Origin of the sequence: Vibrio sinus, assembly GCF_023634645.1 — a bacterium.
Classification (GTDB): domain Bacteria; phylum Pseudomonadota; class Gammaproteobacteria; order Enterobacterales; family Vibrionaceae; genus Vibrio; species Vibrio sinus.
On the sequence record NZ_JAMKMR010000003.1, the window covers coordinates 115,344 to 173,014 of the forward strand.

Genomic DNA, 57,671 nt, shown 5'->3' on the forward strand with positions numbered 1-57,671 from the left:
TTTAGTCTTTATCTGCCACCAGATTACGAACACAATGGAAATAAGCGCTATCCCGTGGTCTATTTTCTTCATGGCCAAGGTTGCAACGAGTCCTCCCACCTTGATGTGGCAGAACACTATGATAGTTACCTGAAAAATGGATTGGTGGATCCTGCCATACTGGTTTTTGTAAACGGCGGTATTGGGACCATGTTTACTGATTTTTACGATAACAGCCTTCCAGTTGAATCCAGTTTTTTGAACGAGCTTATTCCATATATTGATGAGCATTATCGCACCATCTCGGACAGAGGTGGCAGAAAGCTGTTTGGTTTCTCGATGGGAGGGTTTGGAGCGATGAAGATTGCCTTTAAGTACCCTGACCGTTTTTCTTCGGTGCTCACCTATGGCGCAGCACTACATAGTTTAGATAGTTTTAAAAAGAGCTGGTTTAGAAATTATCAGTTTGTATTTGGTGAGAAGGAAGACTACTTCAATTTAAACTGTCCTTCAGTAGTGGCGAGTGAATATAGTAAAAACCCGATCCGCCAATATCCTTTACAAATAAAATTAGTTGTTGGTGATAATGATTTAACGTATGAATATCACCGGGATTTAGTGGCTATTCTTATCGATAATAAAGCTCCATTTGAGTATGTCAGTGTCGAAGGGCCTAGTCACCATCTTGATGATTACTTCTCGGTGCGACATCATGCTGATTTACAGGGCTTGGTGTCTTAAGATTGTAGCAGACGCCTGTTAACAATGGGCGTTTTAATCGTATGACATTATTGAACGCATTTAACCCACCTGACTAGATGATTTATCATACAGTGATAGATACCGCATTTTATTTTGTAGGTTACAGAAATCCAGAAAATAACACGTTTCTCTAGTTTTATTGCGCCAATAGTCTGTGAATAATAGGATCTGGTTTCGATTGACGCTAAGTTTATATACCTAGATTTGTATGTATTAATTATATTAAATCGGTAAGAGTTTACATAAATAGCTAGCATCAAAAATCATCTAACCCTACTGCTATTGTCTTTATTCTTTAATAGCAAAATTATTAAAATAAAATGGATTTATTTAAAGTATGAATACGAAGTTAACAACGATTGCGGCTGTCATCTCATTAAGTTTATCAAATATTGCCTTTGCAGATTCAACGGATAATTTAGCACAATTTGTGAACCCCATGATTGGGACCGACTCGCATGGTGATTTTTCTCACGGTAATAAAATCCCTTATGTTGCGTCGCCTATGCCAATGACCTTATGGGCTCCTCAGATGAATGACGGGAGTTGGTACTATGCTTATTCTCATTGCTCGGACAAAGAGCGCTCTTGCAGTGATAGCAGTGTTATTGATCCTATTACTGGGTTCAGGCAGTCTCACTTGCCCAGTCCTTGGATTGGAGACTATGGGCATTTTAGTTTGATGCCCGTGCCCGTAACTACTGAAATTGGGATCGGAAGTGCACCTACAGATTCAGCGATTAAGAGTGCAGCCGTTGGTAAATTTAAACATGAAAATGAAACGGCGCATCCGTATGAATATTCGGTGACCTTTGAGAATGGTATTAAAACTCAACTCACTTCTACCCGCCGTACCGGCTACTTGCGTTTTATTTCAAATGAATCGACGTCGAGGGTAGTGTTAGATCTTCAAGGAGGTGGTAATTATATCCAGTGGGATTCAAAAGAGGATCAATTCTCTGGTTATACAAGCAACGGGACAGGTGGTTTACCTTCTAGTTTTAAAGCCTTTTATAACATGCAATTTTTTACTGATGATGGGCTAAAACGCATTCAGCCATCCAGTATCGAAGTGTGGGACGGATACAGCAAAGTCACACCAAGTGAAGTAGGCGATATCAGTAGCGCCAGTGCATCTCATTTATATATTGTGTTTAATTTTGCAGCGAAAGATGTGTCAGCAGTGGTTGGTAACTCCTATACCAGCTCAGAGCAAGCCAGATTCAATGCTGAAAATGAACTCGGCACTCAAGCGCTAGTCAATAAACAAGCATGGCGACCGCTGACATTTGAAAAGGCGGTAAGCCGAAATAAAGCGTTATGGAATAAATACCTATCAAGAATCAAAATACAATCTGATAACGTCTCGCAATCGACTTTTAATGAAGAACGTGCGGTGTTTTACACCGGATTATATCGAACCCTAATCAATCCTCATGCGTGGTTTGAGTGTTCTCAGTACAGCTCAGATGGCCAATGTAATACACAAGGGCAGCTGCAAGCGGATGGGAGTACCAAGTATAGCTATATTTTCCATCGCAGCCCCTATGTTGCGTATTCCGATGACTTGGACGGTAAACCCAAAGTTTACAACGGCTATATGTTTACCGATGAAGGTACATGGGATGTATACAGAACCAAGTATCCATTTTATAGTTTGGTCTATCCAGACGTTGAGTCGAAGTTAATCCAAGGTATGCTCAATGTCTATAAAGAAGGCGGATGGCTATCTCAATGGTCCAGCCCCGGGTATCGAGATTCGATGACGGGCACGCATAGTGACTGTGTGATTGCTGATGCGTACTTGCGCGGTGTACGTAATTACGACGTCGATACGGCCTTTGAAGCGATTTTAAAAAATGCGACCGTGAAGCCGGATTCAGCAACGTGCAATAACGGCCGAGAATGTGGCCGGACAGATTTTGATGAACTCGCACAGTATGGGTATATTCCAGGTAACTCCAGTGGCTCCGAAGCGACTGGGAACAGTCTAGATTATGCGTACGACAATAATTGTATTGCCAATATGGCTGAAGCACTGTCGCAGACAGCGAGCACAGAAAAAGCGAAGTTAAACTATCTATCCACCGCTCAGACGATGAGAGAACAATCGCGAACCATCACCAACAATTTGTTTGATCCAGATACTGAGATGGGCGTGACAAAACCGGATGGTGAAAAGGGGACGTTGAAAGGTTTCTTCCATACCAAAGAGGCATCTGGTGATTGGTATACGTTAAGGTCTTATCAAAACGATTTATCTGGCTTGTATGTCTGGCGTAATGGCTATAACGAAGGAAGTGCGTGGCAGTTTATGTTCTACATGCAATATGATGTACCTGCACTGGCGCAGATGTTTGCAAACGCTAACGATATGTCCAGCACTCCTAAATTGGCGCTTGAGCAGCAACTCGACAAAATGTTTACCAGCACGTCTCAATACGATGCCAGTGCCTATGGGTATATTCACGAAGCGGAAGAAATGACCTATATCGGGTTGGGGCAATTTGGTTTTAATGATCAACCTTCATGGGGGTATGTGTATGAGTATAATTACACTGACGCGCCATGGAAAACACAGTGTATTGTGCGAGACATGATGGACCCGAATCGGGCACTGACATACAAGAATTACCAATGTTTCGGTGATGTGCCTGCTGGCACCGACCCTGACAAAAATGTTTCGGCATTGTTTGCTAATCGTCAAGATGGGTTGAGCGGCGATGAAGATAACGGCTCCATGTCCGCTTGGTACATCAATAGTGCCATGGGTTTTCATCCATTGCCGGGCTCAGATCGACTAGAGTTTGGTAGTCCGTTGTTTAGTAAAATGGAAATCACCATACCAGCCTATGGTAGTCAAAAAGCGAAGAGCTTGACCATCTCCGCCCCAAATAACAGTGACAATAATATTTATGTCACAAGTATTTCTTTAAACGGTAAAACGCTCACGGATTTGGCCAGTAATCACTACGGTATCAATCAGAGCGAACTGTTTAACGGGACAGATAATGCAACCCTAGTTTTTACTATGGCTAGCGAGCCTAAAGTTAACTAATTCAACCTATTAATGACTAAAGGAGCCACTGTTCTCTAACTGGCTCCTTTCTTCATTTATAGGGCTTGTCGAAGCTGAAGTGAACAAACTTGCACAAGCCACTAATACCTAGTGTTAAGCCAGCATTTACCCTACCCATTAGTTTTTTTTATCCATATGATAGAAATTTATCAGCAATTTAACAGTGGTTATGTATTGAACTAAACCTCAACAATGTCTAATATCGTCGCGTTTCAAGCGTAATGGCATATTTTAGTATGCATTAGTTTAAGTATATGAAAAGGTCGATAATTCCTTAAAATGTGGAGATAAAATGTGACAAAAAGCCTCTCTCTAGCGAAGCTAACATTTCTTATCGCTATTCTCACCTCTGTTGGACAGATGACGCAGACAATGTATGTGCCTTCAATTGCGTCTATGGCCAAAGAACTGCTAGTAGAACCATCAGCATTGCAAGCTGTGATGGCGTTCTTTCTTATTCCTTATGGCTTTTCTCAATTAATTTATGGACCAGTGTCGGATCGTATTGGCAGAAAGCCGATCATTGTCGCTGGGCTAGTTATCTACATCTTAGGAACGCTGCTGTCTCTATTTTCACGTGAGTACAGCTGGTTCCTGATTGGTAGTTTTATCCAAGGCTTGGGTATTGGCTGCGGTGGTGTCATGTGCCGTACGTTACCAAGGGATTGCTTTTCAGGGCCGGATCTACACCGTGTGAACAGCCTAATCAGCATGTGTGTGATCTTTTCACCCTTAATTGCACCTTTATTAGGTGGCTATTTATCTGATACTTTTGGTTGGCGCTCAAGTTACTTGTTTTTAACAATTTTCAGTATTGGTGTGGTGCTTGCCATGATGACCAATATGATAGAAACGCTGCCAGTGGAGCGCAGAAAACCAGAATCTGTGTACACCAGTTATAAAACCGTGTTATCGGAAAAACGCTTCCAAGGTTACCTAATTTGCTTGGTGGCAACGTTTTCAGGTGTTGCGGTATTTGAAGCAGCATCTGGTGTGCTGTTCGGTGGTGTATTGCACTATTCTGCAACGGCTGTGAGTTTGCTTTTTGTTGTGCCAATTCCTGGATATCTAATTGGTGCCAGCATATGCAGCAAAATCGCTCAGCGCTTTGGTAATAATGCGGCACTATATGTGGGTCTTGGCGCGATTATCGCTGGGGCGCTAGTTATCTTGATCCCTGGCATTATGGGTGAGACCAATGCTCCAACGTTGGTATCTGGCGCGGTGCTTTATTTCTTTGGCGGTGGCATTTTGTACCCAGCAGCAACGACAGGGGCAATCTCGCCTTTCCCAAGACATGCGGGAACAGCAGGCGCCATGCTAGGTGGTATGCAAAACCTCGGTGCAGGACTTGTGGCATTAATCGCCTCGTTATTGCCAGCAGATAACCAAATGCCAGTGGGCGCGATAATGTTAGCTATGGCGCTACTCGCTGCGTTCGGCATTTGGCGCTCTACGGGCGATGCGGACTCTCCAAGCGATGAGCCAGCGTTGGCATAGCGACGTTAACTGAAATCAGCTTGTAAATTTTCGGCGGGCCTACTTATGGCCCGCTTTTCTTTATCTACAATCACATCACTGGATAAATTCTGTGTACGCTTATTGCTGCCGACCTATGTGATTCTCTAAATTGCAGATAGTGCTAGCGATGGGTGTGAGCGAACCACAAACAAGTATTTAGTGGCAACTTATCCATAATTAAGGATAATGCACCCAATTTCTCAAATGTTCTCTCTAACGTAAAGGCTCAAATAAGTGACCATACCATTTTCAACTTTAAACTTAAAAAAAGAACTGCTCGCAACCTTAGATAGCTTAGGCTACTCGACGATGACGGCGATTCAGCAGCATAGTTTGCCTTTAATATTAGAGGGAAAAGATGTCATAGGGCAGGGTAAAACTGGCTCGGGAAAGACGGCAGCGTTTAGTCTTGGCGTTTTATCGAATTTGAATGTTAAACGTTTTAGAGTTCAGTCGCTGGTTTTATGCCCTACACGTGAGCTCGCAGACCAAGTTGCTAAAGAGGTAAGAACGTTAGCCAGAGGGATACATAATATTAAAGTACTGACTTTGTGTGGTGGCATGCCAATGGGGCCGCAAATCGGTTCCTTGGAGCATGGGGCTCATATTATTGTGGGTACGCCAGGCCGTATTCTCGACCATTTATCTAAAGGTCGAATCAACTTGTCAGAGCTCAATACACTCGTGTTGGACGAAGCGGACCGGATGCTCGAAATGGGCTTTCAAGAAGCACTAGACCGCATCCTAGAGCAAGCTCCCACTAATAGACAGACATTACTATTTAGTGCAACTTTCCCAAAACAGATAGAAGCCATTGCGCAGCGGGTGATGGTTCAGCCTAAACTGGTCAAGGTTGAATCAACGCCTACGGTTAAAAATATTGCCCAGTCGTTTTATAAAGTCGGCTCGGCTGAGGAGCGAGACAATGCTTTGGAAACGATACTGTTGTCCAAGCAGCCTGAATCGTCGGTGGTATTTTGCAACACTAAGAATGAAGTGAAAAATGTGTGCGATGAATTATATCATCGTGGATTTAGTGCAATTGAACTTCATGGTGACATGGAACAGAGAGAACGAGATCAAGCGTTGGTGATGTTTGCCAATAAGAGCGCTTCAATTCTGGTGGCGACGGATGTAGCGGCTAGGGGGCTGGACGTAGACAACCTTGATGCGGTATTCAATTTTGAATTGTCACGAGATCCAGAAGTTCACGTCCATCGTATCGGCCGCACTGGGCGCGCCGGGAACAAAGGCGCGGCGTATAGTTTTTATTCAGATAAAGATGGCTACAAGGTGGCGCTGATTGAAGAGTATATGGATATCGAGATCAATGGTTCAGATTTACCTCAACTCTCTGGTGATCAAAAACCGATGCAAGCTCCAATGACAACTATCCAGATAAATGGCGGTAAAAAACATAAAGTAAGGGCAGGTGATATCTTGGGTTCATTAACCAAAGAGGGTGGCATTGACGGCAAACTTATCGGCAAAATTAACCTGTACGCCATGAGCTCTTACGTTGCTGTTGCCAAGAAAGCTTCGAATAAAGCATTGAAGCAGCTGCAAAATGGAAAGCTAAAAGGAAAGCAGTTTAGAGCTCGAATCATTAAGCCGTAGCTGGGTACAACCGTTCGTGACAGCTCGACAAGTGGCGCTCAATAGGACCTGACGATTGAATAAATAGGGTCAAGCAATCGCACATAAATTGAAACATCTTACCTTTCGTGATACAAGTGATAATAGTTATCATTTACGTTTTTCTTGGAAGATGAGATGCACGATACTAGCTTGAGTTTGCCTGATATCAACAATACGGTTTCCATTCCGAAGAAAAAGTCGAGTTTCTTAGCAAATTTCATGGCTTTTTCTGGGCCCGGTACCCTTGTCGCTGTGGGATACATGGACCCAGGTAACTGGATCACCTCCATACAAGGTGGGGCGCTATATGGTTACCTATTGCTGTCAGTGATCTTGATTTCGAGTTTAATTGCTATGCTGTTACAAGCGATGTGCGTGAAACTTGGCATTGTAACCGGCATGGACCTGGCGCAAGCGACAAAGAGCCGCGTTAGCAAGCCTGTCGCTAGAGTATTATGGTTCACCACTGAGCTTGCCATTATGGCAACCGAAATTGCAGAAATAATCGGTAGTGCCGTCGCACTAAACTTACTGTTCGATATTCCTTTGTTATTAGGCGTTTTAATTACGATTGCCGATGTATTTTTGCTGCTTTTATTGACCAAGTTTGGCTTTCGGAAAATTGAATCTTTTGTCTTTGTCTTAATCATGACGATATTTGCGATATTTGCTTATGAAGTTGCGCTAGCACAGCCAGACTTAGCACAGGCAATGAGTGGATTTATCCCACAAAAAAGCATCTTTACCGCTAATGTGACCGGGTACGATTCTGCTTTGTTGATAGCACTGGGCATTGTTGGTGCAACGGTCATGCCTCACAACCTCTATTTACATTCCTCGATTGTTCAAACCAGAAAATACAATAGAAACAGTAACAAAGATCTTCAGAGAGCGGTCAAATATGCCACTATCGATTCTAATTTACAATTGGGCTTTTCTTTCATTATCAACTGCTTGCTATTGCTTTTAGGGGCATCACTATTTTTTGGTAAAGACCCAGATCAATTTGGTCGATTTGTGCAGTTATATGATGCATTGCAACAGCCGGATATTGTCGGTCCAATTGCAAGTGGCACACTGGCAACATTGTTTGCCGTTGCCCTGCTTGCCTCTGGTCAAAATGCAACGATTACGGGGACTTTGAGTGGTCAAATCGTGATGGAAGGTTTTTTAAATATAAAACTGCCTATGTGGCTGCGCCGTTTAATCACGCGATCCATTGCAGTGCTGCCAGTCGTTGCATCTATCATCATTTGGGGCGATCGTGGTGATGTTGTGGAAAGTTTGCTTATCTACTCTCAAGTCTTTCTTAGTTTGGCTTTGCCTATTTCTATGATCCCTCTGATTGCCATTACATCAAAAAAAGAAATTATGGGCGAGTTCGTCAATGCTAAATCTACCACGGCGCTAGGCTGGCTATTAGTCTCAATATTAACCTTGTTAAACTTACAGCTTATCTATGAGACACTTAGTGGTGTTTTGTAGAACGAGGGGGCATGCTCAAAGTGGCTGGGTATGTGCCCTTTTTTTCGTTGCAATCCACGAATCAATCCTTTACTATGCGCCCGCTTAACTAACTCAACACACTGCGAAGGAGGTAAAAACATGAAAAATACAATGCTACCCTTTGCAGGTCTTGCCCGCTAAAAACTGGAGCGACTTAACTGTTCTAATTTGCCTTCGGTCAATCGGCCTGCCAATACGTTTATCGTTTAAATCCTATTTTAAGGAATTGGTATTATGGGCAGATCCGTCCAAAACATTACTAATAACGTTAGTCTCATCGCGTCTGATAATACGTGGATTGAAGGACTAGCTATACAACAACTTATTAAAACGTCTCAATTGTCCGGCATGATGCAGGTAGCTGGTATGCCAGATTTGCATCCAGGTCGAGGCTACCCGATAGGCGCAGCCTTCTTTGCCAAAGATAAAGTCTACCCAGCATTAGTGGGTAACGATATCGGCTGTGGTATGTCGTTGTGGCAAACCTCAATGAGCTTGTCCAAGCTGAACCTGGATAAGGTTGAAAGGCAACTAAAAGATATAGAATTGCCACTAGATGACAGTTGGCAAGAACTTATCAACACGCGAAAGGCGGACAAGCAGATTGCTTCTACTTGTTTTGATCATGCTCTCGGTACGATTGGTGGAGGAAACCATTTTGCAGAGTTTCAATCTATCGATGAAATTTATGATGAGTCTGCACTAACAGAGATGCATTTGGACAAGAAAAAGCTGCAACTTTTGGTTCATTCTGGGTCACGAGGGTTAGGGCAATCTGTCTTAACCGATCATGTGACTAAGTTTAACCATGATGGACTTGAGTCTGGAAGCGTGGCGCTTGATGAATACCTGTTAAAGCACGACGAAGCCGTGCGTTGTGCTGAGTTAAATCGAGAGCTGATAGCGCGGCGTTTTTTAAAGGCGACTCGAGCAGACGGGACCTGTCAGATTGATATCAACCATAACTTGGTTACCGAGACATGGATTGATGGACGCAAAGGTTGGTTACATCGAAAAGGGGCGACACCAAGTGATAAAGGTTACGTTGTCATCCCCGGCTCTAGGGGTGACCACAGCTATTTGGTTAAGCCGAGACTCAATTGCTCAGATGCACTTTACTCACTCGCGCACGGGGCAGGTAGAAAGTGGAAACGGGGTGAATGCCAAGGACGATTAAGCCATAAATACAAACGTGATGATCTTTATCGTACAGAGCTAGGAAGCCGAGTTATTTGTGGGAATAAAGAATTACTCTATGACGAGGCACCCCAAGCGTACAAAAAGTGTCTGACTATCATTGATGATTTGCAAGAGGCTGGTCTTGTAGATGTCGTTGCTAGGCTACGTCCGGTGCTTACTTTTAAAACAAATGGAGGCTGCTCAGTATGATTTTACTACAGTTGTCTTCTGGTCAAGGGCCATTGGAGTGCTGTCAAGCCGTAGGCCTAGCGCTTAGAGTGTTTGAAAAGGAATGCAGATCTAAAGGTGTAGAATTCGAGGTTGTTGATTCGATACTAGCCGAGCATAAAGGTTGCTTTAAGTCATTAACCGTTCACATAAAAAATGAAAACACACTTGGCCGAACGCTTGTGCAGTCTTGGCATGGGCCCATGCTTTGGGTGTGTCAAAGTCGTTTTCGTTCAAAACACAAAAGAAAAAACTGGTTCTTTAGTGGGTCTGTTTATGACATTCCGGAATCAAATATTAATGGTGAAGTAACGTTTCAAGCTTGCAAAGCCTCTGGTGCAGGCGGGCAGCACGTTAATACCACTGATTCTGCAGTTCGTGCGACTCATCAAGGAACTGGCTTGAGTGTCAAAGTAGCGAGCCAACGTAGCCAACATGCGAATAAACGATTGGCGTACGCTTTATTGATGCAAAAGCTGGAAGATAACCAATCCCAACAAGCCTCTCAGCAAGATAAATTGTGTTGGCAACAACATAAAAATCTACAAAGAGGCAACCCAATTAAAACGTTTAAAGGCGAGAAGTTTATTCTTTGCGAATAATCTTTCGTCGCTGGCAATTTCCAGTGGCCGCTACCAACAGAAGCTCACCGTATGTGGGTGGTTGGCCAGTGTGGAAAATATTTATACCAAGATAATATATATACCCAAGTTACCTCAAGATGCAGAATTCAGAGCGATGTGAGTGGCCCAATTTAAGAAAAAGGTCTGCAGGAATGGTCATCCATTTCAAAGGCCTTTGACGCGAAAGTGGGCCACTCACACCGCTCCCAGAGGGCGAGTAGATAAGGCTTCACTGCGTTGTTAGGGATGTTCAACGTAGAATGACTATGTCTCACACCCCTGCCTAGCATTGAAGCCTTATCTATCTCGCTGAAACTCGCATCTTGAGGTAACTTGGGTATAGACAATAGGTCTAAGTTATTAAATAAGGTTAAGCCAAGCCACGTAAGTCAGTGTGGCTTAGCTTAATTTTGGTTATTTTAGGCAGTTAACATAAATTACATAGGAGGATTCTTTATGTATTTTACCCACTGAAAGTTGACGGAAATGCAGTTGTTCCATAACTGTACACTATTTCTCCATTTGAAGTGAATGCTGATAGACCAGTAACAATGTGATTTCGGTCTAACACGAGTTTATCATTGCTATTCAATACTGGTGAAAAGCCGATAAAGTTGAGAAATATATTCGAGTTACTCCCCGGTATCATTTTGGATGCAGAGTTAATGTCACCCAGCTTCCCACAGAAATTAAAGTCACTACAATATTCTGAAGGACCATCCATCACAATGTCGTAATAAGGGTTATTAGAATCATCAAAATTAGCTTTGAATTTTATTTCTAGTTTTTCAAAGCCTTGGGCTCGGCCAACACTACTTGGAATACTAAAGGTGACGTGCTGTCCACTATCTATATTTAGCGGGACAGAAGCTGAACTATTCTTGGCTGAATAATCTAAACGCTTTAAAGGAGGAAGATTATTTAGTGTTATAACAATATTGTCCATATTGATTTGTGTTTGATTAGATAACGTTATAGTTCCTGCATAAGCATTAGAAAGTGCTAATAAACCAACTGTAGATACAAATATTATTTTTTTAATCATAGTTAAGATACTTTGCTGTTAAATTAATTGACTGGGATAGTGGTCAGACCATATGTTATGTGGAAATAACATTATGAATTCTAGGGCATATAATTCAATGCGGATGAATTAAAAGTTAAATATTGTTTAATTTGACCAATATGATGGATTTCAGTTAGTTACCTTATCACAAGCATCGATACAATTATGCTATCTCTCATAGACGGGACCTTCAGGATTCGGTTTTTCCTAAATACCACCTATAGTTCTGCTGCTGTTAGATTTTCTCTAACACGAATTTCGAGCATTTCTCTCCACCACCGACTTGTCTCCAGTGACCTATCTAACGTTACCTCCTGACCGAACTTTGGAGTGAGTAAACTTACATTGTTCTCATTGGCTAGAGCGAGGATGCGCTCTAGTGGCTCAAACCAAGTGTGAAAAGACAGATCAAATGTGCCATTGTGGATGGGTAACATATGGTGTCCACCAAGATCCAAATGAGCTTGCAAGCTTTGCTCTGGCATCATATGCACACTGCTCCACATGTCGTTATAAGCGCCAGTTTCAATTAACGTAATATCAAACGGTCCATATTCATCGCCAATTTGTTTGAAACCGTCGAAATAGCCACTATCACCGCTAAAAAACACACTTTTATTGCTACTCTGTATAACCCAGCTAGCCCATAGCGTTTTGTTGCCGTCGCGAAGGCCTCTTCCCGAGAAGTGTTGTGCAGGTGTTGCGACAAAGTTGATACCGTCAATAGTGACACTCTGCCACCAGTCGAGTTCAATGATATTGCCTGAGCTGACTCCCCACCTAACTAAATGTTGCCCTACACCCAGTGGGGTGACGAATTTTTTTACTTTATCCTTCAATATATTGATTGCAGATTTATCTAAGTGATCGTAGTGATCATGACTGATAACGACGACATCAATATCTGGAAGTGCTTCGGTGCTGATTGGACTTTGATGAAATCGCTTAGGGCCCATCCATTGGAAGGGTGAAGCGCGATAGCTGAATACCGGGTCGGTTAGAATTAACTTTCCATCCAACTGCATAAGTACAGTCGAATGGCCTAAACGAAATATACTGTTGTGCTGTTTGTCTAGCTGAGCTGGTTGTATGGGCAAAACAGGTATTTGCGACTCGGGCTCTCGACCTTGGCGCTCAGCAGTAAAATAGGCTCGACTTATCTGCCACAAGCTTGCTGATGGATCTTCATTGTTAGGGTTTGGCGCGTTTACGAATTTGTTGTGAATTCTATTTGAAGCAACCTTGTAAGATCTCATAACTGTCCACCTTCTAAATCGTTTAGTTTTATTTCACAAAAGTAAACTATACTGTGCAGTTTACTTTTGTGGAATTGAAAAGTAAACCCATCGGTGTAGAATTAGTGAAAACGAATTTAAATTGCTAACAAAAAATGAGTGAAAAAAAGAAAACTCGCAGTGAAATAAAGCGAGAAGCGATCATTAACGCCGCTACAACTGCTTTTAAGGATTTTGGAGTGCAAGGGACTAGCATGGAAAAGCTAGCTCAAATAGCAGGTGTCTCTAAGCGGACGGTCTACAACCACTTTGCGTCCAAAGAAGAGTTAGTGATGCACTTGTTGGCGGAGCTTTGGCAAAGAGCGATCGTCGATAGGGAGGTGGAGTTTCAAGGCACCATTAGTTTACAAGCCCAGTTGTCCGAGATTTTGCTTGCAGAGCTTGAGTTCATTGGGTCGAGAGAGTATTTGGATCTTGCTCGGGTCGCGTTTGGCTATTTATTTTATAATTCAAACGAGTTGCAAAAGGAGTTTGAAAAAGTCTCTAAACAAGAAACGGTGATTCATCGTTGGATTAAAGCCGCTAGGACTGAAAATCAACTCAAAGAGCTCAACGTAGAGTTTGCTAACCGTCAACTGCATAGTTTAGTGAAAGGTGCTGGTTTCTGGCCTCAGTTAATGGGGATGTGCGAAGAGCTGTCGAAGGAAGAGATGCAAGAGATCGCACAAGAGTCGGCAGAAATGTTTCTTGCTCGATATGCCGCCTAAACTTAGTTAACCAAAACTATTGAGATTGTTTGCGACAACTGGCGACAACAACTAGCTTTAGTATAAGGTTTTGCGCACTTTGGGCTGTTATGTTGTCTTGGTTAAAATGGTTGTTATTCGTGTTTCTCACATCTGTTACGGTCCAATCGTACGGCCAAACCATTGTCGCAACGATTGGAGAGTACCCGCCTTATACCTCTAAAACAGATCCAAATGCACGACTCGCAGAAGAAATCGTCATCGCTGCGTATGAAAGCTCAGGTTATCAGGTCAAGCTCCGGCGTGTACCTTGGAAAAGAGCGATGGAAGAGGCTAAGGCGGGTAAGGTCGATATTAGCTTCGGTTGGTTTAAGACAGAAGAAAGAGAAAAACATTTTTATTACTCCGACCCTTTATATCCGATTGAAGAGGTCTTTTTTTACCATAAAGACAGTAACTTCACTTGGTCGGACATGAGTGATCTCGAGAATTATAATATCGGTGCTACTTTAGGCTATTCACATGAAGGCGTGTTGCGTGGCGCAGGTTTGACGGTAGATGTTGCTAAGACAGATGCACTCGCCATCCAAAAGGTTTTTCGAAGGCGAGTGGATGCTACACCAATTGATGCTCATGTTGGTTATTATATTCTCGCTGAGTTTCCTCAAGAAGTGCGAGATGTAATTACCCACAATGACAAACCTCTACTGAGGAACCATCAATATGTTATAGCGGGTAAAGTAAAAGGGGAGTACTCTGCTAACCTGATTGAGCAGTTCAATACTGGCTTGCAAACCATACGTGACAACGGCACTTTTGATAAAATTTTATCGAACTACACACAGTTTTAATGGTTTCCGCTTCGTTCTTCCAATACCTGTTTAAAGGCAAACATTCCATTGATCGCTGCTGGAAATTCCGCATATCCCGCCATTTGCAAAATGACTTCCTTTATTTCCGTTTCGCTGCAACCAACGTTTAATGCAGCATTAAGGTGTACGGCAAGTTGAGGCTGGCAATTACCCAATGCGGTAAGCGCGGCCACCGCTGCGATTTCTCTTGATTTGAGATCCAGCTCTGGTCGTGAATAGATGTCACCAAAACCAAACTCTATAATGTTCTTGGCAAGATCTGGACAAATTTCTTGAAGACTTGCGATCACTTTTTCTCCTGCTTCGCCATCAATTTTGTTTAGTTGCATTAGGCCAATATCAAATCGAGATGCGTTCATTGTTTTTCTCCATCGGGTTTCGTTGAAAAAGAGTATGATGGGTTTACGATTGGCTTTCTATACTTCATAATCTACATGGACTATTTAGCTTAAGAGATATAATGATGCGTGATGGAGAGTATGCCGAATTCCGAGCCTTTCTTGCGGTTGCGGACAATGGCAGTTTCACTTTGGCTTCTAAGGTGCTTAGGGTAACACCCTCTGCGCTGAGCCAGATCATTAAAAGGCTTGAACAAAGGGTTGGCGTTCAGCTTTTCAATCGAACCACACGCAGTGTGAAGCTTACGGAAAGTGGATCGACACTGTTTAAAAGAATTTATCCCGCGTTTAATGAGTTAAACTCAGCGATTCAAGATATCAAATCACATACCAATGAGTTGTCAGGAACGGTGAAAATTCATAGCACCTCAACGGTTGCCGAATGTATCCTAGCACCGACGATAGCGGGCTTTTTCAAGGCATATCCTAATATCAAGCTCGATGTTGTGGTCGAAGATGCTGTGGTTGACCTAACTCAGCAGGGTTTCGATGTCGGATTGCGGCTCGGTGAGTATCTACAAAATGACATGATTGCTTACCCACTTAGCGGGAAACTAAGAATGGCTGCTGCGGCTTCACCAGATTACTTGGCCGAGTATGGTATACCAGTGCAACCCGAGGATTTGCTTAAACATAACTGTATCAACTGGCGTTATATGGCTGAAAAGTACGTATATCGATGGGAGTTCTTTCAGCAAAGTCGCTGGAAAAGCATCAATGTTGATGGCTCACTGACTTCTACAAGTCGAGAGTTAGCGCTCTCTACGGCCATTCAAGGGGCAGGGATTGTATTTTGGACAGAAGATAAGCTTGCCTCATACTTTGCAGATGGAAGTCTCGTCCGAATCCTAGAAGAATACTGCCCAGAATTTGATGGATGGCATATGTACTACTATCGTCGGCCTCATATGCCGAAACATGTGCGCACCTTTATAGATTATATGAAAGATTCATATCCACCTATGAATTAATAATTATTCTATCACCCTGTTTTATATGATACTTTCTTTGCTCTTTTTGTTACTTACCTAAGGGCTATGATGTTAAAGAAGTATCTGCTGTTGTTCGGTATTGGTTTGATCTGGGGATCTCAGTTTATTTTTCAAAAGGCTGCTTTAACCTCTTTTTCCCCAGAAATTGTCGGCGCGGGCAGGGCTATCGTCGGGTTTATAACCTTATCCATTATCTGTTTGATCATGAATCTTAAACCAAGGTCTAAAACGTCTTGGTGGCTATATATGTTGATTGGATTTTTAGAAGCAACGGTGCCGTTTGTGTTGGTTCCATGGGGGCAACAGTATCTATCTTCGGCGATAACTTCAATTCTGATCGGTACTATCCCGTTTTTTGTGGTTTTGTTTACACCATTCTTAAATGCAAATGATAAAGTCACAAAATCTAATGTGATCAGTCTTATTGTCGGGTTTATTGGCATTGTCGTGCTATTTGCCCCTGACCTACTAAAAGGTGGAAGCGCGTTTGATTATCGAGGGCCACTGGCAATATTGGCGGCTGCGGCCTCATTTGGTTTAGCGTTGCTGCTGCTTTCAAGATGTAGTGGTGAACAGCCCATCATAGTCGCGAGAAATGTATTAGGATCGGCAAGTTTTCAGCTACTTCTTGTCTCTTTGCTTACGCAAAGTGTCGTGCCAGGTGTGATAACTACTAAGTCCATTGTTTCCATATTATATTTAGGGATCATGTGTGCAGGCGTGGTATACCTACTATATATGATGCTGATTGTTGCGGCAGGCCCAGTCTTTACTTCGCTGACGAATTACCTGGTACCAACGTTTGGAGTATTTATCGGTGTGCTGTTCGCGCATGACTCGATAAGCATTTACACCTGGAGTGCGTTAGTCATCATTTTGCTGGCTGTTGCGATCAACCAAAGGCCAAGTAGAGACAACAAACTTGTTGCGGATTCTGGGGCGCATTAAGCCCCAGAATATTCTATAGAGTATTAGAATCGAGCGTTAACAATAGGCAGCACAGGAATATTCTTGCTGACAACTGTGCCTGATGTCTCCACATTAATCAGGCCAATTTGGACACCTTCGTCGATACGACTTGTCGCATTAAACAAACCAAGCTGCAAACCAGTAAGTTCTTCAGCATAGTTTGCCAAGCCCAGTTGCACGCCTTTTTGTTTTCCACCAGTATAGTTGACCAGACCTAAGCTAGCACTAGAGGCATTATTATCATTCCAGTTAACTAAACCAAATTGAGCGCCAGTGAACTGTTCACCTGTATAGTTAAGTAGACCAAAACTTCCGCCAGTAGCGGTATTGTCGTTCCAGTTTGCCAAACCAAATTGAGCGCCTTGCATATCAACACGGTTGCGGTTCACATCAAGAAAGCCAAGTTGGAAGCCTTTAAATTCCTTAACATCAGAGACACCAAGTACAGTGTAGTTAAATCCTGTCACTTTATCGGTACGCCCATAAAACAGTGCCACTCGCGCCCCACTCACATTACCTTCACCCCAGTTTGTACCAGGCAAAGACAATTGAAGTCGAGTCTTATCGATTGAACTTTCTGTTACTTTTGTTTGCTCTGGTGAGTTAGTTGCCGCCATTGCTGTTCCCGACAGAGAGACGAGAGCCAGAATCAACACTATTTTAGAATTCATTTTTCTTACCTATACAGTACAATTTCTTTCTAGGCTGGAGTCAAATACACAGATTTACTCCAGCCGCTAATTTTTTGCTAGTAAACATAAAATCATTTTTGTATTTACTTATGTCCCGATCAATTTGGTGATTACTCTAGCGTTTATTTTGAGCATTAATCTCCGTAGCGAACTCAAAGTGCAAATGAATCATAAGTGTTCAATGTGCCGACCGGGCTCTATCCGTTTGAGGGGGCGAATATTACCTAAGAATAAGAAAAATGTTTGTCCTTAATTTGTAATGAAATGTCACGCTTGCTATCTAGTATTGAAACCATATCTATATCGCTGAAGCTTGCATCTCGAAATAGTTTAGATATTAAAGGACAAACTTTTAGGCACTTTGGTCTATTCTTTGTGAGTTTCGAGTGAAATAAAAGGGCCCACCATTGCGATAATGAGGGCCTCTGGCCTGATTTGAGTTGTTAAAGCTTTAAACCTGTGGTTCAGGTATTGAATTGACGGACAGTTTTATTCCTTGTTCAATGGCTGATGCCAATGCTTTGCGAGCGGCCTCATAACTAATCTTGGATTCTCTGGGCTCAACTTTCATAAGCATAAAGGTAGTTTTGTTATCTTTGTTGTCTTGGACACCTTTGTCGATGACGACAAGGTTGGGGTAGACATTTTTTAGGGCGCATGAGCCAATAGCGGCAGTTCCAGCCGAGTACTCGTTGTTTGCAACACGCCTTGCCGCTTCCGCTGTGCCATTGGGGACTTCTATTTCTTTCGGTACTGGAACTAGTGAGTTCTTCCATCGATTTATCTGCTTGAGCGCTGCCGGGTGAGAAGCGATCTGACTAATTGCTATGCCTTTCTTATTGTCTTTCTGATTCATCAACACACACATTTCAATCGGAGTTGTAATGTATGCTTTGACTTCCACGAGCTTGTAGAGTTGGAAAGCGTTGACTGTTGCTGGTACGAGTCTTCCATCGAGAGTACTGTTTTGAACGGCACTAAATGCAAGGGCGTTGTTGTTGACGGCTTGATGAAAAGTGTCTTCGGGTGTACCAGAAAAAATGATTTCTGATTTTAATTCTGGGCGAGATTCAAACAGTTTAGTAATGGCTGCATCATTAAAGCTGCCTTTAGAAGCTTGAGAAAAAATACGCTCACTTGATACAGCCATATTTGAAACTAACAGTGAAATCCCTAGTATGAAAGTGGTTTTAAAATTAACCATTGTTTATCCTTCTTGTCCTCCCGAAGGAGGACGGCATTAACAGCTGATATGCATATTACTTTTAACTACCATTGGGATGCTTGTACAAGATACTTGCTCCCAAGAAATCACTTCACCATTTGCACGTACGTAGACACGAAGGTGTTTGCTTGGTGTTAAAACTCTATCTGAGTTGAATGTCAGAAGTCTTTTGTCGTTTTTCTCAGAGTAGCCTTCTAATTTATACGTTAATCCCCAGTGAACCTCACTATTTTTAATAGGCTGATCGTCTGATATCGTGACATAGTATTGTTGACTGTTTATTCGCTTAATTTTTTTAATGACCTTATTTGAGTCAACATTAAAAACAACAGCGAGTAGCATAATAATAAATAACACATATATTGATTTTTTCATTTGTCCTCCTCACGTTGGGCACTAATGCACATGATGTTGAGCTGAAGAAATATGAGTTGAGTTAATTGGATATATTCTGAATGAGTCGGTACGAGTTTTGATAAACTGGAGGTGAGAGGGCCCAATGTAAAGACACGCCAGGCTCTCGCAACTTACGGATAATTAGAACTTGATATTCATTCCAGCAAATACAGCATCAGATTCAAAGTCATTTGCTAAGAAGAACTTTCGATATTCAACTCCCAGTCCTACAGTGTTAAATATGACAACTTCGGTTCCTACGCCATAGTAAGGGTGCAAGCCTCTATGTGTGTCCGTTATCTCTGTACCGCCTCTTGGTGTGTAGGTTTGTTTTACACTAGAGTAGTTGGCTCCGCCAACCGCATAAAGGTTTAGGAACGAAAGTGGCGAAACGCTCGCTTTGAGGCCAGTATATCCTGTTGAATAATCTACAACTTGCTTGTTACCCAGAAGGTTGAGTAACGCGGATACAGAACTGGAACCAGCCTCGAGGTTCGCATAACCTACCTCGACAGCTAAGTTGGGATGGAATTGATACGCGTAATCTATCTTACTTATAAAGTCAGCAGTACTAGACCAATTGTTAGGACCGTCAGTATTAGCCACTCCTAGACCCACCCCAATCTGGTGGGTTGCCGCATAGGAAGCGGAAGAGGCCATCATTATTAATAATATAAATGCTTTTTTCATATCGTTTACCTATATGTTTGTCGCGGCAAATTCTAATGCATTGCTAACATTTAAGTCCGTCACTGAATTGTATGGATTTGTCATTGTCATGTATCCATTGACCTGACATCCGTCGTATTGAAGTAACCTACGGCCATTGTATTAGTAATACATTCCTACAAAAGTAGAAGGTCACTTAAGTGAAAATGTCAAATTAGGCCCTTTACTTATGCTCCGTAGTAGGTTGCTTCGCATAAGGTTTAGAGTTTTCACCTTGGCGTGGAGTAAAAATTTGCCATATCTCACGAATGATAGAATTAATAACTATATTTTTTTCAAAAAATAAATGATACATACTACTAAAGGCTCATATTGTAAAACATCTTCTTTAAAGGTTAATTGAATATAAATAGATTCACCAAGAAAATATTTTAATTTAATTTTTATAATTATTGTGAATTAAATCAACAACATTTAGACCGCAAAGGAAGACAAAATGAAACGTAACGTTGCCACTTTAGCCTTAGTCATTATTTCTAATTTTCTTGTGATCCCAACAGTACTCGCTAGTGAAAAAATAGTTCACCTTAGCTCTGCGGAAGTCAGTGTGAAAGACTTGAAAACCTCGGGATCAGGGTGCCCATATGGTACGGTTTCCGGGACCATTGCGCCTGATGGGAAGTCGTTTGTTCTGGGGTTCGATGAATATACGGCGGAGGTAGGGCCTTCTATTCCGAGGCGTGAGAACCGCAAAACATGCCAAATTACTGCAGTTTTAGAAATTCCCAATGGGCTCGCGTTTACCATTGCAGATGTTAATTACAGGGGGTACGCCAGTTTAGACTCGAAAGTTAAAGCTCTACAAAGCTCTTCTTATTTCTTCGCTGGGAACAGACAGGAGTCTAGACTAAATACCGAATTTCATGGACCAATCGAGCAGAACTATACCATTAGTGATCGCTTGGGTTTGGAAAGCTTGGTTTGGTCTTCATGCAACGCGATGGAACCGGTGGTCATCAAAACAGAATTGAGAGTTGATAACCAGAGAAATCGTCGTAAAAGTGGCCTGATTACGTTAGATACCATTGATGGGAAAGTGACTCATAGCTATGGGTTGATGTTTAAAAAGTGTTAGTGAATGACGAGGTAACTAGGGTGAACCCTAGTTACTGTCGTTGCTTAAGTCTGAATCAACAAGGTGTAATCAAAGATAAACACAAGGAAAAATGGCTGGGAGGACACTATGAAATTACGCCGTTTCCCCAAAGTTACGTTATCAAGTAGTCAGATGGTTAGACAATTCTGGTTGATACTTTCGTTATTTACGAGTATTTCAGTTTCAGCTCATGGTTGGACAGAATATCCGATTGCAAGACAAACCTTATGTTACGATCAAGGCGGAATTTGGAACGGAACGCCTCCAGATCCTGCATGTGCGCAAGCACTATTAACGTCAGGTGCTTATCCATTCGTACAGCGCAATGAATTCGCGATAAATATTGCCGATTTCGACAACCACGAGGCGGTAATGCGTGCCATTCCTGATGGTACGCTTTGCTACGCAAACGATGCTCAGAAAAGTGGCATTGCAAGTACTATTGTACCGTGGCAGAAGACCAATATCCCTGTGGGTCGGTCTCAGTTAATCTTTAATGCGACTGCGCCACATAATCCCTCGTTTTGGAGAATATATCTGACGAAACCATCGGCGAATCTAACTCAGCCATTAGCTTGGGATGATTTGGAACTCATTAATGAATACGGCGATATTCCTGTGACAGAAAATAGGAAATATCTTATGGACATTACCATTCCAAAAGATCGTAAAGGTGCCGCCGTTCTCTACGTACGATGGCAACGGAACGATCCCGCAGGAGAAGGTTTTTACAACTGCAGTGACATCAATATTATTAATCGAGCAGGTATAGAGCTAATGCCATACCTATCACAAGGCTCAGCCTTTATTCCTGAGGAGATAACACTCCACTCGGTGGATGTTGGCGATATTGTTGAGTACACCGTTTTTCGTCAGCAAGGGCAACCACACAGCTATTTTGAGTTACTGATAACGGAAAAGAATATCAAGGACTGGGATAGATTAATTGCCGCTGATATTACTGGCTATTATCAGAAAAATCATGATGGTGATGTTGCCATTGGTTATTGGAATGAACCAATGCAACATTACATGTATTTTCAAGGTGATCCGACGCGTAATTCTTTCCAATCACGGGACTCCAGTTGGTATGGACGACTGACGATAAGAAATGCAACAAAACTCAAAGATAACTTTAACGTTAGGATAAGCCCTAAGTTGCTCACTAAACTCGAAGGTGCGCAAGTTGCGCAAGTTGCGCATGGCGAGCATCTGTACTTGTTTACTAATGCTGATGGCGTAGAGCCGAGTTTAGTCAGTTGGTCTCAAATTTCAGGGCCGACTGTGAAGACAACATTAGGCTCAAATCATCTTCTCATCATAGAAACAGCGTCTATAACTGCGCCGTTACCTGTCGAGCTGAGCTTTGTTTTATCTGCGACTTATCAGGGCGTTAGTAAAAAGGCAATCTACAGCTTTAGAGTGGTTGGGAATCCACTGAGGGCTATAAGGCCGTAGAGGTAATAACTCCAATTAGAGATGCTGTTTAAGGAGAGTCAAGGATCAGACTTAATTCCTGACTTTAGAAATCAATATATTCGAAATAAGAGTAGAAGAAATGAATCGAATGACTTTATATGCTGTGTATTTGTCGCTAGTTATTTCAGGTACGGCGTTGGCGTTGCCCACGGTCCCACGTGTAGACATATACGGCTCCAACAACCTCCAGTTTTCAAAAATTCAACTATTGATGGAATCGACGTCTGGTTACCATCAAATGGTCAAATATTTTAATAGCGCAGACGTGATGATTAAGTTTAATCAGTGGAGTGGCTCTACTGGGGATCACTACAAAGTGTATTTTGATGGCCTAGTGGTTGCGACAGGCACTATCTCTGGAAGACAAACTACTGCCAGCTTTCAGTATTCTAAAGGAGGACTTTATCAAATGGTGGTTGAAGCATGTGATGCTTCTGGGTGCAGTTCGAGTGAACCCGTTGAACTGGTGGTTGCAGACACTGATGGCTCACACCTGAAGCCGCTCGCCATGAATATTGACCCTAATAACAAGCGTTACAATTCCGACCCCAACACCGTTGTTGGGACCTATTTTGTAGAGTGGGGGATTTATGGTCGGGATTATACGGTGGACAATTTGCCAGTAGATAACTTAACTCACATTCTTTATGGGTTTATTCCAATTTGTGGTCCGAATGAATCTCTTAAATCAGTAGGAGGTAATAGTTATAACGCTTTGATGACGGCTTGCCGTGGTGTTCCTGATTATGAAGTGGTGATTCATGACCCCTGGGCAGCCTTTCAAAAGCCTTTCCCACAGGCTGGACATCGTTATAGTTCTCCAATTAAGGGCAACTATGCCATGTTGATGGCGTTAAAGAAACGTAACCCAGAGCTAAAAATCATCCCCTCTATCGGTGGCTGGACGTTATCGGATCCATTTTTCGATTTTACAACTAAATCTAACCGTGACACATTTGTTGACTCTGTTAAGAGATTCCTTTCAACATGGAAGTTCTATGATGGTGTTGATATTGATTGGGAGTTTCCTGGAGGAGGTGGTGCAGCACCCAATTTAGGAGACCCAGTTAATGATGGTCCAGCCTATGTTGCTTTGATGCGAGAGTTAAGGGTAATGCTTGATGAATTAGAGGCATCGACAGGCCGAACCTATGAGTTGACCTCAGCTATTGGCGTCGGCTATGACAAAATCGAAGATGTGAATTATAAAGATGCTGCGCAATATATGGACTATATATTTGCGATGACCTATGACTTTTACGGTGCTTGGAACAATGTTGTAGGTCATCAAACCGCCATTTATTGTGGCAAATTTATGCGCCTTGGCCAGTGTGATGGTACAGGGATTGATGAAAATGGCGAACCCTATCAAGGCCCAGCTTACACTTCAGATAATGGAATCCAGCTTCTTTTAGAGCAAGGTGCTCCCCCAAGCAAACTCGTATTGGGTGTGGCAATGTATGGGAGGGGGTGGGAAGGTGTAATACCCGATAGTCTCTCTAATCCTAGCGATCCAATGACAGGTGTCGGTGATGGAAAATTGAAGGGATCACCTATGCAAGGAGTATGGGAAAGCGGTGTCATTGATTACAAAGGAGTTAAAGCATACATGCTAGGGCCTAATCATCAAGGCATTAATGGTTTCGAGTACGGTTACGATGCACAGGCGCAAGCTCCATGGGTTTGGAATCGAGAGTCAGGAGCGCTAGTCACATTTGACGATGCTCGCTCGGTGAAGGCGAAAGGTGATTATGTTCGTCGGCTGGGGTTGGCGGGCTTGTTCTCTTGGGAAATTGATGCAGACAACGGGGATATTCTTAATGCAATGCATGAAGGACTTGGTAATAGCCCCGAAGTAGTGAACTAGGAAGGTGCGGATGCCGCACCTTAATTAATCTAGCCCATATCGAACTGGACAAAGCGATTCAGCGCCAATCTTTAGAGCGCTTGAATCGCTAAATAACCGAGGGATTGAAGATATGCGATATGATCTTGATTCCCTTGATTTAGCTTTCCGGTTTGTTGAGATGCACATCGAGCTGAGGGAAAGGAATCTCAATACCGGATTCATCAAGAGCAATCTTAACATCTTTGTGCAATGCAAAGTAAATTTCCCAGTAGTCTTCAGTTTTCACCCATGGGCGGACTACAAAATTGACCGAAGAGTCTGCCAATGCGACGACTTCAATAGTTGGCACTGGGTCCTTTAAAACCTTCTCATAGCTCGTCACCACTTTTGTTAACACCTCTTGAGTATAAATGAGGTCAGCGCTATAACTCACCCCAACAACCATATCAATGCGTCGGGTAGGTAGTTTGGAATAGTTCACAATGTTACCGCTAAACACTGAAGAGTTCGGTACAACGACCACTTTATTATCCGGAGTTTTAAGGACAGTGGAAAAAATCTGAACAGAGTCGACGCTCCCTGCTGTACCAGACACTTCGACGTAATCACCCGCTTTAAAAGGGCGAAACATGATTAGTAGAACTCCAGAGGCGAAATTCGATAGTGAGCCTTGAAGAGCCAGACCTATTGCTAGTCCAGCCGCACCAACAATGGCAACAAAAGAGGCGGTTTGTACGCCTACCCTGCCTAGAGCTGCAATAATAACAAATGCCAAGATAGCGTAGCTTACTAGCCCTGAAACAAAAACAACGATAGTTGGATCTAGGTTCCGGGAAGTCATGACTTTGCCTATGACTCTCGAAACAACCTTAGCAGCGATGAAACCTATGATAAGGGTGAGCACAGCGGCTGATATATTAACGACGTATTCTATTAATATTCCCTGATTATTGTTTAGCCAGTCATGTGAATCGGAAATGATGTCCTTCATTGAGTTTCCCTTCTATCTGTTTTTAAAGTTGCTCTGATTAATTAGAAGGTAGTCACAAAGCAAAACTTTGTCATCACTGCCAAGAAAAGAAGCTATTGTCCGAGATTCTTTGTGAATAATAGTGGAAATAGCTTCGACTTGATGACATTCAGCTAGCTCTCTGGATTATCCACTCGATACCAAAAACATCGCTTGATATTGGTACGATTATCAAACATCCAAGAATACTGACAACTGCTATCGTAACTATAGCGCCCAACATCCACGCGATAGGGGCCAAACCATACATTTTGTAATGACTGGAAACGGCCATCTAGTAATAGAGAAAAATGTAGGTGAGGTCCGGTGGATGAGCCTCCCTGGCATAACGCCTCATTTCTTTGAGTGGCGTAAGTACCTAAGCGGTCATTTTTTTCAACCCATGCTCTATTTTGTACCTCAATACCATCCATGTGGTAATAGTTAGTCGCCCAACCATCTGGGTGGGTGACTCTTAACTGGCAGCGAGAAAAGACTGAAACGTAGCCTTCGTGTGCTGCGGTGACACTGTAGGTTTCACCTCCCCAACGTGGCCAGTCGTAGGATACGTCAACGGAAGAGAGTGGAAAGCCAGAGCCTGTATGGGAATGGGGGCCATTTGGTACCCAACGATAGCCAATTCTCCAAGGCCACTGCATGTTGGGAGGCGAGCTTTGTGAATCACGTTCAACCATTTTGGGTTCACCGAACCATCTATGATAAACATCAAGCCACGTGGGCCACAGATCTGGTTGATTTAACTCAACCATAATCGCGTAGGTAGCCGCATTGTCACTAGAAAATGATTGTTCTTTAATGTGGTAATAATATTGTGATAAGTGGCTTGCGACTAGCTTTAGCTCTTCTGTGTAGTACTGTATCGATGCTTCGGTTGCAGGATCTTCAGGGGACCAGTCGTGGTTTATTGCTAGTGTTGTGAGTAGTACTCTTGGATCAATGCCCATAGCACCACTCCAATGTTGTAGGCTTTCTTCTAGCGCCAACCAGGTTGGGTAGTCTGAGAAATAATCCGCCATGATAAACGGATTTCGAATTGGTTGATAAACAAAGTTATCCTCGGGTATCGATGTGGTGATGTTTTGCTGACTCAGAGTATCAATGTCAATCCTACTAGTGTCGCTAACAGACACAAGCGAATGAGATAATCCTTGAATACTCCATAGCAAAGCAAAAGGTGTTATCAGTATTTTCATTATTTTCTCCAACCAACTAGTTTTAGTAAGCATTAAGTCGTTACTTTCGGGCTCGAGCCTATAACCGAGTAACCTCGCTCTGATTTACGAGGCTTGGCGTCACTTAAATAAAAGTTCTGATAGCATGACTATTTGGTTTTTTCCGAACCACTTTAATAGTCTAAGCAGGATAAAAACTTTTACTAAAATCAAGTAGAATGATGTACTGTAAACGTTTAATGACGGTATGGAGAATAAATGTGTACTCAATTGTATCATTATTCTAGTGATATGGTGAATGTTAGTCTATTTCTCCTAATAAAAACGCTTAACCTAGGCTTTATTGAGTTTTTCATTTTCAACAAAGCCTAATTCACTCAGTGAAAGACAGAGTTAGAGAATACTTGAATAATGATAATTCCTAGTGCAATAAAGCTAAGGCCGATTAAAGCTTGAGTATCTAAGTGCTGTTGGTAGACAAAAAAAGATATCGCAGATACTAAAAATATACCGCTACCAGCCCAAATCGCATAAGCGATACCGATATTCATGGTTTTTACTACTTGTGATAGACCGTAGAATGAAACCGAATATCCAATCAGCACCACTACACTAGGACCTAGTCGGGTAAATCCTTCGGAAGCTTTCATCATTGTTGTCGCGACAGTTTCAGCCAAAATAGAGATTATTAATATGAAATGGACACTTTGCATATTTATTTCTTTTAATTAGGAATACCTTATTCTATCGGGGTTAGATTAAAAATTTTGTCTTATCTTTGTAATAGACTGTCACATTAAACAATGTGGTTAATTCTGTTCAGATATGATCTTTAACATGTATTAAATTATATTAATTAGAGGCTTGTTCGTATGAGCCTTAGCCAATAACACTATGACAATACTTGGACAAATTAATGCAATTTAAATACTGATATAAATAACAATAAAAATAAGAATACTCGCCTTTTCTAATCAATAGGCGATGTTACATTGAAAAAATATTGTATATGGCTCTATGCTTCATTGAGCTTAATAGTGAGTTCCGCATTTGTACATGCAGGCTCTGATACTTTAAAACAATTTGGTGATGTTGCTCAGTTTGGTGTACCTCTGGCTGCGGGGTCTATCGCTATATTAAAGGGTGACGAGGAAGGCTTGTTTCAGTTAGTGGAGGGGGCAATGTATACGTCCTTAGCTACCCACGCGATGAAGGCATCTGTGAGCGCGCAGCGGCCTGATGGCTCTTCATATGATTCTTTCCCCTCTGGTCATACGTCTGCTGCGACACAAGGCGCAGCATTTTTGCAATTTCGCTATGGATGGGAATATGGTTTACCTGCTTACGCCATCGCTTCCGTTGTTGGGTATTCAAGGGTGGACGCAGATAGGCACTATTGGAGAGACGTCGGAGCTGGAGCCATTTTGGCTACAGGGATACAGTATGCAGTTACTAATATGGGTTACTCTATGACCAATGTTGTAATAATGCCATACTTCAAAGGGAAAGAAACCGGGGTGCATGCAAGGATAGAGTTCTAATTCTCTTTTGGGCTACCTGGTAAAGTGCGAAATAGTCGAGAGTAAGTACCGCCTGGTCTCAGGCGGCGCTTGTATATAGAATAACAACTATTTCGATTATTTAGGCTATTTATAGAATGTATTAACCTCATAATAAATCAGGTATAAACTTATACCCTTTATTCCGGACAGTGACAATATGCTTGGGCGTGGCTGATAGATCACCTAACTTTTTTCTCAATACCATTATCTTGCAATCAACCGAACGATCTAGACCGTCATATTCGCGTCCACGCAGACAGCTTAATAGTTGGCTCCTTGAGAGCACTTCATAAGGGTTTGATGCCAATTTCCAAAGTAGCTCAAATTCACTTATGGTTAATGGTATGGGCTGTTTGTGAAATTGACACACTTTACGGGTCCCATTTAAGTGGAGTTGGCCATAATTAAGAATGTTCGAGTGGCCAAGTTGGGGTACTTGCTTTAGCCTTCTAAGTAACGTCCGTATTCTAGCCAACAGCACTCGTGGTTGAATAGATTTGACGATAAAATCATCGGCTCCTAATTCCAAAGCGACTACGTGGTCATAGTCATCATTTTTCGCTGATAATATCAATATATTACCTAAATAGTTGCACCGAATCTGCCGACATACTGCTAATCCATAGTAGCGTGGCGGCATCAAATCGAGCAGTAAGGTGCCAGGTTGCTTTTCTATTATATCTTCAATGGCAATTTCGCTAATTTGATAAGAGGTGACATCAAATTTTTGGAAGGTGAAATAGTCTGACAATAATTGACGAAACTTTGGATCGCCTTCGATGATAAAAATCGAGTTATTATCTAACATAAGGCTTAAACTTTTTAGTGTTGAATTAAATATCGGTTAGTATTTCGCGGCTTGAGCCGCGTATGTGGGTTTTAGTTTTTGGGGTATCTATAGATTGGTAAACAAGTTAAAGAGCGGAAAGACAATAATAAAACACTGAATATAAGCCAGTGCCATGTGAGTGAATTTTTGAAATTCATGCAGGCTCGAAGAGTAGGGCAAACTAGCGCAGATCTGCGAGAGGTTTGACACTCTCGCAGTATGGATTTAGTGCTAGGAATCTGCGCTACAAGCGAGTTCGCACATATTTAAGGTTGAGGCTTTGTTAGTCGGCCAACTTTCACAAGATTTGGACTTGATTGAAGATCATGCGGTGTGACCATTTCAGGTGATACCAGACGGTTTGCACCAAGTGTTATTGAGTCTTCGTTCAACATGTCTAAATCAGGATATATTTCTCTGTACAGAGATTCAAGGTAATCAATTGCCCTATTAATTTCCTCATCTTTGTTGTCACCTGATCTCAGGGTAATGGTGGCACTGTCAGTTACGAAACTGTCCTGAGCGCTAAGCAGATCTAGGCTGCTTTCTCGACACCACTTCTCAAGCATCATGATTGTTTCATTAACTTCGTGCTTTCGAGTGATGTTTTCGGCCATATGCTCAAGTTCAAGCGCTGGTGAACCAATCACGCCTTTAATCGTTAAGCCATATTTCATTTCAGGTGGGGCTTCATAAAATGCTCGATAGACTAATTCCGAACACACTACAGCTTTCGTTTTCTTGGCCAGAAGTTTATTCAGAAGTATGTACATTCCAGAAATAATGGTGCGTGTGAATTTTTTACCGATATGAGTAATTGGCATTTTGCGTAGTACGATTAGTACGCCAACCAAATACAGCTGATTGGTTGCGTAATCTTTACCTAAATAACTACGTGCACGATCAATGACGGGTGATACTGGCCAGTCAGGTTGAGAAAATGGAATTCCCGAGTCTGATTTAAATCTATAAACATCTACATATTCTTGTGAGTCTACTTGATCCTGAAGGGACACAGCGTGCACCCCTGTATCTGGACCACCAGCTTGGATAATACATTCACCGTCAAAGAATGCCGCGTGACTGTAATCTCCGCCATCTATCTGTTTGATAAGCCAGGATATCCAGCTACGGTCACCGCCATAAGATAACAATACGTCACCAGCTTGAACCTCATTAATCTTAATCTCTTTAGTATTTTCTACGATCTGACTTTTGTTGTGCATATGAATCATCTCCAAATTTAGACTACGGGAGGTCCCATTGAGTAGCTTCATTCACGAAGCTGATGATATTTATATCACTTTGATTTCTAACGAACTGTAAGAGCTTGTCATTGCTTGTAGGAGGGTTGTATGGCTTTACTCAAGTAACCGATACAATCTGTATGCTCTATGGCCAAATTGCTGCAAGAAGTAACTTGGGGGAAATAACAAGCAAAATATAAGTTTTAGCTTAATAACTAGCCTGTCACATATATATCATTTGATTAACACTACTTGATGCGTCAATATCCCTTTCCTATTAGTTATTTTGCAATAACGGTATGACATATCGTTAATTTCATTAAAGGGACATAGAAATGAAACTGAGAACATTTGGCCTAGTTACTGCCATTGGGTTGACGTTTTCCGCTGGCGCGTATGCAGAAAACTGTTTGGATGGCTGCCCGACTGGGGACAATAACGGCCAAACGATCACACGGCCAATTTACACATTGAAAAACAACGCGAAGACAAAGTTCGCCGATTGGGTGGCGTATCATGTGACACAAAGTACGATCAGTGGGCCATCGAGGCATCGAGATTGGAAAACCGACCCGGATTTGAACTCAGCCAACACGTTGTCACCTAGTGACTATAAAGATGCTCATGCGGTCATTCATACCGACCGTGGCCATCAGGCACCGATAGCATCTTTTAGTAACTCGCCTGATTGGGAAATGACCAATTACCTCTCTAACATTACGCCACAAGCGTCAGACTTAAATGAAGGCCCATGGGCGAGACTCGAGGGAGCGGTCAGAGACTACGTTAAGCAAGGGCATGATGTGTACGTGGTAACTGGGCCTTTGTATGAAAGTTACTTCGCAACCTTACCTGATTCGAGCAAAACAGCGACTATTCCTTCTGGATACTTTAAAGTGATTGCGGAAAAACAAGCAGATGGTGTACACGCTTCAGCCTTTATCATGTATCAAGATGCCGGCAGAAGTGACAACTATTGTGCTTCTGAAGTCACTGTCAGCCAAGTAGAAACAAAATCAGGGTTAGACTTTATGCCGCAACTTTCTTCTAGCGCTAGCTACGAAATGAAACACAGCCTAGGTGGGCTTACGAAACAACTCGGCTGTTAAGTACTTTGAAAGTTATCTCTTCGATTCCTATCTAGCAAAAATGCGCAGCTTAACGTCCTATTAAGCTGCGCAATTTGAGTGTTATTTTTGAGCATCTATGTCAGAAAATCGTAATGACAATGTTTGAATAATAATCTTAAGTCACTTGAATGTAATGGTTTTCTAAATATTAAACGAGCAATCGTTTGAGTGATTAGTTTAAAATATTTCAATATGATAGTTTATAAATAAAGCGCGCCAAAACTTTTGTGTTTGGCGCGCTTTGTTTATATATCCAAATGACCGCAAGATGCGGTTTTCAGAGCGAATATCTAGAAGCTATTTGGGTATGGCTATTACCTAGAATTCTTATGCCTTTTCACAATTAGGTACTAGCTACTTTTTCAACTGTCTATATTCAAGAGAGAGATTTCATGAGCAAAATAATTGGCTCGATTGTATTCTTATTTTATTTCTTCATTTCTTTTCAATCGCAAGCTGCTCAAACTGTTGGACTAAATATCACTTATGTTAACCAATATTTAAATAGTCAAAAACAACATGGACAAGTTTTAATAAAAAATACCTCAGAAAACCCTTTAATTATTAATAAAATATTGCCAGATACTGCTGGCAATGTTAAACGCTTGAGTTCTAGCACATGCTTGAACAACCTATCTATTGGCGTAGGAGGGCACTGTACTATCGATTATCAATACACTTCTTCTAGGCCCATTACGACGACATGGGTTATCCAATACACCACTCAAAAAACGACGAGTACCAGCTACGCATTTACGGGGTTTACTTACAGTTCCAACGGGTTATACGGAGTGGATATGCCCGTGTATGTTGTCGGGAACCAAACATCGAACAATGATGAAGACAAAAGTGGCGTTTATACCGCGGATCGTATAGCGCAAGGTTTTGGTTCGGTAAAGGTGGTTATGCTACCTCCCACGGCCAGTCAATGGCCGATTAGTATAGATACCAATCGGTGGCTTTATGATTTTCTTACTCAACTGCGCCTAGACAACGTGAAAGTCACGCTGTTATTGGATAACTACTTTTCATCCGCATTCCAAAGTTGTGCGCAAAAGGCTATCCACTTTGATGATGCTTCTGATTATGAGTCCTGTATAAGCCCCAATTCTGATAGCAACTCAGTGAATGCGGTGAAAGAAGAAATTGACAGTTACAAAAGCTTATTGGGTGACAGTCTGACAGAAATTATCCTGAATAATGAAAGTGGTAATAACTATTTTATTAATGCAGGAGAGCAGGGAAGCGATGACAAACCTGTATATTGTGCAGACGGAGGAGGCTGCTACGCAAGAATCAAATCAGAACTATTTTTACTTGAAGCGGTAAAAGCATTTAAATCAGTATTAAAGCAACCAGGTTATTCCTCTATCGGGTTTGGTTTGGATATTGCGCCAACATTTAACTACGCGGGCTATATGGGGAAGTATACGCCTTGTTCTTATGTTGTGATGTCATCCAAGCCGATAAATCGAGCGACAAATTTTATTGGCTCCAGTCCATCGTTTAGTGTGGTTGATACTCGTACAGTAAATACATTGCCTGGAACGTTGAGCGATTGTGTCTACGGTGCAGACTGGAAAACGGTTGGTTTTCATATGGATGAACAGGCGTATGCTTTTCAACAAATTAGTGACGCTATCTCTGAGCTTGGCTCTTCTGGTTGGAACAAAAAGCCAACGCTGTTCATTAGTGATTATCCTTACTGGGCAAACACGCCAGTTGGACAATATGACAAAGAGGCGAGTACTATTTTTGACGCTGTCTCGAAGGCTGCGAGTCAAACAGTAACATCAGGCTCTATGGATTTTTCGGTCAGTGAAATTGGTTCGCCAAGTAACGAAGTGAACCCAGCAAGCAACGTGGGAGAGGATACTTCAACGACGAAAGGAATACAGGCGATTGATCAAAACCTGCAGCAAATGGCTGGATTTTTTGCCTCGCCTACATACCATCAACCGAGCAGTGTGTTCTATTGGCAAGCGTTTGATGATTGGGACAATAATCATGCTGGTAATAGTATGCCTGCAGCGAATAGCGTGAATGCTCATTGGGGCATATTTGATTCGCCTTCATCCAACGCACCGTATCAGGTGAAACAAGTCAACAATCAATTCATCCTATTTCCGAACTTGATGGACTGGAGTGGGCCAAGCGTGACTCTAAAAAGAGATGACAGTGGCAATCAAACGCTCACGTGGCGTCCTGTAAAGAACACAGCGATATATAACGTTAACCACAAATGGTTGGCAGGTGAGAAAGTCAACACGATTTCAGATCTTGAGCAGGTCACTATTGTCGATAGCAGTACTGGTCATCAACTGTATTCAACTTCGGTGAATTGCCAAGTCGGTAGCCTTAAATCGTGCCAAATTGTTTTGCCTACGCAAGTAAGTCAGTTGCTAGAAAAACATGAAAAGCTGGATATTTTGTTAACTTCTACAAAGTCTGCGCAGCATTCGGCGTCAGGAGATACGATTAACGCTTTATCTCAATGTGTCAGCCAGTCGGGTCATTGGAACTGCCACACATTAAGCACACGTTAATCGATTAGTGTTCAAACAACCCGAGCCTAAACCGCTCGGGTTGTGAATAGACAAACTTAACTTGATGCTGTTTCTAGTATAAAGCTCACTATTGGTGACAACCCTAAATAAATGCGCCGCGCCGCAGGGAAGGGCAACACATCATTCCCTTCATACGTGAATTTGCAGAAGGTATCAAAGCGGTAAACATCATTACCGATTTCTGCCACGATATCATTAACAGTTGCCTGATCCTTGAATAAAAAATAGAGCCCTGCAATGACGTCTGACGCAGTGAGTAAAGTATAGAGAATATCCAACGCTTGTGTCAGACTCTCTTTGTCAATACCACTTGCCATAGAAATAATGGATTGGAAAAGTGTTATGATATTTTCGAGCATCATGGTTATATATCCATAATTATCTTTACTCGCATCTCCACTCGATTCAATCCCCCAAGCGAAGTACTCAAGAGTACTCATTACTATGTATGACAGGCCGTTAAACACTTCGAATTTTTCTTGCAGGCTTGTTCCTGGCTCAGATGCGGTCAGTTGTATTTCCTGAGCGGGGTTGCCTAGGGACCAGGCAATATTCGCCTCTAAGTTCATCAGCATTTCCATTGCAGACCAGGTTTCGTGCAGTGAAAGAGGCTCTTCTCCGAGCAGTGAATTGGATTGGTGTAGGCGACTTGAAGTCAGCTCGTTCATTGACTTGAGAGACTTACCGTCGACAGCGTAAGTTCTAAGCCAAACACCTAGGCCGGTTGTCCAACTGAAGAGTTCTGAGAAGCTGATGTTCAGGGACAAGTCGAGCCCGAGTATTTTAATAAAATCAGTGAGCAATGGGATTTGTAGAGTGACGAAATTACTCTCGCTGAACAATGCATCAAATAGCTCGAGTAGATTATTGGGGTTTGTTAGTTCATTAAACAGTTGGGTAAAGGCTTCAAACTCTTTAAATACATCATTACCAACCTTCCCTATGCTGGTGATCAAAGTGTTACTCATTGTTGCCGGAGACATAGCGGCTCCCAGACCTTCGACAAGGGTGGTAAGTAAGTCGGTAATGGTCTTTTCTGTTGTCACCTCGATGTTGGCCAGAGTCGTATTTAGCTTAGCCTGTAGCTCTGTTGGTATTGATGGTGCATGAAATACAAGAGGGCTTATGACCGAATTGCCTTTAGATATTGCACTGAGATACTTTCCAACCGCTTCTGCCATTAAATGTGAGAAGGGCATCAGTATTTTGTTGATAACGAAGTCCGTACCACTTGTCATTTGTGATGATAGATGATCAGATCGCGTCTGATTGATCGGTGGGTTCTGAGTAAAGTGATTTATGGCCTCATTCCAGCCCTGCTGCATTGTCCACAGTTGCCCTTCAAATTGTGGTAGTGGGTTGTTGCCCGGGGCAGGGAACAGATCGGCTCCATTTCGAGATGCGCCCAATCGCTGAGATGAACTACCACTTGTGAGATGCTCACTGGTAAAACTTTTATAACTACTGACAAAGTCCTTCATATCACTTAGGTGGAAGAGAAGTTCGATAAACTTTATGACTTTCTTTATAAAGTCCCAGGCTTGGACAAAGAGATTCAGTAATCCTTTCCCCAGGCTTTCTAGCTCTTCTAACTTGGTAATCGCCCAGTTTCCAATATCGTGAATGGCAATACCGATTTTGTGCAAAATATCAGCCGGTAGGTTTTTCAAGTTTTCAAAAAAGTTCTCCCCTGCGGTGACCGCATTTCGTACTTTTTCTATATCGGCTGCGAATTTTTCTGAGGCGTTTTCAAGCGCATGCAAAGCGTGGCTGATGAACCGACCAATATCTGAAAAGAACCCACCTAGAAGCTCCCCTTGATAGCCTGATGAGCCATCGACAATTACGCATAAAAATGGGTTCAATAGCGGCATGCTGCCTTCTAATTGATTGCCTGTAGGGATATTTTGTGACGTTGTTTTTTTCTGGATCTGTTGGCTTGTTTGAACCATCAATTTACTGAGATTAGCGTTCGCTTGCGAGTGATCGACTCCACTTTGGTACTCTGGCTTTAGTGCTGCCATAGACTGCTGATTAGTGAGATGTTCTAACCTGTTTACAGATGGATTGCCGATATAAAAGTTACTCCATGGGGTAGTCATCGTGCCGGGGTTGGTTACTGGTACGATCGCATGGCCAATATTGGGCTCTTCTTCGTACTTAGGTTGGTTGTTTTGTTCATAGTCACTCATGTTAACCGTGCGGTACATAAGGCTATAAGCTAGCGAAGATGCACTCACTCTAAAGCTCAATGGAATGTGAGAAGCTAAAGGTTTGATGACCGCACTATTGACTCGACTGATGTGGTGGGCTGTACCATTGTGGTCGATAAGGGCGATGGGTGTGGTTGAGCGAATTTCGTAGTAGATACTGTCATTTGGTGAGGATTGATTTAGCAGTGGGATCGGGTAGCCATAGTGGTTGATAGAGCTCATTTCAACATGATAGAACTGACCTGATATTGGATTACGTTGTTGGTTTATGGTGACAGAGCGCTCGGCAAGTATTTCGGTATACCAACTGTTGTCAATGTGCTTGAAATAGTGCTTCTCAGCAATGACGTCGTTGCCATTTTTCTTAACGGCAATGTATTCGTTGTGCTCGTTAAATCGATTGTTGCAGGCAAACGCTAAATACTCATCGCCGAGGAAAAGCGCGTTGTTTGCTGTCGGTGAACTGTCGGACACATCTGTTCTAAAATCTGGGATGTTTTGAGCCGTATACACGACACTTTCAGGATAAGTCGATAGGCCAAACACATTGCTTAATCGGTTGGTGAGAAGAGGGTCTGTGCCACCGCCTTCAAAAGCTTGAGTGACTAAGCCCGCCCCGTTTTCGGTGTCGAATAGGAATCGCCATCCTCCATATTGAGAACGGCCTCCTCTCAAGTTCAAAATATTCGAGTCTGCTAAAAAGCCAGGCATGTTTAGCTGAGTTATGGAACACAGTTCTCTTAGTGGTTTGTTAGCTCTGGAAGTGTATGAGCGAACGGTATACATAACTAAGCGAGTAGAGTTATTCCATGCACTGTCTGAAGAAACTATGTTAACTGAAGCGATATAGCAGCTTGCTTTGATTGGATAAGCAGCATTGCCATTGACCACTATCTCAGTGTCACCTATATAATGGGAGTCTCGAATGTGGCGAATATAAGTATGATCACTATTATCTTTTGGCCAGTTCTTGCGGTATGGCATTAGAGGCTTGAGTGAGTCAGCAACTTCTTTTGGAAAACCGTTCGTACTTGAAACCGCTATAGCGTTAAGAGCGATATTTCCACGTGCTGGTTCGACGTGGTTAGCAGCATTAAAATAGGATGAGCCGAAAAGGTGATTGGCTGTTCCAGCGCCAACTACCGAGTTCCATTGAGTGTGATTAAATTGAATATAGAACTGAGGAACTGGATGGGATGAAGAAACGGTATCACATTGTGTATAGTCAACGTCGAGAATGGAATAATGTGTCTGCTTGTCGTTTTCAGGAAATACCGCTGATTCAAAGATAAATAAATTCCCTTTTTCGCAGAAACTCAGAATGTTCATGTAATTCCATTTGAGGAAAACGAGATGTGTTGCGCCCGTTTTATCGACAAAGTAGCAGTGATAATCTAAGTATTGAGCTTCCGAATTATTTAATGGTAGATTCGAAACTTGCCAGCCGCCTTGCTGATGGCTATCTACAATAGCGCTTCTTTCTGGGTAGAGCGCATTTTGTATTTTGACCTTTCGCGTTAACAATACGGAATTGGCGTTGTTCTTAGCTAACACTAAGACTGCCCAGTAACCGGACACCGAATTATCTGCTAGGCTGACTGTATTGGTTCCCGGGCAGGTGATACCAATCACTTTTACTGGCTCATCACCGTTTAAATATTCTTGGATAGGGACAGCATTTTTGTGAGCACCTTCCGCTGGTGTATCTATATCATCGACGTTGATGGGTAAATGTTCAAAGTGCTCAAACTGCCAGCCATTGTTTGGGTCATCGACAACATGGACCAATTCCGTTTGACCAATGTGATCACCTTTGAATTCAAGCGTTGCCTCTACTGTGTTGGATAAGTCTCCAGATTGATTTGGTAGGGCTAACAGTTTGCTCCTTCCCCAGCAGAAACCTTCTATACAATCGGATAATGGTTGAGCCTTTGCAGGTTGACTATAGCTTGGGTAACTCATTAACTCGCTGGACATTTTTACCTTGTAAACACCAGGCTCTGACTGCATCTCCTGGTCAGTGATTCCAAACTCGGAAGGAGAGGTTTGAAATTCTGGTATAGTACTTCCCCATGCAGTTGGAACACATCCAGATGCAATAAGCCCAGCAACCGCAGACATTTTCACACTTCCAGAAAGGAAGGAGCGTCGAGAGATTAGGTGTTCAAAACAATTGAGCTCTTTTTCTTGCAGCTCAGAAGATTTGATGAGCTGCGCAAGCTGGCGTTTTAAGGATTGTCGAAGTTCAACAAGTTTCATCGTTTAAAAATTGATCAGAAAAAAGGGGCGGTGAATGTACTATTCATCGATGATTAATTAAACGAATGATTAATTAGTTTTCGGTATTGATATGAATCACGTATATATGAAACATAAGGTTTTTATTTGCATATATATGAGATGTTATACGTGTGGAAGTCATGTATTGAAAGCCAGTTATCGAAGCACACTGGCTTTCAATATTCTTATAGAGAATATATTATTGAATTACGGCAGGAGCTCGGCGACGGGTCATCCTGTGCTGCAATGCATTAAATATAACGTTGTCGTCTAAATCCGAATATCTTGCGATTAAATCTTGGCTAAAGATATCTTGGATCATGTGTAAATAGTACGGGTAACTATGCATTGATTGTGGCTCTCTGCCATAAAAGCATCCAGTCGCGATCATAGGATATAAAACTTCATACATCGAATGATGCCCAGCAACAACCAAGCAACAACCAATTAGTAAGACAATGAGTCCTTTACCATGCTCGAAAGATGCTCTCTGACTTGGATTAGAGACGCAATGTTCTAGTAGAGTATCGAATCCATTCGATTGAATTTCCATGGTCCCTGAAACTCCAGCAATAAAACATGCACCAAAATCATGGATGATGTTTGGAGTTTGGCTATCATTATTTGGAGAGTAAAACTGCCTAGCATGCAATATGTTTTTAGTAAATACATTTTGCAGATACGATGGTGTGTATTGGGGCTCTGAAATACCTGCGTGCTTATCTTTACCCATAACTACCCTTGAAACAAAATGTTCATTTCTCCCTCGATCTTGAAAAAGAGATCTACGTCTGGCTTCAGGCTCAGTACTGTCAATTGATTTTACCAGTTGTTTGAAGCCATCTTTCATGGGCTTGGTTAAAATGATTTTTTCGATAAACTCGAATACATTCACCCGAGTATGCTTAAACTTTGATATTAGTGATAAGTATTTATCTGGACCAATATTAATGTGATGACATACGTGGCGGAAATGTACAGTCAAGTAATCAAAGAGTAATGGATCTTTACTATTTAAGTAATTATTTACGAAATGGAAAGCAAGCGTTGAATCTAGGATAGACATGTAGACATTATTTTTTCTTGTATCCAATGAGCTAAAGTGGATTCCCCTAGGAATTTTGTAATATGCGTTGATGCCCATCGCAGACATATTGCTTCTTATGTTTGTAGTCGGCTGTATTTTCGGTGTTGCTTGTTGAAGTTCGGAAAGCATAGACCGCTTTAAACGGCAGTGCTTTACATAATCACAGGCGTCAATTGCCGCTAGATGTAGATCGTCATCGCTAAATCTGAGATGTAATTCGACACCATACTCTTTAAAGGTGTCTCGCATTTCGTAAAGTGCATCAATGACTTCGAAATGACTATGGAATCCATATTTTCCATAGATAGCAATCACTGCTAGAAGAAATTCATTCACTTCCAGTTGGCAGTTATTACGTTTTGTAGCCATAAACCTTTCCAGTAGGGCCACTACAAAAAACATATGACCAGAGATAGATGCATTGAATGGACGTAGAAGATCCCTTTGAGAGCCGCAAGGGTAAGCATCTTCTCTATAACTATGGGTATAGGTATCGGAATGTTGGTTAATCATTCCTTTATGGCTGACTTCATCGTAAAAACCTGGAGCTGTAGACTTCATCAGGCCGCCATTTCCACTGTGTATTTGTTGAGAGCTCTCCCATTTGGGTTTTTTGCTCAGATCTCGTTTTGACATAATTCCACTTCTAAACTTGCGGTCCTTTTTAGCCAAAAGTGGGGAAGATTTTTTATATTTTCTGACCTTCCGTAGCCTTAAGATCCTTTCATTTGCTTCTGAATCTGACCAGATTAAAATTGCTGCCTCTGCATCAGATACGTTATTGATATCCATATCGGTGTATACAGAAAGTACGGCTCGTATAAGATCTAGCTGCATAGAGCGGCCTAAATAGTATAGAGAAAGCTTCGTTTCAAAGTATCGTCGAGTGTTATTGCTATTCCCTGCATCAACCTCTAAAGCTCTATCGAACAGGTTATGGTCAATCAGGTCATGACCAGACATATAGTCCCATGCATTCGGGTACTCTAGAAAGTAGTAGTTATTTAATATATTGCTCCTAATTTCACCAGGTAAAGATCCTGAAATTAAGCCGTAACTTAATAATATTATTTCAGATACATCATACTGATTGCTGGATACAATTTTACCAAACTGCGTTTGGTTAATTTGTATAATATTTCTATTCATCTCAGTTAAGTTTTTCATTGGTTCATAGTAACTTAACTCACTGATGTAATTCTTTAACTCTGGTTTTATCTCTTTTAGTATTTCGTATTTTATATATGGAGGAAGAATAGAATCATGAATAGATTTAAAGATATTTTTTAAGAATCTTACAAGGTCATAGATCTTTCTCAATTGTGGTGTCACTAACAAGAATGAGATTAAAGCATTACAGGTGGAGTTAAGGTAATGACGCGATTCTCTATCATGCTCACACACGCGCTTTAAAGTGAGCGCATCATACTTAGATGTTATTTCAGCTGGAAGAAAGGTATGTAGAGAGTTTCCTATACTTTCTGGCATTGCAACGATCAATTCTGTCACAAACTTTTCGCGTTGTCTTAATGTTAACTCAGAGAGTGTCCTAAAAATAATGCTGCTCCTATTTTTCAGGGAGGATTTTATTTCCTCTTTTAGTGTCCTGAGAGCAGTATTTAAATTTCTAATTTCCTGTGGGCCGTAGTTCCCGTTTGTGAGTAGTTCAGTCTTAATCTGATTACACTTTTTATGGTATCTTGTATGGTTACCTGGCATGACTTTCTTTCTTAGTTGAGTTTGTTATTTTTAATTTATCTATATGATACTTAAAGAAAATATTTTTCATTTATAATGGTTATGGCTCGAATATTATCCAAAAATATCGTAGATAAAACTTACAAGTGATATTTCATATCAGTTAATGAAGATTATTAATCATTTGGTTGATAATGTGAAGAGCAAAACGATGTACTGAGAGTGTAGAAGCTCAAGAGTTATTTTTATTCAGAAATGAAATTTATAGTTCTCTTTTCTTCTTCTAATCGAAGATTAGTTAAAATAATAACCAGTAGAGCATGATGGAATATGAATGAACTTTAATGTTATAAAGTTCGATATGTTAGACCTAATATAATAACATTTGCTGTGCTAATTTTAATCGAAATCAATTCTTTCCATCTAGCCGTAACACTGCCTGACCAAAAACTAACCACTACAGCATGCATCTATCACTTTCACACTTTCTAGTTTGACCAACCTCACGCTAAACATACAATATGAGCTGGAATGCGTATCTATTATGATGCCTATAAAGATCGATGTCACATCGATAGGCAATGGTTTCTTTTGAGATAAAACGTTTTACTGCAAAGGGAGAAATAGAATGTTTAGTACAATGGGTATGTTGCCAGTCTCGGCTGGGAACAGTTTTATAGATGGTATGTTTTACGACATCAGTAACCTCAATTTTGCTGAGTATTCGCTTTTAACAACGCATATTAACATCGAGGGCAGTATTTTAGTTGTTAAACCAGAAGCTCCAGGAATGCAGGTGTATAAATACAATAGTCTAGAAGAGTTTCGCGCGATTAAAGGCCCCAAGATAGAGCATTTTGTTATTGCTGGGGCTAGCAGTTCTGATGTTGGTGCTGCCTCTCTGGGGCGTACTCTGGCTAACCACTTAGGTGAAGCTGTTGGAGTGATTATTTCTTGTTTCGGCGTATCAGATTTACCAATGGAAGCCCTACAGAGTTGGTTCTTTTTTGGGGGAATTCAACGCTACATCAATGAAGAATCCCTGCCATCAAGTGTTAACGCTTTTTGGAAACAAGCGAAAGATGAACATGTAAGCAGTGCTGGTACCCAATTGCTTATCGATTTGCTTCGAGAAGAAGGGCGTACGATCAGAACGTTACTTGGGCATTCTAAAGGTTGTTTGAGCCTAGTTCATGCGTTATCCAATGTGAAGCATAGTTGGGATGTGAGTAATATAAACCTGATTACCGTTGGAGCCATTGTACCTTTCCCAACTGGCATGAAAAACGTGAAGCAATACATAGGAGAGTTAGATTGGTTTGGTGGGCTGGGCTCAGACTATGATTTGCCCCATACTAAAATTCCTAATGCCTGGCACCACCTTAACGCTCAACTTCCTTTGTCTATGAATCTTAGCCAAGTGTTGAAACAAGCTCTGCCTGTGCCTAGCTCGACGTCTATGTTGTAGTGCAAAACGCTCTCTACTCAGGGAACTGGGTAGAGAGTCACGAAAAAATGACGCGACTAGGAGTATAAATAATTCTACATTGTTAAATAGTAACCAATTAAGCATCAGGTGGAACTTAATTTGGCACTACATAACCATTCATCAAATCTCAATCTATCAAGCCTTCGCACCAATGTGCATCAGTTTGTCTACATATAAGTACAAACATTGCACTAATCTTTTACTTTTCTGGCACCAAAATGGTGCTCTTTGTTTTGAATTATAATTCTTTAATGTTGAAGTTTAATTCATCCTTTGGTCGTGCTGACTTTGTTTTTATGTCACGAAAACTGTTTACATGACTGGTTTTAATGGATAGTGTAAAAATCAAATTGAAATCAGCAAGGTGATTATTTTGACTATTTATGCGAATAACATAAGCAAGTCCTACTGCGATTTTAAGGTGTTACACGAAGTGAGTTTTACGTGTGAGTCTGGAGGCATTTTGGTTATTTTAGGGCCAAGTGGAGCTGGAAAAAGCTCAATACTAAGAATGCTTAACTTGCTTGACTCTGCTGAGTCTGGAGAGCTGTCCATTGGTGGACAGTATTTTGATTTCACTCAACCAATTACGGAAAGAAGAGCTCTTGGGCTGAGGCGCAAAGTGGGAATGGTGTTCCAACAGTATCACCTGTGGCCACATATGACGGTGATAGAAAATTTGCTCGAAGCACCCAGGTGTGTCACGAAAGAATCCGTAAAACAATCCACTCCTAGAGCTTTGGCCTTGTTAGAAGATTTTCAATTAGCAGATAAGGCAAATTGTTGGCCACTTGAACTTTCAGGCGGTCAGCAGCAACGCGTAGCTATCGCTCGCGCATTAATGATGCGGCCAGACGTTCTGTTGTTTGATGAGCCGACCGCGGCTTTAGACCCTAAATCAACCAGCAAGGTTGCCAATTTGGTTCTCGGATTGGCTAAAACTGGTATAACGCAAGTCGTAGTAACTCATGACGTCGACTTTGCTAAAAAAGTGGCTACGCATGTCTTATACATGGAGCAAGGCAAAGTGGTAGAGCACGGTTGTAAAAACTCGTTCTCAGCACCTCAATCCCAAGAATTCCGACACTACTTGTCGCACTAGTTCCCTTCAACTGACTTCAAGATACAGGAGTTATCATGAATAAAACGCTTTTAGGCTGTTTAGCCCTGACCTTATCGATGCCAACTTTCGCTAAAACGGTAATAAACTTTGAAACTGATGCCACTTATCCGCCATTTGAGTCGGTCAGTGATTCAGGCAGGATAGTTGGGTTTGATATTGATTTGGCGTCTGCGTTATGCCATCAAATTGGTGCGCAATGCTATTTTCACAATGTCCCGTTTGTAAGCATTGTTCCTTCACTAGAGTATGGTAAGTACGACGCGGCGATCTCAGCTATGAATATTACCAAAGCCCGACAACAGAAGGTCTTGTTTACCGATTCATATCTCCCCGATGAAGTAGGGGTTGTCACGAAATCCAATAAGTTAACCCAGCTTAAAAATCTGAAGGGGATACCAGTTGCGGTACAGAATGGCACCACGTTACAAAAATACATGCAAAACAAAATGCCAGACATTCACATGCGTAGCTATCCAAATTATCAAAATGCCATGAGTGATATGGATGTAGGTCGAGTTAAAGCCATTTTCGCTGATATGGCGGTGATCACTACGTGGATAAAAGCGAACAAGGCACTTCATTTGGTAGGAAAACCGTTTACTGATTCGCATTACTTTGGTGCTGGTTTTGGGATTGCGGTCAATAAGAATGACATCAAGTTACAAGAACAACTTAATAAGGCGTTAGCACAAATAAAGTCTAACGGTAAATACGAAAAAATCTATCATCACTACTTTGGGTAACGAACGATGATTTCCCCATATGAATCGGCATTGCTTGTCGCAACAACCATGACGATAAAAATAGCGCTATTCAGTTTGTTAATGGGTATGGTGATAGCTCTCATTTTAACGCTGATGGAAACATCCCACTTTACACCTCTGCGTTGGTTTGTTGCCGGGTTTACCTCAGTTTTTAGAGGGCTCCCTGAGTTGCTTGTGATCTTTTTTATTTATTTTGGAACCACGCCACTCCTATACGCGGTAACAGGAAAGTTTGTGCAAATTAGCCCGTTTATTTTAGGTGCGCTGGCGTTGTCATTAATTTTTGCCTCTTACGCGACTCATACTCTTCGTGGCGCGTTGCTTGCGATATCAGAAGGGCAAAGAGAGGCTGCACGGGCATTAGGAATGACACCATTTTCATCACTAACACGCATTATTTTCCCACAGATGGTCAAACATGCTATTCCTGGACTTTCTAATCAATGGCTAGTGTTGTTGAAAGACACGGCCTTAGTATCGCTAATCGGTGTGACAGAACTGATGAGGCAAGCGTTTGTGACGGCTTCTTCTACAAGCCACTATTTTTACTGGTATTTGAGTGCAGCAGCTATCTACTTAGTTATCACACTATTGAGTAAATGGCTCACACAAATGCTTTCTCACAAGTTTTCAATTAAAGATAACCATACAAAAGAAGGAGTAGTGTGATGAACGAGCAATACTTTTTTCAAATGCTACATGGGTTATTAGTTAGTATTGAGCTAACGGCTTTATCTGTGAGCGTGGGTTTGTTAATCGCGTTACTTATGACGGTGACGTTAATCATGCAGATTCCAGTCTTATCGCACTTTAGCAAAGCAATCGTGTTGATGATGACTGGCACACCTTTGTTAGTGCAAATTTACCTAATGTATTATGGCCCAGGTCAATTTCAAGTAGTCAGAGAATCTTCGCTTTGGGTGTTGCTGCAGCAACCTTGGTTTTGCGCCATCGCCGCGTTTTCTATTAACACCGCGGCGTACACAACTCATTTGTTAAAGAGCACCTACGATTTAATACCTAAAGAGATGCACCAAGTGTGCAGAGCGCTGGGAATGGCGACATCATCTCGTCTAAAAATATTGATGTCTTATGCATTTCGTCGTGCTATACCCGCCTACTCCAATGAAGTGATCTTGGTTTTTAAAGGCACTTCGTTAGCCAGTACTATTACCTTAATGGATTTGATGGGCTACGCTGAACAAATCAATACGATGACGTATGATACGCTGGCCGTGTTTGGTATTGCTGGTGCGTTATATTTTGCTATTAACACATTACTTAGTTTGATGTTTCGCCAGTTAGAAAAACATGCGTTAGGCTTTGAACTAAATAGCAGTCACGAAAGAACAACATTAACAAAGTAGTCGAAGAAGATCATCCCTAATTAGTTTGCATGATTTCCTCTGCAGCCCGATACCCTGACAAGATAGCGCCATGTACGGTTGCTCTATCATCGTTTGGGGCAAAGGCGTCCCCCGCAAAATACAATTTATCTTGAACAGGAGAGGTCAATGCCATGAGTTGTCGCCTGTTGATATACGGGCTTGCCCAGGTTCCGAGTGTATAGGTGGCATTGCCCCAATCTTCAAATATATATTGGCCTGAAAAATATCGACTGGCCTGATGTTCAAGTAGGTTGTCCAATTTAGTGATAACGGCACGGACAATATCCTGTTTACTCCCGTATTGATAGTAATGTTCCGCAGACGTTCCTGTTGCGAGTAAACCTAGTACAGCCATTTGGCTGCCTTTTTGATAGGCCATATCATAAAACGTTTCTTCACCGTGTTTGGTTTCAACGACGATCATATCCGGGTAGAATTTTTTCTTAAATTTCAATACTAATTTGAACCCTTTCAGAAATTCGCTGTTGTGTATCGCTTTATTTTTCTTCTTCGGCAATCTGGGGATAAAGGTGATTTTGTCTTCTTTTAGTACACCAATCGGTACAGCTATTAGGACCTTATCTGCGGAATATTGAGTGCCATTGCGCGTGGTTACAATGATAGGCTTTGTCGAGTAATTAATGGACACTACTTCAGATTGAAATTTAATATAAGGCTTTACCTTGCTGGCAAAATTGGTGTCCAAGTATTGATACCAAGTAGAGTCTTTAAATTTGGATTCAGGTTCATCTTGATAGGCTTCTTCTAGGGTGTATTTATCTACTTTTCGGTACTCGTTACCATCTAGATAGTACACATTCATCGGAGAGTATCGTATCAGTGGTTTGCTGTAGTGTTGCTTATTAGGTGATAGATAATCTAGGATAGATTGGTCCTCATGAATCCACTCAGCACCTAAATCGATTGGGAAATCAGCAAACTGGGTGTTCTCTTTTACTCGTCCTCCATATCGGTCTGTAGCCTCTAAGATCAGCACATCAATATCATGAGCCCGCAATGTTGTGGCTGCTGCCAGCCCTGCCGCCCCAGCGCCAACAATGATAACACTGTGCTTAGATGGCTTAGGAGTGATTGAAGCATAGGACAAAGCCGAGAAGGTGAACAGAATCAGTGTGAGTAGACGTTGAATTTTATTTTGGCTCACCATACGGCACCCTAGTTGTTAAACCTTGAACGAAGGGTAACAATCAAGCTTCAGGCTGTGGGCCTGAAGCTTGTTCCTGGTTACACACTTATTGGGAGAAAAACTGCGCTTTAGCTTGTGGATACATTCTATCTGCGAAGTATTTGTGGGTTGCGGTTGTAGGGTGGGTCACACCCCAAAATACATACTTATCTGAGCCGCTGCTATCACATTCTTTAGTGAGTGAATGACTAGTCAAATAATCTTGGGCTGAACTGCGATTGATATCCAGACAGGCATCTCTTGAATTGACAAAACCATAAGCAGTCGGGTTGTGAATAATCTTGTCAAAATCTGTATAAGCATCATAAAGGTATACATTCACTCCTTTATTTTTATATACGAGAGCTTGTTCTTCGATAAACTTATTGAAAGCCAATATCTTCGCCCTGACTTTTGCTATCTCGTCTTCGGTTGAGTATTTAAATTGAGGCGCATAAGTGGCGTCGGGCAAGGTCATCAGCAAAATATTGTGTGCGCCAGAGTCGACTAGCGTGGACAAGGCGCTGGTAAAGTCGGCTTCTACGTCGGCAACTGAACGGTTATAGTTCATAAAATCATTCAAGCCGAACTCCATCGTAAATAAGGTATTAGCTGGGTTGTAGTTTTCTGCTACCTTCATATAGCTCAAGTAAGATTTTACTTGTTCATTGACACCAGTCAGCACACCATATTGATTCTCACCAGCAGCGCCACCCACAGCCCAGTTGTACACTGGGATATTAAAATCGTTGGCTAAATATTCTGTCCAGACAAAGCCATTACTAAAGTGACCTAAATACCAAGTGTTTGGGTTAGGGAATAGCCATTGTGAAGCGTTAAATATATTACCTGTGTCAGAAAGGCTATCACCAAATGTCACCATTTTATTAATGTGATTTACAGGTCCAGAGTCGTTTGTCCAGATGGTTTGATTGAACGAGAAGCGATTGTCGGCAGCATAAAACAAAACGTCAGCAGTTGGGTAATCTACGCCAAGTGTATCCATACATTTTTGTTTGATTTCACTTTGTGAAGTCTTGGTATAGAACATGTTTTTCCACCGAACCGAGGACTTCCAGTATCCGTCTATCTTGTAGTAGCTACCGTCAGAATTTTCGGCCCATTCCCAAGTCGATGCAGAATCGTCATGCGACTGAGCGGGTCGATACCAACACCTAACGTAGGTGTAAGTGTCATTGGATTTGCCTAACAGGGTGTTTGATGTGGTGACAGGTTCAATTGGCGGTGGAGCAGCATAGACGGAAAATCCAATTGAAAGGGAGAACAGCGTACCTAGCAGTGATTTCATCATGGTGACCTAGCCTTATATATCCAAACGACCTAAATGAAAGAATTTAGATGGTGAGTTTATAATTAAGTATGGATTGGTATTTATACATAACTTAAGCGATATAAATATGTCAAATTATTTAACATTTAGTCAAAGAAATTAACACAAAGTGGGGCTGGACTGATGCTGGGATCAAATATCTATGAATTTTTTAAGTAACTGTATTTATTCTTAATAAAAATTATTCTTATTCCATTTCAGGTCAAAGAAATGACACTATCAGCCGTTATTTAAAATGATTTACCGAGACTAATGTCACATATTTTCTTTTTTGGTAAAAAAATGAAAATAATCATGTTCTTAATCAATAGTCACTCTTTTTGCAACTTATATCATTTCCATCGCGATAATATCGCTTAATTGCATATAAAAATTCATAGTTGTGAATAAAAGAGAGAACAGTGATGAAAGTCAAAGATAGAACCGGAGATATTATCTCTCCGACCGGAGAAAAGTTTCTCGTCAATATTGATGGCAGGGAGGTTGAAGCTTTATCTGGGGAAAGTGTAATAAGTACTCTTACTGCAAATGGATTTCGCAAACTAATGAAAAATGACCTTGGTACTGCTTCAGGTTCGTATTGTGCTATGGGAGTGTGTCATTGTTGCATGGTTGAAATAGATGGCAGGCAAAAAATGCGTGCTTGTCAAACGATTATTCAGCCAGGAATGACAATTAAGACATCACAAAACCGAGTGGTTGATGATAAGGGGCGCCAAAGTGAGCAATAAAATTGTTATTGTTGGTGCTGGACCCGCTGGGATATCAGCAGCCACAACCTTATCGAAAAATGGTTTCAAGTCAGTCGTCATTGATGAAAATACCATTGCTGGAGGTGTGATTTATCGAGGCCCACTACGTCCAGTTGATGAAATGCCTCATCTTGATGAATCGTTACAAAAATCCATTGTAGGACAAAAACAAAAGCTTGTAGAACATAGTCATAACATCGAGCTGAAAATGAGTACGCGAGTACAAGGTCCTGTCGGGGACAACTCGTTACTGTTGTCTCAATCAGGCTCTCTATCCGTTCAAGAGTACGACTACCTGTTGTTAGCGACTGGCTGTCAGGAAAGAAGTATCCCTTTTCCTGGGTGGCAAATACCGGGCGTCATGTTAACTGGTGCGATTCAGTTACATCTTAAAAGTGGTTTTGTTCGGCCTGGAAAAACGGCAGTGATTGTGGGTACAGGCCCGTTGTTGGTGTTGGTCGCTTGTCAATTGCATCACGCCGGTGTCAATGTTGCTGGGGTTTACGAAGCGACTCAATTCAAAGAGTTTAGTAAAGAGTTTGTCGCACTTCTCAATCGACCACAGGTCATATTGAATGGTATGTCGATGATGGCGTACTTGCGCTTACATAAGATCCCTATCAAATATGGTTGGGGAATTGTAAAGGCTGAAGGAGACGAGTCTCTAGAACGAGTAGCGGTTGCGCCTTACAACGATAATTGGCAGGCGGACACAGGCAAAATAAAGTGGGTTGAAGCGGATACGCTAGGTGTTGGCTACGGGTTTGCCGCTCGCTCACAAATGGCTCAGTTACTCGGTCTGGAAGTGAAATTGGATGATGTTGGGGGTGTGATACCAATAGCGAATAAATATCAACAAAGTAGCGTGGACAACATTTACTGTGCTGGCGACTCGGTAAAGTTTGCCGGAGCAGATGTAGCCATGCTTGAAGGAGAAATTGCCGCGCACAGCATGTTGATGAAAATTGACCCCAATTTAAAGGACTCTTCTGAGTTACATATCGAGCAACTCTTGAAGAAACGGGCAAGATTCTATCGATTCAGAGGCGCTTTTGACCGAGCAAATAAGCGTAAAGAAGGATTGCTCTCTCTTCCAGAAGAGGACACCGTGATATGCCGCTGTGAGCAGGTTAAACGTCGGGATATCGATCAAGCCTTGGCCCAAGGTTGCAAAGATGTCATCACATTAAAGATGCGTACAAGAATGAGTATGGGAGATTGCCAAGGCAAAACGTGTGCTCATTACTGTTACGATCGATTGGCGAAAGAGGGCTACAAAGATGAGGCTGGGGTCCTGCGTCCTCGGTTTCCCCTAGATCCCATTCCATTTTCTGCTTTGGAGGATGAGCTATGAAATCCTACGATATTGTCATTTGTGGCGGTGGTGTCATTGGTAGCTCAATCGCGTATTTTCTTAGCCGAGATCGAGATTTAAACATCGCTCTTGTTGATTATAAGAAAAAGGGCAATGCATCGAGAGCCTCTGCGGGAGGCTTGTGGCCAATGGGAGAGTCTACAGGCTTAGGATGCGGTGTTATTTTGTTTAAAACCTTGTCCAAGCAAATGAGTGAAGGTGTGCTAACAAGCGCGCCTGCTGAAATGAAGCCTCATATCATGCCACCTGCGTTTTTCGAAATGGCAATGCAGTCTAACAGCATGTACCCATGGTTAAGCCAAGAATTGCTTGATAAGCATAATGTAGATATGAAGTTTGAAAAAACGGGTTTGAAATTCATCATTTATGATGAATATGATCGACTCTATGCACAACATATCGCTAATGCCGTACCGGATAGACAACATCACATTCGATGGATAGACAAACAGGAGTTGCTTGAGCAAGAGCCTCACTTGTCGAGTCGGGCACTAGGTGCCATGGAATTCGACACGGATCATCAAATTAATCCTTATCGACTAAATGAAGCGTATGTCGAGGGGGCAAGGCAAAACGGTGTCGATCTTTTTCTCAATACGGAGGTGACTGGTATTGAGAGAAGCGGTAATCGTGTGGTGGCGGTTAACACTTCTATGGGGACTCTGCGATGTAACATGGTCATTAACGCGGCAGGCTCGTGGGCTGAAAAGATATGCCAATGGGCGACAGGAATGCCATTACCCGTATTTCCTGTCAAAGGGCAGGTTATTGTTTCGGAACGCTTACCCAAATTGCTCAATGGATGTATTACGACCAGTGATTGCTATATTGCGCAAAAAGACAACGGTGAGATTTTAATAGGCTCAACGACGGAAGAAAAAGGTTACGATACAACCAATGATGTTAGGCTATTGAGGCAGCTGGCACTTGGGGCTCAAAAATCACTGCCAATTTTAAAAACAATGAACATTAAACGTTGTTGGACAGGACTGCGTCCTGGCTCACCAGATGAGCTTCCAATTCTTGGACCGATGCCGGGTATTGAAGGTTATCTTAACGCTTGTGGTCATTTTAGAACTGGGATGCTCACGTCGGCGATCACGGGACAACTTTTAAATGAAGTCGCGCGGGGTAAACCCACCTCATTGGATATCTCACCTTTTCTTTATCAACGATTCCTATCGGATTGTGGTGAAATGGTAGCAAGCTATCATCTGGAGGCTAGTTTATGAAAAACAGGGAAGTGAAATACATATGGATTGCGATTGCGTGTGCGTGTTTACTCATTGTTTCGCACTTGCTTTTGTTTAAACACTTTATTGAACAAAGCTGGGCTGAATACTCACTCGCAGTGATCCCTTTTGTACTTGCAGCCATCGCTTTTTTCGCATTAAGAGGGGCCATAAAAGCGAATAGCGGCGCTTAGCTTGTTGTGAGCTAAAGAGCCACTACCCAAAGGTAAAGCGACCAAGCAAGGTCGCTTTTTTAGTTAGGGCGTGCCCTAATATTTACTTTTTATTTCTTCCAGTTTGCCATTACCTTTTATGATGTCGATGCCTTTTTGCAGTTTGGCAACGTACTCGTTCGGTGTATCTGAGCTAAAGGCAAAATAGGAGAAAGATTGGCTCAACACGTAGACGACATGATATTTGCTAAAGTCGATGCCTTCATCTTTCATTAAGGCTTTGGCAACGTTCTTTTCATAGGCGATCATATCGACTCTGCCATGGTCAAGTTGCTTCATTAGCATTTCAGGTCTAGAGGAGGGTTTCATGGCTTTTTGATTGACGCCAAGAGAAACCATCAATTGTTCTCCAATATCTTCACGTATTACACCCGTGACATATTTGTCAAAGTCGGCTGGATCCTTGATGTTGATGTTTTTGCTTTTCTTAGCCAGTACGACAATTTCTGTCGCGTTGATCGGGCCTGCCCATTTAAACTTTGATTCTCTATCTGAGTTGCGGGTGGTGCCAAATAACACCACCATCGGGCCATCTAACGCGTTTTTGTACCCGCGAGCCCAAGGCTGAAGTTCAATTTTTGTTACAGGGTCATTGACCGCTTGGCTAGCGGCGTGCAAAACATCAACGGTTAATCCAACAATTTTTCCATCGTCACGATAATTGTAAGGAGGATAGTTTTCGGTGATAAATTTTAATTTGCTGAATTCAGCAGCACTTGCCGTGAAGGACGCCAAACACGCCAGTAAAAGGAAAATATATCTCATCATTAGCTCCATGTTGACTACTTTTACCGTATAAAATAGTTACTATGAATAACGGTAGTTATAGTTTTGAGATTATTCCAGTTGATTAGCGGATCAAGCTGAGATCAGTGATGCGTATAAATAAACCCCCCATACATATATTTGGTCGCTTCTGCGCCTAATATCGCCACTCTTTGACCAGAAGAAAGCTGCCCACTGTTAATCAATTCAGCAAAGCTACACCAAATAGCAGCAGAACCAAGGTTTCCCCACGTACGAGCGTGGTTAATAATTTTACTCGGATTAGTGTTTAACGCCTGGCTAAGTAGAGTATCAATGTGTCCTGTGGCTTGGTGAGGCAGGATATAGTCAAAGTCATCTAATTTGTGTCCTTTTTCTGCAAGAGCTTGCACGCTGTGCGTAAACAGCGCAGCACCGTATTGACGAACTTGAGTGGCTCTATGATGAAAACGCGCTGGTGAGTTTTGGGTGTATAGAGATAGTGATCCAGCATCAAGTTCTAATCCTGGCTTTTTGCCAACACCGATTTGCCCTGTAAAACAATCAGAGATAACGCCCAGGCCACGGCCGTGAATATCTGAGCTCAGTAAAACTCCACCTGCGCCATCTCCCATCTGCATGTAGTTTACAAGTTGGGATTGATCAATAAACTCAGGCTGGTAGTTAAAGTAAACCGATCCGGTCTCGCTCCCTACTATTGCTATGGGTTTACCAAGCAGTGATATTCTTGGTAGCGCGATTTGTAAAGCGCTCGCAAATCCTGTGCAGGCTTGACGTAACTCCATAAACGCGCCTTGGTAGTTTAATCTATCCGCTACCCAAGCAACGTTTGCTGGCAGTTGTGTATCTGGTGTTGTGGTATGACCGATTAAATAATCCAATTGTTCAGCACTAACACTTGATTGCTTAAATAGCTTTTCTATGACTTGGGCGCACAATGTTGAATTGGATGGGTTTGGGGGGCTGGTCACTTGGTTGATGTCTCGGCTAAAGTGACGGCTTTCAACGCCTAAATAACCTGCAATTTTACTGGCTAGTTTCGCAGGCTTAGTGCCTGATAATGTTGTTAACGCTTCAATTAATTGTGTGTTGTTTAACTTTTGCTCCGGAAATTGGTGACTGGCAGCTAATACATTTACTTTACAAGGTAAAAAGCTGGCTTTCATAACACCTCCGAGGTGACGAATACTGGGTGAGCAAGGTTAACTTGCTCCGATAGTTTGGCAGAGCTTCCTCTTTTGAATATCATCTTTAAATCAACGCCGATATCACTAAACGCTTGCTCTTCCGTAACAAGTAAATCGTACAACCTTTGGGTAATATCTTGCCGAAACTGTGGCCAATGTGAGGTGCAAAAGCCCAGTTCTAACGCGTGCCGCTTTGACATGGACACATGTTTGGCTTCATCTTTTTTTATTGCTCTACATAGCAATGAAAATGGATGAGTTTTCCCTAGGCTCCCATTTTCTATAGCTAGCATCAGTTTGCAGACTAGTGAGTCAAGGCAGGCGATTTGAGCAAAGTGTTCACTAAAACTTTCGGTGACAGCCAACTGAGCGAAAAAGTGTTGGCTTCGTCTTTTTAGTGTGGTGATATCGTCAGGTTCATCAAGCTGAGTACGCACAAACTCAAGTGCTTGCTCGTGATACTGTTCATCCGCCACAATTTGTTCAAAATCGATGACGGCTTGCGGGTTTTGTTGCAGTCGACGTGATTCGTTGTAAAACACCCATTGCGACGACTGCTCGCCACAAACAAGTAAAGGAAGTAAGCGAGCAAGCGCCATATGGTGTTGACTACTAAACGAAATGGAGGTTCGTTGAAAGCGTGTTAGCCAATCTTTAACAGGGCTTACACTTTGCCCAACCGTGGGCACTGCTGCAAAACAAGGTTTCATCGTAACGCGGCTTCCTATAAACACACAGAACATAAGACCACGGCTTCCCGTGAATTCTTTCATTCAACATTTAAAAGTGTGATAGAAAAGCAAGAAAATAAAGTCGCTATAAATAAGAAGATGTAGTGCGAGATCTAACATAACTTATTAATAAGTCGAATGTTATTCTTGGCTATTAAACGTAAGTATGAGAAAATCCCTCTCGCTATTTTTTATCAAATAACGAATCCCATGAACCATCTATTTACCTACATTTCAGCAACAAAAAGTGACACGACATCGACTTTCGTGACTGAACACAGAGTCACCGACACTTCTTACTCAGATGAAGATCTAGAGGTTTGCGGCAAAGAATCGATATTTTCTTTTGCAAACGGTGTTCAATTAAAAAAAACAGAGGAGTTCGACGATATTCAAGATAGCGAACTCGTTTGCCCAGAATGTTGGATTTCCTATGAAGTGATCGCGCAGCCAGTAAACCTACAAGTTACGCCAAGAAAGAAGATATTGAATAGGGCGTGTTGACCTTTTGAGGCTAAATTTTGTTCGAATTCTAAGCCTTTTAATCGCGGCGCAGGCTAAGTAGCTTAGTCATTCTAAGTAATTAGCCTGTAACAAAGAGTAAAAGGCTTAGAATCGAACCCTTCGGGCAACGCCTTGGCGTCACTTTCTGCGTTGTTAGCGTTTATTTGTGTAGATGGCTACACGGCATAAACACTGCCTAGCATAAAATAACGCCAAGGCGCTGCAAAATTAGTCGCAAAAGGTCAACACGCCCTAACACCTGCCAAGAAGCATTTTGGCTCAAGGTGTGTGAGAAGCAAAGCTGCTGAGTGCCTACTCGCAGTTCTCTCATTCTGCCTCTTGGGGTAACTTGGGCATATACTCAATAATATTTATGGGCTGTTTAGCAATATAAGCCTTACCCACGTAGATTAACGGGTGGTTTTTGCTATCATTGGCCAAATTTATAAAAACGTGAGAACAAAATGCATCTAGACGATATCGAAGGCATTATTGCTGATATAGCGGCAGGTAAAATGGTCATACTTGTCGACGACGAAGATCGTGAAAACGAAGGGGATATTATTGTCGCTGCTGACAAAATTACGCCCGATCTCGTTAATTTTATGGCTACTCATGGCCGCGGTTTGATTTGTTTAACCATCACAGAAGAACGCGCTCAGCAACTCAACCTGTCTCCGATGGTAAGAAACAACACGGAAGCGTTTGGCACTAACTTTACGGTTTCTATCGAAGCGGCGGCTGGCATCACTACAGGTATTTCTGCAAGCGATCGTGCCACCACAATCAAAGCGGCGATCGGTGAAAACGCAACGCCAGCGGATATTGTGTCACCGGGCCATATTTTTCCTGTGGTTGCAAAAGAAGGTGGTGTACTAGTACGGGCAGGGCATACCGAAGCCGGCTGTGACTTAGCTCGACTTGCAGGACTAGAGCCTTCATGTGCAATCGTTGAAGTGCTAAACGAAGATGGCACCATGGCGCGTCGTCCGCAGCTAGAAGAATTTGCAAAGAAACACGATATCAAGCTTGGTACTATCGCGGACTTAATTAAATATCGCTTGGCGAACGAAGGTATCGTCGAAAAGGTTGACTCTAGAGAGTTTGAAACAGAATACGGCCTGTTTGAGCTGCATGTCTATAAAGATATTGTTGACAAACAACTGCATTATGCCTTGTGTAAAGGTGATGTAAGTGAGAGCGATGAAGCCCTCGTCCGTGTACATAACATCAGACTGCCAGAAGATATTTTATTCGCTCAATCAAAGGGTTGTACGATACAAAAAGCGCTCGAGCATATTGCGAACTCTGATATGGCCGGGGTACTTCTGTGCATTGGAAAACCTGACAGCTTAGCGCTACCCAGCCAAGATGCAGTAAAAATTAAAAATGCTCGTACGCAGGAGATTGGCATTGGTTCGCAAATTCTAAGAGAACTCGGTGTGGAGAAAATGAAGCTGATTTCTTCTACTGCTGCGCCTTATCATTCCCTTTCCGGTTTTGGCTTGGAAATCACAGAATACCAAGTTATCAACTAGGTTTTACAAACCTTGGATAGCCGTATCAAGCGGCTATCTGTCTTTTTGGCCTTTACTCTACATACGTTTGTGGCTAACTTAACGGTTTCTGTTGTGACTAGGAAACCTTCCCATGGCCCAAAACTTAGAAGATAAATGCACCATCACTATCCCTGGCAATAAAAAGCCTGCACCTGCCGAGTACTTTGCACAAATGGCGAGTTGGTGCGAAGCGCATAATATCCAGCATGATGTATATGGAGATGGAGAGCTCATTCAATCCTTCGAGCAAAAAGTCGCTGATCTGCTCGGCTTCGAGGCTGGGTTATTTGTGATAACTGGAACGATGACGCAAGCCACTGTACTTGAGCTGATTTGTAAACAGAAGAACAACCCATTAGTTGGTATGCATGAGTCAAGTCATATCACTCGATTTGAGCGTCAAGGCTATCAGTTGCAAGATCGTTTTAATGTTGTGCCTTTAGGTAATCGTTACCGCCCTTGGACATGTGATGACCTAAAAGCTTGGCCGGATGAGTTGGCTGCGGTGCTTTATGAATTGCCTATGCGTGAGTTGGGTGGTCAGCTACCTACTTGGGAAGAGCTCACATCGATCAAGCAACACTGTAAACAAGAAGAGATTTATCTGCATATGGATGGCGCTCGAGTATGGGAAACGGAGGCCTATTACCAAAAAGACTTGAGTGAGATTGCTGATGGTTTCGATAGTGCTTACGTATCGCTTTACAAAGGGATTAATGGGCTAGGCGGTTCGTTGCTTCTTGGAAGTAAGGCGTTAATTGAGTTGGCGTCCATGTGGATGAAACGTCAGGGCGGGAATGTATATCACCGCTCGCCATATGTGGTGTCAGCTGCGATGCAGTTCGATCAACGTTTGCAACAAATGCCTAAACTGTTTGAACGCACTCAACAAGTGTATGAAGTTATTAAAGATTACCCTCAGTTGACATTGAACCCAACTCAGCCCCAGAGCAATATG

The 57,671-nt window shown here is 42.1% G+C and carries 47 protein-coding genes and 1 pseudogene (2 of these 48 cut by a window edge); 29 read left to right on the forward strand and 19 right to left on the reverse strand.

What is annotated here, in order from left to right; translation table 11 throughout:
* The 7 genes from M9194_RS04480 to prfH all read left to right on the forward strand — a co-directional run.
* Nucleotides 1-720, forward strand: partial view of an alpha/beta hydrolase gene (locus M9194_RS04480; RefSeq protein ID WP_250611356.1) — the 3' portion only. Its footprint begins 213 nt before the window's first position; 720 of the gene's 933 nt are visible here — the last part of the coding sequence; its start codon lies beyond the left edge, outside the window; its stop codon occupies nucleotides 718-720.
* 358 nt (nucleotides 721-1,078) lie between these two features.
* On the forward strand, nucleotides 1,079-3,799 hold the full coding sequence (locus tag M9194_RS04485) for a GH92 family glycosyl hydrolase (protein ID WP_250611358.1): 2,721 nt from the start codon (nucleotides 1,079-1,081) through the stop codon (nucleotides 3,797-3,799).
* A 315-nt stretch (nucleotides 3,800-4,114) separates the two neighbouring features.
* Nucleotides 4,115-5,320, forward strand: a complete 1,206-nt coding sequence (gene emrD / locus M9194_RS04490; protein ID WP_250611360.1) for a multidrug efflux MFS transporter EmrD — start codon at nucleotides 4,115-4,117, stop codon at nucleotides 5,318-5,320.
* Nucleotides 5,321-5,575: 255 nt separating this feature from the next.
* Nucleotides 5,576-6,958 carry an ATP-dependent RNA helicase DbpA gene (gene dbpA / locus M9194_RS04495; protein ID WP_250611362.1) on the forward strand — a complete coding sequence of 461 codons (1,383 nt, stop codon included), beginning with the start codon at nucleotides 5,576-5,578 and terminating at the stop codon, nucleotides 6,956-6,958.
* 156 nt (nucleotides 6,959-7,114) lie between these two features.
* On the forward strand, nucleotides 7,115-8,464 hold the full coding sequence (locus M9194_RS04500) for an Nramp family divalent metal transporter (protein WP_250611364.1): 1,350 nt from the start codon (nucleotides 7,115-7,117) through the stop codon (nucleotides 8,462-8,464).
* A 255-nt stretch (nucleotides 8,465-8,719) separates the two neighbouring features.
* On the forward strand, nucleotides 8,720-9,874 hold the full coding sequence (locus M9194_RS04505; RefSeq protein ID WP_250611366.1) for an RNA ligase RtcB family protein: 1,155 nt from the start codon (nucleotides 8,720-8,722) through the stop codon (nucleotides 9,872-9,874).
* The gene (gene prfH / locus M9194_RS04510) at nucleotides 9,871-10,494 is read left to right on the forward strand and encodes a peptide chain release factor H (RefSeq protein WP_250611368.1); all 624 of its coding nucleotides are present in this window, start codon (nucleotides 9,871-9,873) and stop codon (nucleotides 10,492-10,494) included. Before M9194_RS04505 ends, prfH begins: the two co-directional genes overlap by 4 nt.
* 484 nt (nucleotides 10,495-10,978) lie before the next feature.
* Here prfH and M9194_RS04515 read toward each other — a convergent pair whose 3' ends face one another.
* Both M9194_RS04515 and M9194_RS04520 read right to left on the reverse strand, forming a co-directional pair.
* Nucleotides 10,979-11,560, reverse strand: coding sequence for a hypothetical protein (locus M9194_RS04515; protein ID WP_250611370.1), 582 nt, complete (start codon nucleotides 11,558-11,560; stop codon nucleotides 10,979-10,981).
* A 239-nt stretch (nucleotides 11,561-11,799) separates the two neighbouring features.
* The gene (locus M9194_RS04520; protein ID WP_250611372.1) at nucleotides 11,800-12,837 is read right to left on the reverse strand and encodes an MBL fold metallo-hydrolase; all 1,038 of its coding nucleotides are present in this window, start codon (nucleotides 12,835-12,837) and stop codon (nucleotides 11,800-11,802) included.
* A 134-nt stretch (nucleotides 12,838-12,971) separates the two neighbouring features.
* Here M9194_RS04520 and M9194_RS04525 point away from each other — a divergent pair, with 134 nt between their 5' ends.
* Entirely contained in the window at nucleotides 12,972-13,583 is a 612-nt protein-coding gene (locus tag M9194_RS04525) for a TetR/AcrR family transcriptional regulator (RefSeq protein ID WP_250611374.1), read from the forward strand.
* A 119-nt stretch (nucleotides 13,584-13,702) separates the two neighbouring features.
* Nucleotides 13,703-14,413: a substrate-binding periplasmic protein gene (locus M9194_RS04530; RefSeq protein WP_250611376.1), complete on the forward strand. Its 711-nt coding sequence runs from the start codon at nucleotides 13,703-13,705 to the stop codon at nucleotides 14,411-14,413.
* Here M9194_RS04530 and M9194_RS04535 read toward each other — a convergent pair.
* Nucleotides 14,410-14,793 (reverse strand): carboxymuconolactone decarboxylase family protein, encoded by a 384-nt coding sequence (locus M9194_RS04535; protein ID WP_250611378.1) that lies wholly within the window; start codon nucleotides 14,791-14,793, stop codon nucleotides 14,410-14,412. The genes M9194_RS04530 and M9194_RS04535 overlap by 4 nt on opposite strands.
* A 101-nt stretch (nucleotides 14,794-14,894) precedes the next feature.
* On the opposite strand from M9194_RS04535, the gene M9194_RS04540 reads away from it, so the two are divergent.
* Together M9194_RS04540 and M9194_RS04545 are read left to right on the forward strand one after the other, a co-directional pair.
* Nucleotides 14,895-15,803: a LysR substrate-binding domain-containing protein gene (locus M9194_RS04540; protein WP_250611380.1), complete on the forward strand. Its 909-nt coding sequence runs from the start codon at nucleotides 14,895-14,897 to the stop codon at nucleotides 15,801-15,803.
* Nucleotides 15,804-15,872: 69 nt separating this feature from the next.
* Entirely contained in the window at nucleotides 15,873-16,772 is a 900-nt protein-coding gene (locus M9194_RS04545; protein ID WP_250611382.1) for a DMT family transporter, read from the forward strand.
* A 23-nt stretch (nucleotides 16,773-16,795) separates the two neighbouring features.
* Here the strand turns inward: M9194_RS04545 and M9194_RS04550 are convergent, their stop codons facing one another.
* The 4 genes from M9194_RS04550 to M9194_RS04565 all read right to left on the reverse strand — a co-directional run bounded on the left by M9194_RS04550 (nucleotide 16,796) and on the right by M9194_RS04565 (nucleotide 19,796).
* Entirely contained in the window at nucleotides 16,796-17,464 is a 669-nt protein-coding gene (locus M9194_RS04550; RefSeq protein ID WP_250611384.1) for an LA_2272 family surface repeat-containing protein, read from the reverse strand.
* 472 nt (nucleotides 17,465-17,936) lie between these two features.
* Nucleotides 17,937-18,689 carry a prephenate dehydratase domain-containing protein gene (locus tag M9194_RS04555; RefSeq protein ID WP_250611386.1) on the reverse strand — a complete coding sequence of 251 codons (753 nt, stop codon included), beginning with the start codon at nucleotides 18,687-18,689 and terminating at the stop codon, nucleotides 17,937-17,939.
* 36 nt (nucleotides 18,690-18,725) lie between these two features.
* The gene (locus tag M9194_RS04560; protein ID WP_250611388.1) at nucleotides 18,726-19,085 is read right to left on the reverse strand and encodes a YxeA family protein; all 360 of its coding nucleotides are present in this window, start codon (nucleotides 19,083-19,085) and stop codon (nucleotides 18,726-18,728) included.
* 162 nt (nucleotides 19,086-19,247) lie between these two features.
* Nucleotides 19,248-19,796, reverse strand: coding sequence for an outer membrane beta-barrel protein (locus M9194_RS04565; RefSeq protein ID WP_250611390.1), 549 nt, complete (start codon nucleotides 19,794-19,796; stop codon nucleotides 19,248-19,250).
* Nucleotides 19,797-20,271: 475 nt separating this feature from the next.
* On the opposite strand from M9194_RS04565, the gene M9194_RS04570 reads away from it, so the two are divergent.
* From M9194_RS04570 to M9194_RS04580, 3 genes and pseudogenes are all read left to right on the forward strand, one after another.
* Nucleotides 20,272-20,910, forward strand: a complete 639-nt coding sequence (locus tag M9194_RS04570) for a DUF4360 domain-containing protein (RefSeq protein ID WP_250611392.1) — start codon at nucleotides 20,272-20,274, stop codon at nucleotides 20,908-20,910.
* Nucleotides 20,911-21,018: 108 nt separating this feature from the next.
* The gene (locus M9194_RS04575; protein WP_250611394.1) at nucleotides 21,019-22,389 is read left to right on the forward strand and encodes a lytic polysaccharide monooxygenase; all 1,371 of its coding nucleotides are present in this window, start codon (nucleotides 21,019-21,021) and stop codon (nucleotides 22,387-22,389) included.
* A gap of 100 nt (nucleotides 22,390-22,489) precedes the next feature.
* Nucleotides 22,490-24,274 (forward strand): annotated as a pseudogene (locus M9194_RS04580) (glycosyl hydrolase family 18 protein); the annotation flags it as partial.
* Nucleotides 24,275-24,416: 142 nt separating this feature from the next.
* Here M9194_RS04580 and mscS read toward each other — a convergent pair.
* From mscS to M9194_RS04595, 3 genes are all read right to left on the reverse strand, one after another.
* Nucleotides 24,417-25,250, reverse strand: coding sequence for a small-conductance mechanosensitive channel MscS (gene mscS / locus M9194_RS04585; protein ID WP_250611396.1), 834 nt, complete (start codon nucleotides 25,248-25,250; stop codon nucleotides 24,417-24,419).
* 152 nt (nucleotides 25,251-25,402) lie between these two features.
* Nucleotides 25,403-26,482: a M23 family metallopeptidase gene (locus M9194_RS04590; RefSeq protein ID WP_250611398.1), complete on the reverse strand. Its 1,080-nt coding sequence runs from the start codon at nucleotides 26,480-26,482 to the stop codon at nucleotides 25,403-25,405.
* A gap of 356 nt (nucleotides 26,483-26,838) precedes the next feature.
* Nucleotides 26,839-27,174, reverse strand: coding sequence for a DMT family transporter (locus M9194_RS04595; protein WP_250611400.1), 336 nt, complete (start codon nucleotides 27,172-27,174; stop codon nucleotides 26,839-26,841).
* A gap of 324 nt (nucleotides 27,175-27,498) precedes the next feature.
* On the opposite strand from M9194_RS04595, the gene M9194_RS04600 reads away from it, so the two are divergent.
* On the forward strand, nucleotides 27,499-28,002 hold the full coding sequence (locus M9194_RS04600; RefSeq protein ID WP_250611402.1) for a phosphatase PAP2 family protein: 504 nt from the start codon (nucleotides 27,499-27,501) through the stop codon (nucleotides 28,000-28,002).
* A 127-nt stretch (nucleotides 28,003-28,129) separates the two neighbouring features.
* Here M9194_RS04600 and M9194_RS04605 read toward each other — a convergent pair whose 3' ends face one another.
* Together M9194_RS04605 and M9194_RS04610 are read right to left on the reverse strand one after the other, a co-directional pair.
* On the reverse strand, nucleotides 28,130-28,831 hold the full coding sequence (locus M9194_RS04605; RefSeq protein ID WP_250611404.1) for a winged helix-turn-helix domain-containing protein: 702 nt from the start codon (nucleotides 28,829-28,831) through the stop codon (nucleotides 28,130-28,132).
* A 287-nt stretch (nucleotides 28,832-29,118) separates the two neighbouring features.
* Entirely contained in the window at nucleotides 29,119-30,078 is a 960-nt protein-coding gene (locus M9194_RS04610; RefSeq protein ID WP_250611406.1) for a C40 family peptidase, read from the reverse strand.
* A gap of 356 nt (nucleotides 30,079-30,434) precedes the next feature.
* Between M9194_RS04610 and M9194_RS04615 the strand changes: the two genes are divergently transcribed.
* A complete protein-coding gene (locus M9194_RS04615; RefSeq protein ID WP_250611407.1) occupies nucleotides 30,435-31,208 on the forward strand; it encodes a DNA/RNA non-specific endonuclease in 774 nt (257 codons plus the stop codon).
* A 413-nt stretch (nucleotides 31,209-31,621) separates the two neighbouring features.
* Nucleotides 31,622-33,775, forward strand: a complete 2,154-nt coding sequence (locus M9194_RS04620; RefSeq protein ID WP_250611409.1) for a glycoside hydrolase family protein — start codon at nucleotides 31,622-31,624, stop codon at nucleotides 33,773-33,775.
* Nucleotides 33,776-33,831: 56 nt separating this feature from the next.
* Here the strand turns inward: M9194_RS04620 and M9194_RS04625 are convergent, their stop codons facing one another.
* Together M9194_RS04625 and M9194_RS04630 are read right to left on the reverse strand one after the other, a co-directional pair.
* Nucleotides 33,832-38,268: a hypothetical protein gene (locus M9194_RS04625; RefSeq protein WP_250611411.1), complete on the reverse strand. Its 4,437-nt coding sequence runs from the start codon at nucleotides 38,266-38,268 to the stop codon at nucleotides 33,832-33,834.
* Nucleotides 38,269-38,488: 220 nt separating this feature from the next.
* Nucleotides 38,489-41,095: a hypothetical protein gene (locus tag M9194_RS04630; protein ID WP_250611413.1), complete on the reverse strand. Its 2,607-nt coding sequence runs from the start codon at nucleotides 41,093-41,095 to the stop codon at nucleotides 38,489-38,491.
* A 607-nt stretch (nucleotides 41,096-41,702) separates the two neighbouring features.
* Here M9194_RS04630 and M9194_RS04635 point away from each other — a divergent pair.
* From M9194_RS04635 to artM, 5 genes are all read left to right on the forward strand, one after another.
* Nucleotides 41,703-42,542, forward strand: coding sequence for a hypothetical protein (locus tag M9194_RS04635; RefSeq protein WP_250611415.1), 840 nt, complete (start codon nucleotides 41,703-41,705; stop codon nucleotides 42,540-42,542).
* A gap of 394 nt (nucleotides 42,543-42,936) precedes the next feature.
* Complete coding sequence (locus tag M9194_RS04640; protein ID WP_250611417.1) at nucleotides 42,937-43,665, forward strand: ATP-binding cassette domain-containing protein; 729 nt, start codon at nucleotides 42,937-42,939, stop codon at nucleotides 43,663-43,665.
* Nucleotides 43,666-43,700: 35 nt separating this feature from the next.
* Nucleotides 43,701-44,429, forward strand: a complete 729-nt coding sequence (locus M9194_RS04645) for a transporter substrate-binding domain-containing protein (RefSeq protein WP_250611419.1) — start codon at nucleotides 43,701-43,703, stop codon at nucleotides 44,427-44,429.
* A gap of 6 nt (nucleotides 44,430-44,435) precedes the next feature.
* Nucleotides 44,436-45,119 carry an ABC transporter permease gene (locus M9194_RS04650; protein WP_250611421.1) on the forward strand — a complete coding sequence of 228 codons (684 nt, stop codon included), beginning with the start codon at nucleotides 44,436-44,438 and terminating at the stop codon, nucleotides 45,117-45,119.
* Nucleotides 45,119-45,817 (forward strand): arginine ABC transporter permease ArtM, encoded by a 699-nt coding sequence (gene artM / locus M9194_RS04655; RefSeq protein ID WP_250611423.1) that lies wholly within the window; start codon nucleotides 45,119-45,121, stop codon nucleotides 45,815-45,817. The genes M9194_RS04650 and artM overlap by 1 nt, the downstream gene beginning before the upstream one ends.
* Nucleotides 45,818-45,833: 16 nt before the next feature.
* Here the strand turns inward: artM and M9194_RS04660 are convergent, their stop codons facing one another.
* Together M9194_RS04660 and M9194_RS04665 are read right to left on the reverse strand one after the other, a co-directional pair.
* Nucleotides 45,834-47,006 (reverse strand): flavin monoamine oxidase family protein, encoded by a 1,173-nt coding sequence (locus M9194_RS04660; protein ID WP_250611425.1) that lies wholly within the window; start codon nucleotides 47,004-47,006, stop codon nucleotides 45,834-45,836.
* Nucleotides 47,007-47,091: 85 nt separating this feature from the next.
* The gene (locus tag M9194_RS04665; RefSeq protein ID WP_250611610.1) at nucleotides 47,092-48,333 is read right to left on the reverse strand and encodes an SGNH/GDSL hydrolase family protein; all 1,242 of its coding nucleotides are present in this window, start codon (nucleotides 48,331-48,333) and stop codon (nucleotides 47,092-47,094) included.
* A 446-nt stretch (nucleotides 48,334-48,779) separates the two neighbouring features.
* On the opposite strand from M9194_RS04665, the gene M9194_RS04670 reads away from it, so the two are divergent.
* The 4 genes from M9194_RS04670 to M9194_RS04685 are packed head-to-tail and all read left to right on the forward strand — an operon-like array spanning nucleotide 48,780 to nucleotide 51,928.
* Nucleotides 48,780-49,106 (forward strand): (2Fe-2S)-binding protein, encoded by a 327-nt coding sequence (locus M9194_RS04670; protein WP_250611427.1) that lies wholly within the window; start codon nucleotides 48,780-48,782, stop codon nucleotides 49,104-49,106.
* The gene (locus M9194_RS04675) at nucleotides 49,096-50,481 is read left to right on the forward strand and encodes an FAD-dependent oxidoreductase (protein ID WP_250611429.1); all 1,386 of its coding nucleotides are present in this window, start codon (nucleotides 49,096-49,098) and stop codon (nucleotides 50,479-50,481) included. The genes M9194_RS04670 and M9194_RS04675 overlap by 11 nt, the downstream gene beginning before the upstream one ends.
* Nucleotides 50,478-51,734 carry an NAD(P)/FAD-dependent oxidoreductase gene (locus M9194_RS04680; RefSeq protein ID WP_250611431.1) on the forward strand — a complete coding sequence of 419 codons (1,257 nt, stop codon included), beginning with the start codon at nucleotides 50,478-50,480 and terminating at the stop codon, nucleotides 51,732-51,734. Before M9194_RS04675 ends, M9194_RS04680 begins: the two co-directional genes overlap by 4 nt.
* The gene (locus tag M9194_RS04685) at nucleotides 51,731-51,928 is read left to right on the forward strand and encodes a hypothetical protein (RefSeq protein ID WP_250611433.1); all 198 of its coding nucleotides are present in this window, start codon (nucleotides 51,731-51,733) and stop codon (nucleotides 51,926-51,928) included. Before M9194_RS04680 ends, M9194_RS04685 begins: the two co-directional genes overlap by 4 nt.
* Nucleotides 51,929-52,003: 75 nt before the next feature.
* Here M9194_RS04685 and M9194_RS04690 read toward each other — a convergent pair whose 3' ends face one another.
* From M9194_RS04690 to M9194_RS04700, 3 genes are all read right to left on the reverse strand, one after another.
* Nucleotides 52,004-52,735, reverse strand: coding sequence for a substrate-binding periplasmic protein (locus tag M9194_RS04690; RefSeq protein ID WP_250611435.1), 732 nt, complete (start codon nucleotides 52,733-52,735; stop codon nucleotides 52,004-52,006).
* 101 nt (nucleotides 52,736-52,836) lie between these two features.
* The gene (locus M9194_RS04695; RefSeq protein ID WP_250611437.1) at nucleotides 52,837-53,898 is read right to left on the reverse strand and encodes a 3-oxoacyl-ACP synthase III family protein; all 1,062 of its coding nucleotides are present in this window, start codon (nucleotides 53,896-53,898) and stop codon (nucleotides 52,837-52,839) included.
* Nucleotides 53,895-54,629, reverse strand: coding sequence for a hypothetical protein (locus tag M9194_RS04700; RefSeq protein WP_250611439.1), 735 nt, complete (start codon nucleotides 54,627-54,629; stop codon nucleotides 53,895-53,897). Before M9194_RS04700 ends, M9194_RS04695 begins: the two co-directional genes overlap by 4 nt.
* Before the next feature lie 231 nt (nucleotides 54,630-54,860).
* Here M9194_RS04700 and M9194_RS04705 point away from each other — a divergent pair, with 231 nt between their 5' ends.
* The 3 genes from M9194_RS04705 to M9194_RS04715 all read left to right on the forward strand — a co-directional run.
* On the forward strand, nucleotides 54,861-55,154 hold the full coding sequence (locus M9194_RS04705; protein ID WP_250611441.1) for a hypothetical protein: 294 nt from the start codon (nucleotides 54,861-54,863) through the stop codon (nucleotides 55,152-55,154).
* 464 nt (nucleotides 55,155-55,618) lie between these two features.
* The gene (gene ribB / locus M9194_RS04710; protein ID WP_250611443.1) at nucleotides 55,619-56,692 is read left to right on the forward strand and encodes a 3,4-dihydroxy-2-butanone-4-phosphate synthase; all 1,074 of its coding nucleotides are present in this window, start codon (nucleotides 55,619-55,621) and stop codon (nucleotides 56,690-56,692) included.
* A gap of 112 nt (nucleotides 56,693-56,804) precedes the next feature.
* On the forward strand, nucleotides 56,805-57,671 hold the 5' portion of the coding sequence (locus M9194_RS04715) for a threonine aldolase family protein (protein ID WP_250611445.1). It continues 216 nt past the right edge of the window; 867 of the gene's 1,083 nt are visible here — the first part of the coding sequence; the start codon lies at nucleotides 56,805-56,807; its stop codon lies off the right edge, out of view.

Excerpts from the sequence above, each read along its gene's own strand:
- M9194_RS04485 (WP_250611358.1), top strand. The coding sequence starts at position 1,079 with ATGAATACGAAGTTAACAACGATTGCGGCTGTCATCTCATTAAGTTTA.
- M9194_RS04500 (WP_250611364.1), top strand. The coding sequence starts at position 7,115 with ATGCACGATACTAGCTTGAGTTTGCCTGATATCAACAATACGGTTTCC.
- M9194_RS04505 (WP_250611366.1), top strand. The coding sequence starts at position 8,720 with ATGGGCAGATCCGTCCAAAACATTACTAATAACGTTAGTCTCATCGCG.
- prfH (WP_250611368.1), top strand. The coding sequence starts at position 9,871 with ATGATTTTACTACAGTTGTCTTCTGGTCAAGGGCCATTGGAGTGCTGT.
- M9194_RS04515 (WP_250611370.1), bottom strand. The coding sequence starts at position 11,560 with ATGATTAAAAAAATAATATTTGTATCTACAGTTGGTTTATTAGCACTT.
- M9194_RS04520 (WP_250611372.1), bottom strand. The coding sequence starts at position 12,837 with ATGAGATCTTACAAGGTTGCTTCAAATAGAATTCACAACAAATTCGTA.
- M9194_RS04525 (WP_250611374.1), top strand. The coding sequence starts at position 12,972 with ATGAGTGAAAAAAAGAAAACTCGCAGTGAAATAAAGCGAGAAGCGATC.
- M9194_RS04535 (WP_250611378.1), bottom strand. The coding sequence starts at position 14,793 with ATGAACGCATCTCGATTTGATATTGGCCTAATGCAACTAAACAAAATT.
- M9194_RS04540 (WP_250611380.1), top strand. The coding sequence starts at position 14,895 with ATGATGCGTGATGGAGAGTATGCCGAATTCCGAGCCTTTCTTGCGGTT.
- M9194_RS04545 (WP_250611382.1), top strand. The coding sequence starts at position 15,873 with ATGTTAAAGAAGTATCTGCTGTTGTTCGGTATTGGTTTGATCTGGGGA.
- M9194_RS04550 (WP_250611384.1), bottom strand. The coding sequence starts at position 17,464 with ATGAATTCTAAAATAGTGTTGATTCTGGCTCTCGTCTCTCTGTCGGGA.
- M9194_RS04555 (WP_250611386.1), bottom strand. The coding sequence starts at position 18,689 with ATGGTTAATTTTAAAACCACTTTCATACTAGGGATTTCACTGTTAGTT.
- M9194_RS04560 (WP_250611388.1), bottom strand. The coding sequence starts at position 19,085 with ATGAAAAAATCAATATATGTGTTATTTATTATTATGCTACTCGCTGTT.
- M9194_RS04565 (WP_250611390.1), bottom strand. The coding sequence starts at position 19,796 with ATGAAAAAAGCATTTATATTATTAATAATGATGGCCTCTTCCGCTTCC.
- M9194_RS04570 (WP_250611392.1), top strand. The coding sequence starts at position 20,272 with ATGAAACGTAACGTTGCCACTTTAGCCTTAGTCATTATTTCTAATTTT.
- M9194_RS04575 (WP_250611394.1), top strand. The coding sequence starts at position 21,019 with ATGAAATTACGCCGTTTCCCCAAAGTTACGTTATCAAGTAGTCAGATG.
- mscS (WP_250611396.1), bottom strand. The coding sequence starts at position 25,250 with ATGAAGGACATCATTTCCGATTCACATGACTGGCTAAACAATAATCAG.
- M9194_RS04590 (WP_250611398.1), bottom strand. The coding sequence starts at position 26,482 with ATGAAAATACTGATAACACCTTTTGCTTTGCTATGGAGTATTCAAGGA.
- M9194_RS04595 (WP_250611400.1), bottom strand. The coding sequence starts at position 27,174 with ATGCAAAGTGTCCATTTCATATTAATAATCTCTATTTTGGCTGAAACT.
- M9194_RS04605 (WP_250611404.1), bottom strand. The coding sequence starts at position 28,831 with ATGTTAGATAATAACTCGATTTTTATCATCGAAGGCGATCCAAAGTTT.
- M9194_RS04610 (WP_250611406.1), bottom strand. The coding sequence starts at position 30,078 with ATGCACAACAAAAGTCAGATCGTAGAAAATACTAAAGAGATTAAGATT.
- M9194_RS04615 (WP_250611407.1), top strand. The coding sequence starts at position 30,435 with ATGAAACTGAGAACATTTGGCCTAGTTACTGCCATTGGGTTGACGTTT.
- M9194_RS04620 (WP_250611409.1), top strand. The coding sequence starts at position 31,622 with ATGAGCAAAATAATTGGCTCGATTGTATTCTTATTTTATTTCTTCATT.
- M9194_RS04625 (WP_250611411.1), bottom strand. The coding sequence starts at position 38,268 with ATGAAACTTGTTGAACTTCGACAATCCTTAAAACGCCAGCTTGCGCAG.
- M9194_RS04630 (WP_250611413.1), bottom strand. The coding sequence starts at position 41,095 with ATGCCAGGTAACCATACAAGATACCATAAAAAGTGTAATCAGATTAAG.
- M9194_RS04635 (WP_250611415.1), top strand. The coding sequence starts at position 41,703 with ATGTTTAGTACAATGGGTATGTTGCCAGTCTCGGCTGGGAACAGTTTT.
- M9194_RS04645 (WP_250611419.1), top strand. The coding sequence starts at position 43,701 with ATGAATAAAACGCTTTTAGGCTGTTTAGCCCTGACCTTATCGATGCCA.
- M9194_RS04650 (WP_250611421.1), top strand. The coding sequence starts at position 44,436 with ATGATTTCCCCATATGAATCGGCATTGCTTGTCGCAACAACCATGACG.
- artM (WP_250611423.1), top strand. The coding sequence starts at position 45,119 with ATGAACGAGCAATACTTTTTTCAAATGCTACATGGGTTATTAGTTAGT.
- M9194_RS04660 (WP_250611425.1), bottom strand. The coding sequence starts at position 47,006 with ATGGTGAGCCAAAATAAAATTCAACGTCTACTCACACTGATTCTGTTC.
- M9194_RS04665 (WP_250611610.1), bottom strand. The coding sequence starts at position 48,333 with ATGAAATCACTGCTAGGTACGCTGTTCTCCCTTTCAATTGGATTTTCC.
- M9194_RS04670 (WP_250611427.1), top strand. The coding sequence starts at position 48,780 with ATGAAAGTCAAAGATAGAACCGGAGATATTATCTCTCCGACCGGAGAA.
- M9194_RS04680 (WP_250611431.1), top strand. The coding sequence starts at position 50,478 with ATGAAATCCTACGATATTGTCATTTGTGGCGGTGGTGTCATTGGTAGC.
- M9194_RS04685 (WP_250611433.1), top strand. The coding sequence starts at position 51,731 with ATGAAAAACAGGGAAGTGAAATACATATGGATTGCGATTGCGTGTGCG.
- M9194_RS04690 (WP_250611435.1), bottom strand. The coding sequence starts at position 52,735 with ATGATGAGATATATTTTCCTTTTACTGGCGTGTTTGGCGTCCTTCACG.
- M9194_RS04695 (WP_250611437.1), bottom strand. The coding sequence starts at position 53,898 with ATGAAAGCCAGCTTTTTACCTTGTAAAGTAAATGTATTAGCTGCCAGT.
- M9194_RS04700 (WP_250611439.1), bottom strand. The coding sequence starts at position 54,629 with ATGAAACCTTGTTTTGCAGCAGTGCCCACGGTTGGGCAAAGTGTAAGC.
- M9194_RS04705 (WP_250611441.1), top strand. The coding sequence starts at position 54,861 with ATGAACCATCTATTTACCTACATTTCAGCAACAAAAAGTGACACGACA.
- ribB (WP_250611443.1), top strand. The coding sequence starts at position 55,619 with ATGCATCTAGACGATATCGAAGGCATTATTGCTGATATAGCGGCAGGT.